General features: G+C 64.2%; 56 protein-coding genes and 1 tRNA gene (1 of these 57 cut by a window edge). 34 read left to right on the top strand and 23 right to left on the bottom strand.

The features are described from left to right. Window positions 1-86: 86 nt before the first annotated feature. Entirely contained in the window at window positions 87-602 is a 516-nt protein-coding gene (locus OB905_07480; protein MCU4925823.1) for a metallophosphoesterase, read from the bottom strand. 185 nt (window positions 603-787) lie between these two features. Here OB905_07480 and OB905_07485 point away from each other — a divergent pair, with 185 nt between their 5' ends. Continuing rightward, window positions 788-2938: an ATP-dependent DNA helicase gene (locus tag OB905_07485; GenBank protein ID MCU4925824.1), complete on the top strand. Its 2151-nt coding sequence runs from the start codon at window positions 788-790 to the stop codon at window positions 2936-2938. Between the two features lie 43 nt (window positions 2939-2981). Here OB905_07485 and OB905_07490 read toward each other — a convergent pair whose 3' ends face one another. Both OB905_07490 and OB905_07495 read right to left on the bottom strand, forming a co-directional pair. Beyond that, the gene (locus OB905_07490; GenBank protein MCU4925825.1) at window positions 2982-3482 is read right to left on the bottom strand and encodes a 2'-5' RNA ligase family protein; all 501 of its coding nucleotides are present in this window, start codon (window positions 3480-3482) and stop codon (window positions 2982-2984) included. 87 nt (window positions 3483-3569) lie between these two features. Then, complete coding sequence (locus OB905_07495) at window positions 3570-3749, bottom strand: hypothetical protein (protein ID MCU4925826.1); 180 nt, start codon at window positions 3747-3749, stop codon at window positions 3570-3572. Between the two features lie 121 nt (window positions 3750-3870). On the opposite strand from OB905_07495, the gene OB905_07500 reads away from it, so the two are divergent. From OB905_07500 to OB905_07560, 13 genes are all read left to right on the top strand, one after another. After that, window positions 3871-5001, top strand: a complete 1131-nt coding sequence (locus OB905_07500; GenBank protein ID MCU4925827.1) for a DUF4897 domain-containing protein — start codon at window positions 3871-3873, stop codon at window positions 4999-5001. A 323-nt stretch (window positions 5002-5324) separates the two neighbouring features. Continuing rightward, the gene (locus OB905_07505; GenBank protein ID MCU4925828.1) at window positions 5325-6518 is read left to right on the top strand and encodes an argininosuccinate synthase; all 1194 of its coding nucleotides are present in this window, start codon (window positions 5325-5327) and stop codon (window positions 6516-6518) included. A gap of 1 nt (window position 6519) precedes the next feature. Next, window positions 6520-8055, top strand: a complete 1536-nt coding sequence (gene argH / locus OB905_07510; protein MCU4925829.1) for an argininosuccinate lyase — start codon at window positions 6520-6522, stop codon at window positions 8053-8055. A 216-nt stretch (window positions 8056-8271) separates the two neighbouring features. After that, entirely contained in the window at window positions 8272-8436 is a 165-nt protein-coding gene (gene lysW, locus OB905_07515; GenBank protein ID MCU4925830.1) for a lysine biosynthesis protein LysW, read from the top strand. 61 nt (window positions 8437-8497) lie between these two features. Further along, the gene (gene lysX / locus OB905_07520) at window positions 8498-9376 is read left to right on the top strand and encodes a lysine biosynthesis protein LysX (GenBank protein ID MCU4925831.1); all 879 of its coding nucleotides are present in this window, start codon (window positions 8498-8500) and stop codon (window positions 9374-9376) included. Continuing rightward, a complete protein-coding gene (argC, locus tag OB905_07525) occupies window positions 9376-10452 on the top strand; it encodes an N-acetyl-gamma-glutamyl-phosphate reductase (protein ID MCU4925832.1) in 1077 nt (358 codons plus the stop codon). Before lysX ends, argC begins: the two co-directional genes overlap by 1 nt. Before the next feature lies 1 nt (window position 10453). After that, entirely contained in the window at window positions 10454-11320 is an 867-nt protein-coding gene (locus OB905_07530; GenBank protein ID MCU4925833.1) for an acetylglutamate/acetylaminoadipate kinase, read from the top strand. Then, the gene (locus OB905_07535) at window positions 11317-12468 is read left to right on the top strand and encodes an aminotransferase class III-fold pyridoxal phosphate-dependent enzyme (GenBank protein ID MCU4925834.1); all 1152 of its coding nucleotides are present in this window, start codon (window positions 11317-11319) and stop codon (window positions 12466-12468) included. The genes OB905_07530 and OB905_07535 overlap by 4 nt, the downstream gene beginning before the upstream one ends. Before the next feature lie 4 nt (window positions 12469-12472). Then, window positions 12473-13579: a [LysW]-lysine hydrolase gene (locus tag OB905_07540; GenBank protein ID MCU4925835.1), complete on the top strand. Its 1107-nt coding sequence runs from the start codon at window positions 12473-12475 to the stop codon at window positions 13577-13579. Beyond that, on the top strand, window positions 13579-14499 hold the full coding sequence (gene argF, locus OB905_07545; protein MCU4925836.1) for an ornithine carbamoyltransferase: 921 nt from the start codon (window positions 13579-13581) through the stop codon (window positions 14497-14499). Before OB905_07540 ends, argF begins: the two co-directional genes overlap by 1 nt. A gap of 63 nt (window positions 14500-14562) precedes the next feature. Continuing rightward, window positions 14563-15822, top strand: coding sequence for a threonine synthase (gene thrC, locus OB905_07550; GenBank protein MCU4925837.1), 1260 nt, complete (start codon window positions 14563-14565; stop codon window positions 15820-15822). A 173-nt stretch (window positions 15823-15995) separates the two neighbouring features. Next, window positions 15996-16268 (top strand): hypothetical protein, encoded by a 273-nt coding sequence (locus OB905_07555; protein MCU4925838.1) that lies wholly within the window; start codon window positions 15996-15998, stop codon window positions 16266-16268. A gap of 166 nt (window positions 16269-16434) precedes the next feature. Continuing rightward, a complete protein-coding gene (locus OB905_07560) occupies window positions 16435-17256 on the top strand; it encodes a transcription initiation factor IIB family protein (protein MCU4925839.1) in 822 nt (273 codons plus the stop codon). 29 nt (window positions 17257-17285) lie between these two features. Here the strand turns inward: OB905_07560 and OB905_07565 are convergent, their stop codons facing one another. Both OB905_07565 and OB905_07570 read right to left on the bottom strand, forming a co-directional pair. Then, on the bottom strand, window positions 17286-20804 hold the full coding sequence (locus tag OB905_07565; protein MCU4925840.1) for an ATP-binding protein: 3519 nt from the start codon (window positions 20802-20804) through the stop codon (window positions 17286-17288). Between the two features lie 120 nt (window positions 20805-20924). Further along, on the bottom strand, window positions 20925-23000 hold the full coding sequence (locus tag OB905_07570; GenBank protein ID MCU4925841.1) for a multicopper oxidase: 2076 nt from the start codon (window positions 22998-23000) through the stop codon (window positions 20925-20927). Between the two features lie 209 nt (window positions 23001-23209). On the opposite strand from OB905_07570, the gene OB905_07575 reads away from it, so the two are divergent. The 3 genes from OB905_07575 (at window position 23210) to OB905_07585 (ending at window position 24477) form a co-directional block, all read left to right on the top strand. Then, complete coding sequence (locus OB905_07575) at window positions 23210-23458, top strand: hypothetical protein (GenBank protein ID MCU4925842.1); 249 nt, start codon at window positions 23210-23212, stop codon at window positions 23456-23458. A gap of 113 nt (window positions 23459-23571) precedes the next feature. Beyond that, window positions 23572-23991, top strand: coding sequence for an SUF system NifU family Fe-S cluster assembly protein (locus tag OB905_07580; GenBank protein ID MCU4925843.1), 420 nt, complete (start codon window positions 23572-23574; stop codon window positions 23989-23991). A gap of 78 nt (window positions 23992-24069) precedes the next feature. After that, window positions 24070-24477, top strand: a complete 408-nt coding sequence (locus tag OB905_07585; GenBank protein ID MCU4925844.1) for a hypothetical protein — start codon at window positions 24070-24072, stop codon at window positions 24475-24477. Between the two features lie 56 nt (window positions 24478-24533). On the opposite strand, the gene OB905_07590 is transcribed toward OB905_07585, so the two are convergent. From OB905_07590 to htpX, 5 genes are all read right to left on the bottom strand, one after another. After that, window positions 24534-24929 carry a hypothetical protein gene (locus OB905_07590; protein ID MCU4925845.1) on the bottom strand — a complete coding sequence of 132 codons (396 nt, stop codon included), beginning with the start codon at window positions 24927-24929 and terminating at the stop codon, window positions 24534-24536. 110 nt (window positions 24930-25039) lie between these two features. Then, entirely contained in the window at window positions 25040-26071 is a 1032-nt protein-coding gene (gene radA, locus OB905_07595; GenBank protein MCU4925846.1) for a DNA repair and recombination protein RadA, read from the bottom strand. 121 nt (window positions 26072-26192) lie between these two features. After that, window positions 26193-27467: a PQQ-binding-like beta-propeller repeat protein gene (locus OB905_07600; protein MCU4925847.1), complete on the bottom strand. Its 1275-nt coding sequence runs from the start codon at window positions 27465-27467 to the stop codon at window positions 26193-26195. A gap of 72 nt (window positions 27468-27539) precedes the next feature. Beyond that, window positions 27540-28175 (bottom strand): hypothetical protein, encoded by a 636-nt coding sequence (locus OB905_07605; GenBank protein MCU4925848.1) that lies wholly within the window; start codon window positions 28173-28175, stop codon window positions 27540-27542. Between the two features lie 24 nt (window positions 28176-28199). Continuing rightward, window positions 28200-29084, bottom strand: a complete 885-nt coding sequence (gene htpX / locus OB905_07610; protein MCU4925849.1) for a zinc metalloprotease HtpX — start codon at window positions 29082-29084, stop codon at window positions 28200-28202. A 440-nt stretch (window positions 29085-29524) separates the two neighbouring features. Between htpX and OB905_07615 the strand changes: the two genes are divergently transcribed. Genes OB905_07615 through OB905_07625 form a run of 3 tightly spaced genes read left to right on the top strand, consistent with a single transcriptional unit; the run spans window position 29525 to window position 32036 of the window. Further along, window positions 29525-30727, top strand: coding sequence for an NMD3-related protein (locus tag OB905_07615; protein MCU4925850.1), 1203 nt, complete (start codon window positions 29525-29527; stop codon window positions 30725-30727). Further along, window positions 30720-31898, top strand: coding sequence for a class I SAM-dependent methyltransferase family protein (locus OB905_07620; GenBank protein ID MCU4925851.1), 1179 nt, complete (start codon window positions 30720-30722; stop codon window positions 31896-31898). The genes OB905_07615 and OB905_07620 overlap by 8 nt, the downstream gene beginning before the upstream one ends. Window positions 31899-31913: 15 nt before the next feature. Then, window positions 31914-32036, top strand: a complete 123-nt coding sequence (locus OB905_07625) for a hypothetical protein (GenBank protein ID MCU4925852.1) — start codon at window positions 31914-31916, stop codon at window positions 32034-32036. Window positions 32037-32069: 33 nt separating this feature from the next. Here OB905_07625 and OB905_07630 read toward each other — a convergent pair whose 3' ends face one another. Then, entirely contained in the window at window positions 32070-33914 is a 1845-nt protein-coding gene (locus OB905_07630) for an ATP-dependent DNA helicase (GenBank protein ID MCU4925853.1), read from the bottom strand. 170 nt (window positions 33915-34084) lie between these two features. On the opposite strand from OB905_07630, the gene OB905_07635 reads away from it, so the two are divergent. Beyond that, window positions 34085-34172: transfer RNA gene (locus OB905_07635), tRNA-OTHER, on the top strand. A 12-nt stretch (window positions 34173-34184) separates the two neighbouring features. Here OB905_07635 and OB905_07640 read toward each other — a convergent pair. Further along, a complete protein-coding gene (locus OB905_07640; protein ID MCU4925854.1) occupies window positions 34185-34430 on the bottom strand; it encodes a hypothetical protein in 246 nt (81 codons plus the stop codon). Window positions 34431-34550: 120 nt separating this feature from the next. Further along, on the bottom strand, window positions 34551-34724 hold the full coding sequence (locus OB905_07645; protein MCU4925855.1) for a DUF5786 family protein: 174 nt from the start codon (window positions 34722-34724) through the stop codon (window positions 34551-34553). Window positions 34725-34832: 108 nt separating this feature from the next. Between OB905_07645 and OB905_07650 the strand changes: the two genes are divergently transcribed. Then, window positions 34833-35840, top strand: a complete 1008-nt coding sequence (locus tag OB905_07650; GenBank protein ID MCU4925856.1) for a DUF5784 family protein — start codon at window positions 34833-34835, stop codon at window positions 35838-35840. A gap of 14 nt (window positions 35841-35854) precedes the next feature. Here OB905_07650 and OB905_07655 read toward each other — a convergent pair whose 3' ends face one another. Together OB905_07655 and OB905_07660 are read right to left on the bottom strand one after the other, a co-directional pair. After that, complete coding sequence (locus OB905_07655; protein MCU4925857.1) at window positions 35855-36127, bottom strand: hypothetical protein; 273 nt, start codon at window positions 36125-36127, stop codon at window positions 35855-35857. A gap of 111 nt (window positions 36128-36238) precedes the next feature. Further along, a complete protein-coding gene (locus OB905_07660; GenBank protein MCU4925858.1) occupies window positions 36239-36526 on the bottom strand; it encodes a DUF2795 domain-containing protein in 288 nt (95 codons plus the stop codon). 135 nt (window positions 36527-36661) lie between these two features. Between OB905_07660 and OB905_07665 the strand changes: the two genes are divergently transcribed. Both OB905_07665 and OB905_07670 read left to right on the top strand, forming a co-directional pair. Beyond that, complete coding sequence (locus tag OB905_07665; protein MCU4925859.1) at window positions 36662-37480, top strand: PHP domain-containing protein; 819 nt, start codon at window positions 36662-36664, stop codon at window positions 37478-37480. A 15-nt stretch (window positions 37481-37495) separates the two neighbouring features. Then, entirely contained in the window at window positions 37496-37660 is a 165-nt protein-coding gene (locus OB905_07670) for a hypothetical protein (protein MCU4925860.1), read from the top strand. Window positions 37661-37682: 22 nt separating this feature from the next. Here the strand turns inward: OB905_07670 and OB905_07675 are convergent, their stop codons facing one another. Continuing rightward, the gene (locus tag OB905_07675; GenBank protein ID MCU4925861.1) at window positions 37683-38006 is read right to left on the bottom strand and encodes a ferredoxin family protein; all 324 of its coding nucleotides are present in this window, start codon (window positions 38004-38006) and stop codon (window positions 37683-37685) included. An 89-nt stretch (window positions 38007-38095) separates the two neighbouring features. On the opposite strand from OB905_07675, the gene OB905_07680 reads away from it, so the two are divergent. The 4 genes from OB905_07680 to OB905_07695 all read left to right on the top strand — a co-directional run bounded on the left by OB905_07680 (window position 38096) and on the right by OB905_07695 (window position 43228). Next, window positions 38096-38458, top strand: a complete 363-nt coding sequence (locus OB905_07680; protein ID MCU4925862.1) for a hypothetical protein — start codon at window positions 38096-38098, stop codon at window positions 38456-38458. An 83-nt stretch (window positions 38459-38541) separates the two neighbouring features. Beyond that, window positions 38542-39573, top strand: coding sequence for a porphobilinogen synthase (gene hemB / locus OB905_07685; GenBank protein MCU4925863.1), 1032 nt, complete (start codon window positions 38542-38544; stop codon window positions 39571-39573). Between the two features lie 414 nt (window positions 39574-39987). Next, the gene (locus tag OB905_07690) at window positions 39988-41823 is read left to right on the top strand and encodes an ammonium transporter (GenBank protein ID MCU4925864.1); all 1836 of its coding nucleotides are present in this window, start codon (window positions 39988-39990) and stop codon (window positions 41821-41823) included. A 130-nt stretch (window positions 41824-41953) separates the two neighbouring features. After that, window positions 41954-43228 carry a glutamate-1-semialdehyde 2,1-aminomutase gene (locus tag OB905_07695; GenBank protein ID MCU4925865.1) on the top strand — a complete coding sequence of 425 codons (1275 nt, stop codon included), beginning with the start codon at window positions 41954-41956 and terminating at the stop codon, window positions 43226-43228. Window positions 43229-43426: 198 nt separating this feature from the next. On the opposite strand, the gene OB905_07700 is transcribed toward OB905_07695, so the two are convergent. Next, the gene (locus OB905_07700; protein ID MCU4925866.1) at window positions 43427-44191 is read right to left on the bottom strand and encodes an IclR family transcriptional regulator; all 765 of its coding nucleotides are present in this window, start codon (window positions 44189-44191) and stop codon (window positions 43427-43429) included. A 64-nt stretch (window positions 44192-44255) separates the two neighbouring features. Continuing rightward, the gene (locus OB905_07705) at window positions 44256-45686 is read right to left on the bottom strand and encodes an amidohydrolase family protein (protein ID MCU4925867.1); all 1431 of its coding nucleotides are present in this window, start codon (window positions 45684-45686) and stop codon (window positions 44256-44258) included. A 133-nt stretch (window positions 45687-45819) separates the two neighbouring features. Here OB905_07705 and OB905_07710 point away from each other — a divergent pair, with 133 nt between their 5' ends. After that, window positions 45820-46329: a (2Fe-2S)-binding protein gene (locus OB905_07710; protein ID MCU4925868.1), complete on the top strand. Its 510-nt coding sequence runs from the start codon at window positions 45820-45822 to the stop codon at window positions 46327-46329. 3 nt (window positions 46330-46332) lie between these two features. Continuing rightward, entirely contained in the window at window positions 46333-48876 is a 2544-nt protein-coding gene (locus OB905_07715) for a xanthine dehydrogenase family protein molybdopterin-binding subunit (GenBank protein ID MCU4925869.1), read from the top strand. Between the two features lie 51 nt (window positions 48877-48927). On the opposite strand, the gene OB905_07720 is transcribed toward OB905_07715, so the two are convergent. After that, entirely contained in the window at window positions 48928-49470 is a 543-nt protein-coding gene (locus OB905_07720) for a carbon monoxide dehydrogenase subunit G (GenBank protein MCU4925870.1), read from the bottom strand. A 26-nt stretch (window positions 49471-49496) separates the two neighbouring features. Continuing rightward, on the bottom strand, window positions 49497-50387 hold the full coding sequence (locus tag OB905_07725; GenBank protein MCU4925871.1) for an FAD binding domain-containing protein: 891 nt from the start codon (window positions 50385-50387) through the stop codon (window positions 49497-49499). Between the two features lie 256 nt (window positions 50388-50643). Between OB905_07725 and OB905_07730 the strand changes: the two genes are divergently transcribed. Together OB905_07730 and OB905_07735 are read left to right on the top strand one after the other, a co-directional pair. Beyond that, a complete protein-coding gene (locus OB905_07730; GenBank protein MCU4925872.1) occupies window positions 50644-51405 on the top strand; it encodes a cyclase family protein in 762 nt (253 codons plus the stop codon). Window positions 51406-51462: 57 nt separating this feature from the next. After that, window positions 51463-52713, top strand: coding sequence for an amidohydrolase family protein (locus OB905_07735; GenBank protein MCU4925873.1), 1251 nt, complete (start codon window positions 51463-51465; stop codon window positions 52711-52713). On the opposite strand, the gene OB905_07740 is transcribed toward OB905_07735, so the two are convergent. Further along, window positions 52710-53987, bottom strand: a complete 1278-nt coding sequence (locus OB905_07740) for a cytosine deaminase (GenBank protein ID MCU4925874.1) — start codon at window positions 53985-53987, stop codon at window positions 52710-52712. The genes OB905_07735 and OB905_07740 overlap by 4 nt on opposite strands. Window positions 53988-54137: 150 nt before the next feature. Here OB905_07740 and codB point away from each other — a divergent pair, with 150 nt between their 5' ends. Next, window positions 54138-55526: a cytosine permease gene (gene codB / locus OB905_07745; GenBank protein MCU4925875.1), complete on the top strand. Its 1389-nt coding sequence runs from the start codon at window positions 54138-54140 to the stop codon at window positions 55524-55526. Window positions 55527-55562: 36 nt separating this feature from the next. On the opposite strand, the gene OB905_07750 is transcribed toward codB, so the two are convergent. Further along, on the bottom strand, window positions 55563-55988 hold the full coding sequence (locus OB905_07750) for a universal stress protein (GenBank protein MCU4925876.1): 426 nt from the start codon (window positions 55986-55988) through the stop codon (window positions 55563-55565). 180 nt (window positions 55989-56168) lie between these two features. Between OB905_07750 and OB905_07755 the strand changes: the two genes are divergently transcribed. Then, window positions 56169-57206, top strand: a complete 1038-nt coding sequence (locus tag OB905_07755; GenBank protein ID MCU4925877.1) for an alcohol dehydrogenase catalytic domain-containing protein — start codon at window positions 56169-56171, stop codon at window positions 57204-57206. A gap of 29 nt (window positions 57207-57235) precedes the next feature. Here the strand turns inward: OB905_07755 and OB905_07760 are convergent, their stop codons facing one another. Continuing rightward, window positions 57236-57671, bottom strand: partial view of a purine permease gene (locus tag OB905_07760; GenBank protein ID MCU4925878.1) — the 3' portion only. The gene runs 959 nt beyond the window's last position; 436 of the gene's 1395 nt are visible here — the last part of the coding sequence; the start codon falls outside the window, past its right edge — the gene reads right to left on this strand; the stop codon is at window positions 57236-57238.

A 57671-nucleotide genomic window follows, 5' to 3' on the forward strand; every position in this document is an offset into this window, starting at 1 on the left:
CCCTCCGCCGACGACGCACTTCGAGTGTCCGATTCCGTGCAGTTCGTTCGTCCGAGTGACAATCAGCTGCCCGAGTGACGACGTTCTCAGTGTTCACCGTCGATAGGGACGGACTCGACGACGGCACCCTCGAGATCCAGCAACCGGACTTCGACGCGGTCGTCCACTCGTTCGAGTGCCGCAAACCCCGGCCGATTCCCCCGCGGCTGGGCGTGGCTCCCGGGGTTCAACAGGAGCGTGTCGTCGGTCTCGACGAGTGCGGGACGGTGGGTGTGTCCCGAGACGACGACGTCGGCGTCGTTTGCCCGGCCGAACAGCGAGAGGGCAGTCTGGCCACCGTCACGGCGGTGGGTGACAGCGAGGCGAACGCCGTCGTGGTCGAGGACGCGTTCGGTCGGCAGTCGATCGCGGACTGCCAGTCCGTCTGCGTTTCCGTGGACGGCGTACAGCCGCGAGGGGAGCGCCTGAAACGCCTCGAGAGCGGCCACACTCGTAAAATCCCCCGCATGGACGACCGCGTCAGCCTCGCGAGCGATGTGCGAAGCGGCGTCCGTCAGTTCGTGACCTCGGTCACTGTGCGTATCCGAAAAGATCGCGAGCATGGCTACCGGTATGGAGCGAACAGAGTCATGCGTTTCGCACGCCGGAAGCACAGTGGGGGAGACGGGACGGCTGCTGTCGCCAATGCAGCTCGCAGCTCCAAGGATGGAGAGCGCCTGCGGACGGCCCCTGAAGGCTTTTATCGTCGGAGGAACCACTCCACAGCGTGGCCGAGACTACCGGGTACATGCGGTACTTCCCGTACGAGGCGCCCTACGAGAACCAGCGCGAGGCGATGGACCGGATCCACAACGCGCTCTCGCGGGGCCAGGACGTCCTCTTCGAAGGTGCTTGCGGGACCGGAAAGACCCTCTCCTCGCTCGTCCCGGCCCTGGAGGTCGCCCGCGAGGAGGACAAGACGGTCGTGATCACGACCAACGTCCACCAGCAGATGCGCCAGTTCGTCGCCGAAGCGCGGGCGATCGCCCGCGAGGAGCCGATTCGGGCGATCGTCTTCAAGGGCAAATCCTCGATGTGTCACATCGACGTGGGCTACGAGGAGTGCCAGGCGCTGCGGGACAACACCCGGGCACTCGTCGACGCCGAGCGCGATCGCGACCAGTTAGAACGGCGCCAGCGCGAGCTCTTATCTGAGAGTCAGGCGGGAGACGGCTCGGCGGCGGACGCCCGAAGCGCCGTCATGGACGAGCTCGAATCGATCGAAGACCGACTCGAGGATCTCGAGGATGGCAACGTCTGTGACTACTACCGGAACAACCTCACCGAAGACACGGACGACTTCTTCGCGTGGCTGTACGACGACGTGCGCACCCCCGAGGAGATCTACGAGTACGCCGAGCGGGAGGGGTTCTGTGGCTACGAACTCCTGAAGGAGGGAATCGAGGGCGTCGATCTGGTCGTCTGTAACTACCACCACCTGCTGGATTCGACCATCCGCGAGCAGTTCTTCCGCTGGCTCGGGCGCGACCCCGAGGACGTCATCGCCGTCTTCGACGAGGCCCACAACGTCGAGGACGCGGCTCGCGACCACGCCAGTCGCGCCTGTTCGGAACGGACGTTCGACTCCGCGCTGGACGAACTCGCCGAGGCGGACGATCCGCGGTCCGAGACGGCCGCGAACGTCCTCTCGGCGTTTCATCGCGCGCTCGTCGACACGTACGAGGAGTCGTTCGGCTTCGGCGACCGCGAACGAATCGACGAGAGCTGGGAGGACGTCTCAATCGCCAACGAGGACCGGCGCGACGACCTTACACTCGCGTTTCTCCAGCGCTACTCGGGCCAGGGAATCGACGCCGACCTGGAGGCTGCGATGAAACTCGGCCAGGAACTAGACGAGGAGTACGAGGAGGCCTACCGCGAGGGCGAGTCGGCGACCCGAACCGAGTGCCAGACCCTCCACGCCGCGGCGTTCGTCAGCGCCTGGATGAACGAAGGGACCAAAGAGGGACTGTACCCCGTCGTCTCGGTGACCCGCGACGCCGGCACGGACGAGATCTACGGTCGGGCCGAACTGTACACCTGTCTGCCGCGGCAGGTGACCGGCCAGCTGTTTGAGGAGGTCTCGGCGACCGTGCTCATGAGCGCGACGCTCCAGCCGTTCGACGTCACGGGAGACGTTCTGGGACTCGACGACCCCGTCACGATGGCCTACGGGCTCCAGTTTCCCCCCGAGCGCCGGCGAACCTACGCGGTGGAGACGCCCGCGCTGTTCGCCTCGGATCGGGACGATCCGGCCGTCCAGAACGCGGTCACGGAGGCGCTTGCCGACGCCGTCCGGATGACGCCCGGCAACACGCTGGCCTTTTTCCCCAACTACGGCGAGGCCGCCCGCTACGGCGAGCAGCTAGAGGGACGCTGTGAGAAGCCAGTCTATCTCGACGAGCCGGGCGTGGGCGCCGAGGAGCTCCGCCAGGAGTTCGTCGCTACCGAGGGTGCCGTGCTCTGTACCTCGCTGTGGGGAACGCTCGCCGAAGGAGTGAGTTTCGACGGCGACGACGCCACCACAGTAGCGGTCGTCGGCGTCCCCTATCCACACCTCGATGATCGCGCGGAAGCGGTCCAGGAGGCCTACGACGCCGCCTTCGAGGGAACCGACACCGGCTGGCGGTACGCGGTCGAAATTCCGACCGTCAGAAAGACCCGCCAGGCGCTCGGTCGAGTGATTCGCTCGCCCGAAGACGTCGGCGTTCGGGCGCTGCTCGACCGGCGGTATTCGGACCGAGAACGGAGCGATCTGGGGAAGTACAGCGTCAACAGCACGTTCCCACACGAGGAACGCCAGGAGCTACTGGATCTCGACCCGGAGAAGCTCAAGTTCGCCATGCGAAACTTCTACGCCGATCTCGACGCCTACGAAGGGGAGCCGCCGGCGCCGTGAGCCGGCTGTTTGCGGCGTATCGGACGAGGCGACAACTCGCCGCTCACGCCGGCAGCGAGATCCGGTTGACCGGCAGCCGGTAAGTCCCGTCCCAGAACTCGAGTTCCGTCACCGTCCAGGTGATCGGCTCGATCTCGCGTTCGGCGAGCCGACGCGCCGCCTCGCGGTCGCCGCCTCGGGCGAGGGTAACGTGGGGGACGTAGTCGTCTCCCTCGAGCCCTTCGACCGCCCCAAAGCTCTCGATCAGGTCGGCGTGGATCGATTCGAGCCCCGGGCTCTCGACGGCGAAGTAGACGACCGGTGCGGCCCCGAGGGGTGGGTCTTCGAAGTACTCGATACTCGTGATTCGGGCCTCGACGGCGGGGGCGCCCTCGAGCGCCCGTCGCGTTCGGTGCTGGAGATGAGAGACCTGCTCGGCGTCGCCGAGACGTTTGAGCAGGCAGGAGTGTTCGTCGCGGACGGTATCGAAGCCGACGAGCGACGGGTACAGCTCGGCGGCGAGCTGGCGAACGCGGCCAGGAACGGGGACGTTGACGCTGTACACGGTACTTGACGTTAGAAGGAGCCGCTGATGAGTCTGGCGTTCCGGTGCGTCCCAGCGTGTCCGGTACTAGTCTGGAACTGTAGCGATTCAGAGCCGGTCGAACAGCCAGAGGACGACGATCAGCGCGAGAACCAACAACACCAGCGGCGTGAGAAGCCGGGCGATCCAACCGACGACGATGCCGACGATCTGGAGGACGAGTAGCACCGCGACGAGCGCGAGGACGATCTTCAGCAAGGTTTCGACCTCGATAGTTGCTCTGTCCATACAGTCTCGTTGGGAGGACAATCGTATAAACGCTCCGTCGTACCGAATCGGCCGTTAGCGGCAGTTTCGAGGATAGATGGTGTCGGAACACATATTTAGCCGGCCACGTCATCATTGTACGATGGACGTGTGGGGGCTTCGGGCCCTGCTGTGTGTGGTTGTGGTGACTGGGTGTGTGGTCGCGGTGGGTCCGGTGGCTGTCGCGGCCGAGCCAGCCTCAGGTGTGACCGAATCGGCAGTCACTACGGAGACTCTACAGGAAGACGAGCCGTCGAGCGCTACGGTACAAGAAGACGTCTCCGCTGAAACGACGCTCGAAAACGCCGACGAGATTTCCGTCCGTATCGACATCACGGAGAACGGATCGGCCACGCTCAGAGTCGATTATCGGTACGAACTAGAAGGAAACGCGAGCGTCGACTGGGAAGCGATCGAGGACGACGTCGACGCGAACCCAGACGAGTACATCTCGGCGGAATCGGAGGGGTGGCAGGCAACCATCGAGCAGGCCGAGAACGAGACGGATCGGGAGATGGACCTCTCGAATGGGAACGTCACAACCGATCGAAGCCACTCGCCGGTCGAGCTTGGACACCTCCGATTCCAGTTCGACTGGTCTTCGTTCGCCTCGGTCGAACTGAACCGGATCGAGGCCGGCGACGCGCTTACAGGGTTCACGCTCGTCGATCGCGCACAGCTAACCCTGTCGTGGCCTGACGGGTACGAGGCCACAGCAATCGAACCTGGACCGACGACACAGGAGGAAACCTCAGTGACGTGGAACGGCGAGCAGTCGCCAGTCGGCGAAGACGGACATCCACAGGTGGAGTTAATTGAGAGCGGCTCGTCATCAGCTGATCCTGAAAACGAACCGATCGGCGGTGAACTGATCTGGTGGAGCGTCGTGGTCGTCCTCGGCGGGGTGGGGATTGCCGTCTTCCTCGTGGCCAGACGATCGGACTGGCAACCCGGCGAATCGAACTCGAAGCCGACAGAGGCAGGGCCGGCGACGGGACCAGAGCCCAAGACCACACAGACGCCACCACCGGAGCTGTTGAGCAACGAAGAGCGCGTCCTCCAGTTGCTCGAACAACACGGTGGGCGCCTCAAACAACAGCAGGTAGTTACCGAACTCGAGTGGACCGAGGCCAAGACCAGCCAGGTCGTCAGTGGCCTTCGAACGGCAGACGAGATCGACGTGTTCAGAATCGGTCGCGAGAACGTGCTCGTCTTGCCCGAGGACGAGGACTGATCACGAAAGAGACAGCCCAGCCATCTCGGCCGACGACGGAAAACCGCGAAGAAGGGCGTTCGAGGCCATCGAGAAGGATTTAAGTGTCTCGGGTTCGGTCTATCGGCCAATGAGTCGATTCGTCGGTATCGGTCTCGCCACCGCCGAGACCGACCGGACGGTCCGACGGCGGGCTCGTTGAGCCCGATCTATCCTTCCCCCACTTCGACGTCGTCTTTCATCCCCAACCGCCCGGTGTTCCCGTCAGCGGACGTGCTGTGGATATTTTTCACAATTAAAACCAATGGACTTAAGCCCGCGCTACCGATTTTATCGAGTACGATATGTCACGCGTTGCACTCGCGTTCTCCGGCGGGCTCGACACGACGGTCTGTGTCCCGCTGTTAGAGGACGAGTACGGATACGACGACGTCATCGGCGTCACCGTCGACGTCGGACAGCCGGCCTCCGAGTTCGACGAGGCCGAAGCAACCGCCGAGGCGCTCGGCTTAGAACACTACGTCGTCGACGCGCGGGAGGAATTCGCGCAGCTCTGTCTCGAGAGCGTCCGCGCGAACGCGACCTACCAGGGCTACCCGCTCGGAACCGCTCTCGCTCGCCCGGTGATCGCCGAGGCGATTCTCGAGGTCGCCGAAGAGAACGGCTGCACCGGCATCGCCCACGGCTGTACGGGCAAAGGGAACGACCAGCTGCGATTCGAGGCCGTCTGGCGCGACTCCGACCTCGAGGTCATCGCCCCAGTCCGCGAACTCGGTCTGACCCGCGAGTGGGAACAGGAGTACGCCGCCGAGAAGGAACTGCCCGTCGAGGGCGGCAGCGGCGGCGACTGGTCGATCGACACGAACCTCTGGAGTCGCTCGGTCGAGGGCGACGACTTAGAGGACCCGAGCTACGTTCCTCCCGAGGATATCTACGACTGGACGCAGGCTCCCTCGGGCGAAACCGAAGAGATCGAGATTTCCTTCGAGGAGGGCTACCCCGTCGCCATCGACGGCGAAGAGTACGAGCCGATCGCGCTCATCGAACACCTGAACGAGCTCGCCGGCCAGTACGGTGTCGGCCGCACTGACTCCATGGAAGACCGCATGCTCGGGCTCAAGGTTCGTGAGAACTACGAGCACCCGGCCGCGACGACCCTCCTGAACGCCCACGAGGCATTAGAGGGGCTCGTCCTCACCCAGGAGGAACGCGAGTTCAAGCAACTCGTCGACCAGCGCTGGTCGAAGAAGGGCTACGAGGGACTCATCGACGCGCCGCTCGTCGGCGCGCTCGAGGGCTTCATCGCCGAGACCCAAAAGCGCGTCACCGGCACCGTCACGATTCGCTTCGAGGGCGGGCAGGCTCGCGCAGTCGGCCGCGACAGCCCCTACGCCGCGTACTCCGCCGAACACGCCTCCTTCGACACCGAGTCCGTCGGCAAGATCGCCCAGGAGGACGCCACCGGCGTCGCGAAGTACCACGGTTTCCAGCGTCGCCTCGCAAACGAGTCGATCGCGGCGCTCGAGGACGAGGAGTAAAATGACCGGAGAGGAAGCCGCCGACGGACCGGACGAGGGTACGAGCAGTGTCGACGAGACCGACGACGCGGTCTCGAGCGACGCCTCGCAGCCGAATCCCGGCCAGGGTGTCGTCCGCCGCGATCGCTTCGCCGGCGGCCCGGCCCGCGGCTTTCTCTCCTCGCTCGCAGCCGACGAGCGGATCTTCGCAGCCGATCTGGCGGTCGACCGCGCCCACGTCGTGATGCTCGCAGAGTGCGGGATCATCGACGACGAGACGGCCGGTGAGATCCTCCAGGCGCTCGAGGCAGTCGCTGACGAGGGCCATACCGCCCTCCCCGAGGGCGAGGACGTCCACGAAGCGATCGAGACGGCGGTCATCGATCAGATCGGCGCGGACGGCGGGAAGATGCACACCGCCCGCTCGCGAAACGACGAGGTCGCGGCCTGCATCCGCTACCGGCTGCGCGAGGATGTCCTCCGGACGATCGAGACGACGCTCGCGCTCCGCGAGACGTTACTCGAGACAGCCGCCGAGCACGACGAGACGATCATGCCCGGCTACACGCACCTCCAGCCCGCCCAGCCGACCACGGTGGCCCACTGGGCGCTGGCCTACGAGGGCGCGATCGCCCGCGATACGGCGCGCCTGCTCGACGCCTACGGCCGGATCAACGAGTCGCCGTTGGGCGGGGCCGCGTTCGCCGGCACGCCGTTCGACATCGACCGCGAGCGCACGGCCGAACTGCTCGGCTTCGACGGTATCGTCGAGAATTCGATGGACGCATCCTCGAGTCGGGACTTCTTACTCGAGGCGACACAGGCGCTGTCGACACACGCGACGACGCTGTCGGGGCTCGCCGAGGACGTGATCGTCTTCGCGAACCGCGGCTTCGTCGACCTCTCGGACGACTATTCCTCGACCTCGTCGATCATGCCCCAGAAGAAGAATCCCGACACGCTCGAACTCGTCCGCGCGGTCGCGGGCGACGCCGCCGGCAGCGTCCAGGGACTGACGACGACGCTCAAGGGCCTACCCCGCGCGTATAACCGCGACCTCCAGCGCGCGACGCCCCACGCCTGGGAGACCGTCGATGCGGTGACGCAGGCGAGCGAAGTCGCCGCCGGCGCGGTCGCGACGGCCGACTGGAACGACGAGGCGCTGGCCGACGAGGCCGGCGCGGGCTTCTCGACGGCGACCGGCGTCGCCGACCTGCTCGCAATGGCCGGAGTTCCGTTCCGAACGGCCCACGAGATCGTCGCCATCGCAGCCGAGAACGGGGGCGACTACGACGCGATCGAGGCCGCCGTCGAGGACGTACTCGGCGACCCCCTCGAGTCGCTGGTCGAGCCCGAAGCGGTCGAAGACGCACTCGACCCCGAGACCAGCGTGTCGAGTCGCGACTCGACCGGCGGCCCGGCCCCCGAGGCCGTGGCCGCCCAGCGCGAGTCGGCTCGCGAGCAGCTCGCCGACGACCGCACGGAACTCGAGGCCCGTGAGGCGTCGCTTTCAAACGCACACCGCACACTCCGCACGGAGGTGGACGAATATGTCTGAGCTGGTTTCAGGGTTCATTCTCGACGCGGGCGGTCACATTCGACGGCCCCGGCGACGGCGATCCCCGCGAGGGGATAACCTACCTACTACGTGATAATTCAAATAAAACCCGGCAAAGAACCGCATCGACGCACCGTTAGAGTGGACTGCGGATAGTATAATTTCGCTGTTAAGTTCGAAGGGTTTAAGGGTGATCGGCTCACAGTTTCGGGTACCATGACCGAATGCGTCGAGTGTGGGGCGGAGGTGTCCCTGCACGACGATCTGGAAGTTGGAGAGATCGTTGACTGTACGACCTGTGGCGCCGAACTCGAAGTCGTCGACACCGAGCCGCCAGTCCTCGAGCGAGCCCCCGAGCTCGAAGAGGACTGGGGTGAGTGACCTTGCACACGGTCGCAACGAAACTGCGCCGTGTGTCTCTCCCCGCTGAGGGGTGGTTCGCGTGAAGGTAGGCATACTCTACTCCCGAATTCGCAAAGACGAGAAGCTCCTCTTGAACGAGCTTCGCGAGCGTGATCACGACGTCGAGAAGATCGACGTTCGCAAGCAGACGTTCGATATCAGCGAGGCACCCGACGAGATCGCCGACCTCGACATCGTCGTCGACCGCTGTCTCGCCACGAGCCGGAGTCTGTACGCGACGCAGTTCTTCGAGGCGTACGGCATTCCCGTGGTAAACAGCCACGAGACCGCGGATATCTGTGCTGACAAAGTCAAAAACAGCCTCGCACTCGAGCAAGCGGGCGTTCCAACGCCCGCCACGAAGGTCGCCTTTACCAAAGAGACCGCGATGGAGGCCATCGAGGAGTTTGGCTACCCTTGCGTCTTGAAGCCCGTCGTGGGCTCGTGGGGTCGCCTGATGGCGAAGATCGATTCGCCGGACGCAGCAGAGGCCATTCTGGAACACAAGGCCACGCTCGGCCACTACGAGCACAAGGTGTTCTACGTTCAGGAGTTCGTCGACAAGCCGGGACGAGACATCCGCGTGCTCGCGACCGACGGCGAGCCGATCGCGGGGATGGTTCGCTCCTCGGATCACTGGATCACCAACGCCGCGAAGGGTGCCGAGACAGACGTCTTCGAGCCCGACGAGGAAGCAAGAGAGCTCGTCAAGAAGGCCAGCGACGCCGTCGGTGGCGGCCTGCTGGGTATCGATCTGATGGAGACCGAAGACGGCTATACGGTCCACGAGGTCAACCACACCGTCGAGTTCAAGGCCTTAGACGGCGCCGTCGAGACCGATGTCGCCGGCACCGTCGTCGACTGGCTCGAGGAGAAGGCCGCGGAAGCGGCCGATTCGGAGCTCGAGGTGACCGCCTGATGGCGGTCGATACTGACACCAGCGCCAGCGGGGCCGGCGAGACCGTGACGGCGACCGTCGTCGGCGGCTCGGGCTTCACTGGCGGCGAACTGTTGCGACTGCTTGCGGGCCACCCGAACGTCGAGATTGCCGAGGTGACGAGCCGCTCGAAAGCCGGCAAGAGTGTCGGCTCCGTTCACCCACCGCTTCGTGGTGCGGACCTGCGCTTTACCGAACCCAACGATCTCGAGAGCGTCGACATCCTGTTCGCCGCGACGCCCCACGGCGTCTCGATGGGACAGGTCGACGAGTTTTTCGACATTGCAGACACCGTCGTCGACCTCTCAGCAGACTTCCGTCTCGATACGGAAGCACAGTACGACGAGTGGTACGACGGACACGTCGCGCCGGAGTACTTAGAGAAGGCCGAGTACGCACTGCCCGAAATCAACCGGGAGAACCTCCCCGGTGCGGAGCTCATCGCGGGCGGCGGCTGTAACGCCACCGCGACCATCCTAGGGCTGTACCCGCTGTTCGAACACGACATCTTGGAGGGCGGCGAGCAGGTCGTCGTCGACGTCAAAGTCGGCTCCTCTGAAGGCGGTGCCGGCGGCGGGGAAGCGTCCTCGCATCCCGAGCGCTCGGGCGTCGTCCGCCCCTACGCGCCGACGGGCCACCGTCACGAGGCCGAAATCGAGCAGTTCCTCGGTACTTCGGTGGCATTTACTTGCCATGCAGTCGACATGATCCGTGGCGCCAGCGCGACGAGCCACGTCTTCCCAAGCGGGCCCGTCTCGAAGGGCGATCTCTGGAAAGCGTATCGGGGCTGCTACGAGGACGAGCCCTTCGTCCGCATGGCCGCGGGCGGTTCCGGCGTCTACCGCTATCCCGAGCCGAAGGCGGTTTCGGGAACGAATTTCGCCGAGGTCGGCTTCGAACTCGATCCGTCGAACAAGCGCATCGTCGTCTTCTCGGCGATCGACAACATGATGAAGGGATCGGCTGGCCAGGCGGTCCACGCCGCGAACATCGCCCTCGGCTTCGAGGAGACGGCTGGCCTCGAGTTCGCAGGGCTACACCCCGTGGGGGCGCCGTAGGATGACGGTAGTCGTCAAGATCGGCGGCGCTCGCGCCGTCGAACCCGAAGGAGCGCTCGCGGACGTTGCGAGCCTCGTCGAAGACGGCGAGGACGTCGTCCTCACCCACGGCGGCTCGACCGCCGTCGACGAGACCTTAGAGGCCCTCGGCCAGGAACCGACCTACGTCGAGACGCCCGGGGGCGTCGTCGGCCGCTTTACCGACGAGGAGACGATGGACGTTTTCAAGATGGTCATGCCCGGCAAGCTCAACACCGATCTGGTCGAGAGCTTGCAGAACGAGGGCGTGAACGCGGTCGGGCTCTCGGGTACCGACGGCAAACTATTGGAAGGAAAACGCAAGTCCGCCGTCCGCGCGAAGGTGGACGGCAAGAAGAAGATTTTACGCGGCGACCACTCGGGCAAGATCGAGTCGGTCAACGCGGACCTACTCGAGACGCTACTCGCAGGCGGCTACACGCCCGTCGTCTCGGTTCCTGCACTCGGCGCCGAGAAGGACGGCGGCTACACTGCCGTCAACGCCGACGCCGACCGCGCCGCGGCAGCGATCGCGGGCGCGCTCGAAGCGGACTTGGTCGTCCTGACGGACGTTTCGGGAATCTACGAAGATCCCGACGACGAGTCGACGAAGATCGATTCGGCGTCGACACCCGAGGAGTTCGAAGCCGTCACGGACGCCGCCGAGGGGTTCATGACAAAGAAGGTCATGGCCGCAGAGGAAGCGTTAACCGGCGGCGCGTCGTCGGTCATCGTCGCGACGGCCAACGCCGACGAACCGATCACGAGTGCGCTCGCAGGCGAGGGCACGACCCTCGAGTCGACCGTACTCGAGGACGCGGACGCCGAAACGGAGGAAGCAACACAATGAGCGACCACGACTTCGTCTCCGGCAGCAAGCCCATCCGTATCGAACGTGGCGAGGGAGCGTCCCTCTACACGCCGGACGGCACGGAGTATCTGGATGCCGGCGCGAGCTACGCCTGCACGCCGCTCGGCCACAGCCACCCGGCTGTCGTCGACGCAGTACAGGAGCAGGTCGGCAACCTCACGTTCGTCGACTCCTCGTTTCCCGTCCAATCTCGCGAGGACGCCTACGCGGCGCTCGTGGCAGCCACACCTGACGGACTGGATCAGGCATGGTTCTGTAACTCCGGAACCGAATCCAACGAGGCGGCGCTGAAGTTCGCCCGGTCTGCGACCGGCAACTCGACGATCGTCGCGGCAACCCGCTCGTTCCACGGGCGAACGATGGGGTCGCTCGCGGCGACCTGGAAGGACAAGTACAAGAAACCCTACGAGCCCTTAGCCGGCGACATCGAGTTCGTCCCCTACGGCGACGACGAGGAACTCGCCGCGGCCGTCGACAACGAGACCGCTGCCGTCATCTTAGAGCCGATCCAGGGCGAAGGCGGCATCAACGTCCCGCCCGCGGGCTACCTCGAGACGGCACGCGAACTCACCGAGGAGACCGGCGCGGCGCTGATCTTCGACGAGGTCCAGACCGGCATGGGCCGGACGGGCGAGATGTGGGCCTGCGAAAACGCGGGTGTGACGCCCGACATTATCACGACGGCGAAGGGGCTTGGCAACGGTCTCCCGGTCGGCGCAGTCGTCGTCACAGACTGGATCGCCGACGGCGCGGCCTCGCACAACGCCACGTTCAGCGGCGGCCCCGTCGTCACTGCGGCGGTCCACGCGACCATCTCGACGCTGGTCGAAGAGGAGTGGCCCGCCCACGCCGCCGAGATGGGCGACTATCTCACGACGGAACTCGAGAACGCCCTCGGCGACGAGGTGCGCGAGGTTCGTGGCGAGGGCTTGCTGATCGGCATCGAGCTGAAACGCGGCGCGAACCGCGTCGCCCGGGACCTGGCGCTCGAACACCAGATTCTGGCGCTTCCGGCGGGCCGGACCGTTCTGCGCCTGCTGCCGCCGCTCACGATCGGCGAGGCCGAAGCCGATCAGTTCGTCGACGCGCTGACCGAGATCCTCGCACCCGACGCGGAAGCCGAGTAAGACCATGAACGCGAGCATGACCGAACCGACCGACGTATCGCTCGACGACGCCCGCGAACTGCTGATCGACCTCGTTTCGATTCCCTCCCCTTCCGGCGAGGAGACGGACGCGGCCGACCGGCTCGTCGAGTTCTTCGAGACGTACGGCCGCGACGTGTGGATCGACGAGGTCGGCAACGTGCGGGCGCCGGCGGACGACGCCGCCCTGTTGACCTCTCACGTCGACACTGTTCCAGGAGACATTCCCGTCGACGTGAAACCGGCCAGCGACGCAGATATTGCGGCCGACGTCGCTGACGAGGGCGACGACGTGCTCTGGGGACGCGGCAGCGTCGACGCGACGGGACCGCTCGCTGCGATGGCCGCGGCCGCCGTGCGGACGGGCGTCTCGTTCGTCGGCGTCGTTGGCGAGGAAGTCGACTCGACGGGTGCACGCTATCTGGTCGACGATCGCGACGAGATGCCCGAGGCCGTTATCAACGGCGAGCCGTCTGGAACCGACGGGATCACGCTTGGGTACCGTGGCTTAGTCGCTGGAACCTACGTCGCGACGAGTGAGTCCGGACACACGTCCCGGCCGGATCCGAACGCGATCCAGCACGCCGTTCGGTGGTGGTCGACCGTCGAAGAGCGCTTCGAAGGCGACGAGTACGAACCCGTCTTCGAGCAGGTGACCACCAAACCGGTCGACATCGACGGCGGGGTCAGCGAGGACGGGCTCTCCGTCGAGGCGACGATGGATGTCCAGCTTCGCGTCCCGCCAGCTCTCGACGTCGAGACTGTCCGCGAGACCGCAGAGGCCGAACTCGAGGTCGGGACCGTCACCTGGAAGGACGCGGTTCCGCCCGTGATGACGAGCCCGCGAACGGAGGTCGCACGAGCCTTCCGCGTCGCCATCCGCGAGGAGGGCGAAGAGCCTCGCCTCGTCCGGAAAACCGGCACCAGCGACATGAACATCTACGCCGGTGCGTGGGACTGCCCGATGGCAACCTACGGTCCAGGGAACTCCGACCTCGACCACGCGCCCGACGAGCGACTCTCGCTGTCAGCGTTCGATCGCTCGGTCGAGGTTCTGACTCGCGTCGCCGACGACCTCGGGGGTGAGGCGTGATGGCGGGGAACGACGACGTGAGACACCTGCTCGACGTCGACGACCTCTCAGCTGCAGAACTCGAGACAGTCCTCGACCAGGCCGCCGAGTACAAACGCGCCCAAGACGCCGGCGAGGACCACAAGGACCTCCCCGGCCAGACGCTCGGGATGATCTTCCAGAAGCCGAGCACTCGGACCCGCGTCTCCTTCGAAACGGGCATGACACAGCTGGGCGGCCACGCGATCTTTCTCGGCGCCGACGACATCCAGCTCGGCCGGGGCGAACCCCTAAAAGACACCGCGCGAACGCTCTCTCGGTACGTCGACGTCGTGATGGGACGTGTCTTCAAACACGAAAACATCGAGGTGCTCGCAGAGTACGCCGACGTCCCCATCGTCAACGGGCTCACCGACGACGCCCACCCCTGCCAGACGCTCGCTGATCTGCTGACGATCCGCGAGCACTACGGTGATCTCTCCGACGTCTCGGCGGCCTGGGTCGGCGACGGTAACAACGTCGCCCAGTCGTTCGCGCTCGGCTGTGCCCTCGCCGGCATCGACCTCACCGTCGCAACACCCGAGGGCTACGAGATGGACGAGGATATCGAATCGCGGGCGGCCGAACTCGGACCCGCACCCACGGTGACGACCGATCCCGTCGAGGCCGTCGCCGACGCCGACGTCGTCTACACCGACGTCTGGATCAGTATGGGCCAAGAGGACGAACGCGACGTCCGCATGGACGCCTTCGAGGGGTTCCAGGTGAACGACGAGCTGTTAGCCCACGCCCCCGAGGCCTCCGTGCTGCACTGTCTGCCGGCCCACCGCGGCGAGGAGATCTCCGACGACGTGATCGAAGGCGAGCGCTCGATCGTCTTCGACCAGGCGGAAAATCGGCTCCACGCCCAGAAGGCGCTGTTGAGTTGGTTGGTAGCATAGGCAACTGCCCCGGCCGCCGCGAACCCACGCCACTTTTCTCCCTGCCAGCCCTTCCCGCGGACAATGAGTCTCAGTCTTGCCGCGGCACAACCCGACATCCCGGCCGACGCCGAGGACGGCGCCTGGCTCGAGTGCATCGAGTGTGGCGAAACGTACGCCCCATTCGAGGACGTCCGCTACACCTGCGACGAGTGCGACGGGCTGCTCGAAGTCCGATACGCCGACCTGCCCACGCTCGAAGACTTCGCGGGCCAGGGCCGGGGCGTCTGGCGCTACCGCGACGCGCTCCCCCTCGAATCGGGCGTGACGACCCAGGAGGGAGATACGCCGCTATACCGCGTCCCCCGACTCGAAGAGGAGATCGGCGTCGAGGCGTTGCGGATCAAACACGAGGGGATGAACCCCACCGGCTCGTTCAAAGATCGAGGCATGACCGTCGGCGTCGCCGTCGCGAAGGAACTCGGCGTCGGCCGGCTGGCCTGTGCGTCGACCGGCAACACGAGCGCGGCACTCGCAGCCTACGGCTCCCGGGGCGGGATGGAGACGCTCGTTCTCCTCCCCGCGGGGAAAGTCGCCGCCGGGAAGATTGCCCAGGCGAGCCTCCACGGCGCCCGCATTCTCGAAGTTGACGGCAATTTCGACGCCTGTCTCGACATCGTCCAGGAGCTTGCGGCTCGCGGCGAGGCCTACCTACTCAACTCGCTGAACCCCTTCCGGCTCGAAGGGCAGAAGACGATCGGCCTCGAGATCCTGGAGGCCTTCCGCGACGACTACGGCGCCTTCCCCGACCGGATCATCCTCCCCGTCGGCAACGCCGGCAACACCTCGGCGCTGTACAAGGCTTTCCGGGAGCTAGTCCAGTCTGGCTCGCTCTCGATCGACGAGGTGCCGAAGCTCACCGGTGTCCAGGCCGAGGGCGCCGCGCCGATGGTCGAGGCGATCGAGAACGACGCCGACGAGGTCCGACGCTGGGACGACGTCGAGACGCGTGCAACCGCAATCCGGATCGGCAACCCGGTCAACGCGCCGAAGGCGCTTCCGGGTATCCGCGAGACCGGTGGAACGGCCATTGCCGTCTCCGACGAAGAGATCACCGACGCCCAGCGCCAGCTCGCCGAAGAAGGAATTGGCGTCGAACCGGCCTCCGCGGCCTCCGTCGCGGGACTGCGAAAGCTCCGCGCCGAGGGAATCGTCGACGGCGACGAGCGCGTCGCCTGCCTGACGACCGGCCATCTGCTCAAAGACCCCGACGCCGCCGCGGCCGCGGGGAGCGATCCCGAGCCGGTGCCGAACGACACTGAGGGCGTCCTCGAAGTGCTGTAATCGACGCACGGAACACACGTGCGTCTTGTAGCACTGTCGATTCCGAGCAAGCGACATCTCTCGCGCACAGAGGTAGCCAGCGACGACGTCTGTCGTCTGACAGACAGTGGGCAGACATGTCTGACTAGTGGCTGACTGACAGTTTTGTAGGTAGCCGTTGCAGGGTTCGATCCATGTCCACCCACCATCACACTGCGTCCCACCGCGAGTTGGTCTCGAGGACGACGGAGAGCCCGGAACTGGTGGATCGATCAGCCGGAGGTTCCCGAACCGATCCCTTCCTGCCACTCGCAACGAATATCGAGCGAACGAGACACCAGTTGCGAATCGCGTTCCTCGAGCGCGAGCTTGCAGCCAGTCGGATGAACAGACAGGCCATCATCAATCAGTACGAACTCGTTCTCGAGGAGCGAGCGTGCGACTGTAATCGTCCCCACAGCACGTAGCCAAGCCACCGGCCAACAAGCAACCGCCCCACCCACATTCACAATATATTCTAACCCATAATTTAAGTTGTGATGTGCACGATATTATTGTGTGTGACAATACGTGCCGACCGACCAACCAGGACCGGATACGATCTGCCCGGAATGTGACGGACGTTTGCGCTCGATGAACACCGAAACCATCTGTGAGGAGTGCGGACTGGTTTCCACAGAGGATGCCATCGATCGTGGCCCAGAGTGGCGATCGTTCGACGACGGGGTGGACCGACGACGAACGGGCGCCCCGCTCACTCGATCGAGACACGATCGTGGACTCTCGACGGAGATTGGCTACGGAACTGGGTCCCGGCTCACGGGACGCAAACGCCGCCAGCTTGCGCGGATGCGCCGGGAGCACAATCGAGCGCGGATCGCTTCGAAGGCGGATCGAAACCAGGTGTACGGGTTCACCGAGATCAGGCGAATCGTCTCTGAGCTTTCCCTCCCCGAATCCGCACGCGAGCAGGCGTGTTCGCTGTTCGACTCCGCTCAGTCTGCCGACCTCTTTGCCGGGCGATCGATCGAGGGGTTCGCAGCCGCAGCAGTGTACGCGATCTGTCGGACACTGTCGATCGCCCGAACACTCGCAGAGGTCGTCGCAGTCTCTCGTGCAGACCGCGAGGAGTTGAAAGTCGCATACGACGCCCTGAACCGCGAGCTGGGGTTGCCCACCGGGCCGATCGATCCTACGCAGTACCTGCCGCGGTACGCGTCGAAGCTGGATCTCGATTCAGCGGTCGAGCGCATAGCTCGGGAGTATGTAACCCAGCTAACCGAGGCACGCGTAATCGGGGGTCGAAACCCCAGCGGAGTGGCAGCAGCATGTCTCTACGCAGCGGCGATCGAGTGTCCGCAGACAGAGCGAATTACCCAGGCCGCCGCCGCAGACATTGCAGACGTACAGCCAGTGACCGTCCGGTCGACGGTCACCGAACTCGAAAAACTCTGAGCGACGGAGAATCCACGGGTCGCGTCGAATCAGGTAGTCCGAAGCGAGTCCGTACTCGGCTCGTAGACCTCGCCTTTCTGTTTTAATTTCTCGATCTCGCGTTCGGCTTTGGACTGATCGAGCCCGATCTCTGTTGCCCGGTCGAGAACTATGTCAATCGGAGCGCCGTCGTCGTACTCCTCTTCGACCTCGCCGATCAGCTGCTTGATATTCTTGATCCGGTCGCGCTGGGACTTCGAGGTGCCGGCCTCGACGATGTCGGCGTCGAACTCGCCGGTTTCGGGATCGACGCCGATGTCCTGCAGACAGGAGCGGACGATCTCGATCACCCGCTCGGCGTCCTCTATTTCAACCGTATCCGAGAGACGAATGCGAGCGCTGGCCTCGGAGAGCCGGACGAGTGCTTCGAGTTTTCGGGCGGTGACCGGGATGGGGGCGTCCTCGTCGGTTCCCTTCGACCGGAGGTCGACGTAGAAGTCCCGGATCGCTTCGCGGGCCTCCTCGGTCATCCGCGGGTGACAGTTCTGTTTCGCGTAGGCGACGTACTTGCGCAGGAGGTCAGCGTCGATCGCGGGATCGACCGTCTCGGTCATCTCGTCGATCTCGCCCTGGCTGACGTCTAAGTTAGTCATCTGCTCGCGCTGTGTCGTCAGCTCTCCGGCGTAGTTGGTGGTGATGATGTGCTCTGCAAGGTTGCGGTCTTTTTCCTCGTCGGGCTGGTCCGTGACCGTGAAGATGAGGTCGAACCGCGAGATGAGCGCCGGTTCGAGATCGATCTGCTCGCTGATCGGCTCGTAGTGGTCGAACCGGCCGTACTTGGGGTTAGCGGCGCCCAGCAGCGAGCAGCGGGATTTCAGGGTGGCGTTGATTCCCGCCTTCGAGACCGAGATTTTCTGCTGCTCTAACGCCTCGTGCATGGCCGACCGGTCGTCGGCGGCCATCTTGTCTAGCTCGTCGACCGCGGCGATTCCCTGGTCGGCGAGCACGAGCGCGCCGGCCTCTAAGGTCCACTGTTGGCCGTCGCCGAAGTCATCTCTCACAGCTGCGGCAGTAAGCCCCGCGCTACTGCTGCCTTTTCCGGACGTATAGACGGACCGAGGGGCGATGTTCTGGATGTAGCCCAGCATCTGGGAGTTGTGCGAGATGACCCCGTTCGAAACGTAGTTGTGCGTCCCTTCGATCTCGAGGTCGTACACCCAGTCATAGTCGGGGTCGACCGTTTCGATTGATTCGATGCGTTCCCAGTAGACGTCGCCTTCGACGAATTGCTCGAGAGCGGCGATGCTCGCTTTTACGGATCCGCCGTCTGCTAATGCACCTTCTTCGGTCTGGCTCTCCTCCCTTGGTAGTGCGGCTTTGAAGGCTCCGATGACCTCTCGAAGGCTCTCGCGGCTCGGATTTCTCGATCCTCGTTCGTAGTGTTGATACGTCGATCGAGGAAGTCCACAGTCAGCTTGTGTAAGCGATAGCGACTCACGAATCTGTCGAAGCTCCGACCCGATATCAGGAATGATATCGAGGTTAGTGTTCCCTTCCGTATCGACGTACTGTTCGGCAGAGTCCTGTTTTCGCTGCGTTACGAATCCGATCTTCGCGACGTACGTCTCGAATTCGCTGCCGCTTATTCTGAGACGATAACTGCCATTACGTCGTTCGTGAAGTTGTGACCGGATCCCGACAGAGAGCAGGAGCGTTCTGATGCCTTCGAGCAGTTCACGGCTCATTGAAGCGACGGTTATCTCTCGCTGCGACGCCGAAACGTGGCCCTCCCCTTCGATGAACGCTTTGAGGAACTCCGACCTCGTCGAGTCACTAGCTTCGAAAAGGTCATCCGGGACACATTGTTCGTCGGATGACTGAAGGATACACGGTTCGAGCGCTTCGAGGAAACTTACGAACTCACCTGCTGAACAGAGTAGTTCACGGGCTTCTTTACTCTCATGGGGATCCCGTTCTGTCGTATTGAGACCCAGTTCCTCGAGAGCGTTCGTTGCATCGTTCAGGACTTCTCTATCGTTGTTTGTAATCGAAACGAATCCGGTGTTGTCATTTCGCTTCTCTACATAACCCTCTGCAATTATGTATCCGATTAACCGGGATAACGAAGGTGTCCACTCCGTCGGCAGATCGAGTTGAACGGCATTCCGAGACTTGGATCGTCGGAAGTCGACATCGAGAACGTCCTTACCGTCTGTTGGATAGTTTCGAGGTGCAGCAACGAACTGTCCCTCAGTGAGATCATCTGCTACAACCGGTGTGAACTGTCCGTCTTGTTGGACGAACAGCGGATGCGACGGCGTCACCTCGAGTTCCCGTCCACTCACGGTCCGAATTCGATACATTTGCTCAGGTGCTTCGCGTTTCCACACTTTTGTCGCCCGCTGGGGAGCAATGGATCCGTCGTCCTGAAGCGATGGGACCTCGAGATCAATCTCGTCCCACCAGCCGTCATCGATTGGTTTCGGGTCCTCGAAATGTGATTCGACGAGTTCGCGAATCGGGACCGTTCGTCCGTCCGCGAGCGTGATATTCGTATCTCCTTTCACACACTTTCCAGTACCCGGATCACCGATGAGGAGCATGTGCAGGTCCCCGCGAATCCGGGAGCCGTCGGGCAGCTGTTTCGTCACGCCCGAGAACAGCTGCAACATCATGGCGAGCTTCTCTTCGTCGTAGCCGTAGATCGAAGGGGCGATGGAGTCGACCATCCGCTCGTAGATGTCCTCCTGGCTCGAGAGGCGGACGATCTCTTCTTTGTCCTCGCCGGTGATATCCATGTCCTCGAACTGCTCTTCGTCGACGTCGACTGCCATCCCTTCCATGTAGAAGTCGAAGATGGGCGACTTCTCCTGCTGGTTGCCCTGCTGTTCGAGTCGGAGGACGCCGACTGCCGAGACGTGGTCGCCCGGCGTCACCTCGCCGGTGATGTCGTCTTCGACGTGGACGTCGAGCGCCTGGGGCGTCTCGCCGCCGCGCAGGCCTTCGGGGCTCTCCTGGATGCGTAGCTTCTGGGCGTCGACGAACTCGGACTGGTCGAAGTTCACCCGGAAGGGGCCCTGGCGTTCACAGCCCTGGCACTCGTGGGGTTCCTGGAAGTCGCCACTGGACTGGGGAACACGGGTGAGGGTACCACAGAGCTGACACTCGAAGGCCGCCTCCTCGATCTTGGGGCGGACGTCTGTCGCCTTGCGGACGATGCCCCGAACCTGAACCAGCGAGTTCATGTCGCGGGCGCGGATGTCACGGATCTCCGGCGACTCCGTCTCGGCTAAGTTGCGAACTCGGACGTGGGCCTGTCCGAGGCTGACGTCGATCGGAAGATCGTACAGTCGTAAGGCCTCCTCGGCGTAGCGCTGGAGCTGTTCGGGCTGGGCGAGGACGTCGTCTGCGAGGTCGGGATCGTACCGGTAGAGATCCTGCCAGTCGATCCAGAGCGACCGCTGCTCGTTTGGGTATCGCTGCGCAAGCTGTTTGATCTCGTTGTCGTAATAGTTGCGGAAGAACTGCTCGAACGCGTCGACGAGTTCGGAATTTCCCGCTTGCGCCATTGCACTGGGATAGGGGCGCCACCGCGTATAAATTGTGGCATAGTCCGGCGAAAGTGGAGGGGCGGTGAGCCGGCGGGCCCCACACTGTGTGACTCGTCGGCGACGTTCCGAAGGCGTCAGTCAGTATCGGTTGTCGTCGTTCGAACCGAACCGACTACGGATTCGCTTGACCGCGTACGCGCCGCCGACGGCGCCAACGGCGCCCGGAAGGAGGGCAGAGCCGGAGACGTCGTCGGCGTGGTCACGGAGGCCGAGATCCCGCAACCGGTCTTCGACGCCGGCGTCCGGAACCCAGTCGGGGAGGATGCTGGCCTCCGAGACGGTGTACGGTCGCATCATATCGTGGTCCTCGTGCTCGATCATGTGACAGTGCCACATGTACTCGCCCGTCTGATCGGTGAACAACCCCTCGTACTCGCCGAAGTGGACGATGACGTGGACCACCTCGCCGGGGTGGACGGTTACCACGTCGTTCCAGCCCAGTTCGTACGATTCAGGCGGCTCGAGCGCGTCCGGATCGACATCGTCCTCAGCCGGGTCGTACTCCGAGGTCGGCTGTCGTCCGAGCACCTGAAACTGGACCAGGTGGAGATGAACCGGGTGGGACATCCCGGTGAAATTGTCGAAGCTCCAGATCTCGGTATCGCCGAGCGTGGGAGTTTCAGTCACCGGGTCGGTCATCCGCAGGCCAGACGGCTCGTCCTCCGTCCCGAGGAGGTGCATCGTCCGGCCATAATCGTCAGACTGGGCGGTGAGCGTGAGGTAGCGCTCGTTGTCGACCGAGTCGACCGGAATCTCAGGGACCTCGGTCAGTTCGCTTGGCACCTGGCTGTCGTCTTCCCCATCGGCGTCGGCGGCGACCTCGATCAGCATGATCTCGGGGAGCGGTTCGGAGTCGTCCACCCCGTTTCCGGTCTCACCGCGGTACACCGCCGGCGCGTCGTTGTGGAGGATGAGCGTCTCGCCGGCGTAGTCGGTGAAGTCGACGACGACGTCTGCGCGCTGGCTCGAACCAAGTTCGAGGCGGTCGTCGGTCTCGACCGGCTCGGAGAGCAGCCCACCGTCGCTGCCGATCTCGACGAACGGGGGGCCGCCGGCGCCTACCTCGCCCGAAGACTCGTCGTATTCGAGTAGTTTGAGGTTGTAAAAGCGACTGTTGGAACCATTTAGCATCCGGAATCGGTATTTTCGTGGTTCGACCGAAAGACGCGGCCAGGCCTTCCCGTTGACGACCGGCGTGTCTCCGAAGAAGTGTGGGACGATGCTCGGTTCGGGATGCGAATCGTCGGGACTGCCGTGTGTCTCGGAGACGGCAGTTGGGTAAAAGAGAGAGCCGTCGTCGTTGAAACGCCGATCCTGAATAAGAAGGGGGATCTCGTACTCGCCGTCGGGGAGGTCGAGGCTACGCTCGTGATCGTCCCGAAGCAGATAGAATCCTGCGAGGCCGGCGTAGACGTTCAGTCGCGTGATGGCCTTCGCGTGGTCGTGATACCACAGCGTCGCCGGCGGCTGGTCGTTGACGTAGTAGTAGTCTTTCTTCTCGAAATCGGGACCCGTCTCCGCAAAGTCGCGGGTGAACCAGGCTTGGGCCTTCCCATCGCTTACGTCTTCGATACTCCCGCCGTGGAGATGGGTGACGGTCCGCACACCGTCTATATCGTAGGGAATCATCTCGTCGTGGATCGTGGTGTCGACGGGGAGGAGATGATCATCCGGTAGATCGTTCTTCCACCGGACGTAGATCGGCTCGCCGCGCTCGGCCTCGATAGTGGGGCCGGGATACTGCCCGTCGAACCCCCAGACTGTCGTTTCGGGGAGATCGCGGTGGATCTCCTGTTCGACCTCGCGCATCTCGATTTCGTAGTAGGGGTGGTCGTCTTTCGTCCCGGTCGGCTCGACGGTGCCGGGGCGTGGCAGTTCGTCGACCCACTTCTCGAGATCCGGAGACGAGTGTTCGGTCTGGGTCAGTTGGGGAATTTCGGACGCGCGCTGAACCGAAGTGGTCTCTCCCGAAATAGCGCCGGTCGACGACGCCGACGTCGCGGCCGCACCGCTCGATCCGAGCAGTCCAGCAGCCCCAATTCCCCCGATCCCCTTCAGGATGGATCGCCGCCTTGCAGGGAGTTCGGTACCGACACTAGTCCCACCGTCCCGCTGCGCCCGGTGGACGGGTGACGAGCGCTGATCGTCTGTCATAACTACGCCATCGAACATCAGTTCGAAACAAGTACTTTCGCTCGAAATTCAGTGCATAAGTTTCGCGAGAGTTAGTCACAGAAAATAGTCACCGCGCGTGATCGGTCCCGAGCGCGGTTGACGATCGCAAGAGGTGGAGAGGGCGTTCGACAGCGGCGATGGGCTTTTTCGGGACGCGGGCGTATCTACTGGCGCCGAGGTGAGAACGAATGTACGAACGATCGAGCAGTCGTTCCGAGCGCGATCCGTTCGACGCCCTGATCGACACTCTCACCGCGGCGAGCCGGTACGATCTCCTGCTCGCGATCGTTCCGGCAGCGTTCGCGGTTTCGCTGGTCGCAACTGCCGTCTTGGGTGTGTCGGTACAGCAGGCACTGGTGGTCGCATCCACCGTCGGCGTGTTCGCGATCGTCGACGCCTGCTACCGCAACCCGCCAGTCGAGCAGGGCTCGAACTGAGCAGCGTCGGCCAGCAACCGCCGCCCGTTTTTGTTCGAGATCGAGCACCGCCCGTGTCGCTCGTTTCCTGCCCGGAACCCTTTTACAGCGCAGCGATGTAGTCTGGCATAGCAATGGGACTGGGCTCGGACATGTACCGACAGCAGATCCTCGACCACTACAAGAACCCCCGGAACTACGGGGAACTCGAGGATCCAACCTTCACCCACGTCGGCGAGAATCCGATGTGCGGGGACGAGATTCGCATGGACGTCGTACTCGGGGACGACGACGAGACCATAGAACATGTGGCGTTTTCCGGAGACGGCTGTGCGATCAGCCAGGCCAGCGCGAGCATGCTCTCCGGGGAGCTCCAGGGGAAAAGCATCGACGAGCTACTCGAGATGGACCGAGACGACGTCGTCGACATGCTCGGCGTGGACATCTCGCCGATGCGGATCAAGTGTGCGGTGCTCGCAGAGAAGGTCGCCCAGGACGGCGCGGAGATCTACCGGGGCGAACTCGAAAAGGAGAAAACCTCGACCGAAGAGTAACAAGAGATCTCGTTTTGCGGTGGTTTGTCCCCATCTCGCCGGCCACACCCTTACCCGCCGGTACGACGGAGGTGACGTATGGTCGACACCGCCCTCGGGTTCGTCCTCGGCGCGATCATCGGTGCGATCGCCACCGCGGCAGGCTCGTACCTGCTTTACTGGAAACGGGAGCGAGACGCGACCCGCCGGCTTCGGCAGGCCTTCCGGAAGGAACTGCGCGCGTACGAGCACGTCGACGAGGTGATCGACGAGGGCGACTACGAAGGGGTCACGACGCGCATTGAGGCGCCCGTGATCTACGAGTCTGCGGCCGGTGATCTGGGGTTGCTCACCGAGGACGAAATCGGCCGACTGGTCGCGTTCTACAGCGCGCTGTCCTGGCTCGACGGGCTGGAAGATCCCGAGGACAAGAAGGCGCGCATCAAGACCGTCCCTGAAAAGCGACGAGCCGCACTCGAGGCGCTGGCCGAGACAAGTAGTGCGTAGCGACCTCGGATCGCCGTCGCTCGCGATCGAATCGAGACACCGAGATGGAATCGACGTCAGTTGGATAGACCGCTCGTCTGCGGTTGTGCGGGGGTCGGAACGCAGTGACGGCTGTGCTCTAGTGGTTCGGCGTGCTCGACGAACGGCCTGATCTCGTCGAAGCGCTCGGCCGTGGTGGCGACGCCGTTCCCGTCGTTGTACTCGATCACGCCGTAATCGACGAGTTGCGGGAGGTGGTTGTGTGCGAACGAGATCGACACCTGCTGGCACTCCCTCTCGGATACTGCCTCGATCGGAACGCCCCGTTCGCGGGCGGCGAGTTCGCAGGAAAGATTGTCGACGTCCACCTGATCGGTGTAAAGAAGTCTGTAGAGGAGAGACCGACGCCGCGAATCCGACAGCAGTTCGTGAACGCGATCCACCATCTCCGGTTCCATCGCTTCGGACGTCATTGACGAACGGGAAAACGAGGGAGAGTAATAGAACCGTACTGCCAAATTATTTTAATTCGCTATCCGGTGAGCACTGACCCCGGCCCCAAGGGGAACTGCCGGATCAGTCCTTACTCCGGCTTCAGTCCACCATCCTGGACGCGCATAATGGCCTCGCCGTCGGCTAAGTTCGGAGCGTCGACGAGTTTGACGATCCGCTTGTCACCCTTGGATTTGCGGAGGTACATTCGAAACGTGGACTTGTGTCCCAAAATGTTTCCGCCGATCGGCTGGGTCGGATCGCCGAAGAACGAGTCGGGGTTCGAGGCGACCTGGTTGGTGACGATGACCGCGGCGTTGTAGAGGTTGCCGACCTTGTCGATGTCGTGGAGATGCTTGTTGAGTTTCTGCTGGCGGTCGGCGAGGTTTCCACGGCCGACGTACTCCGCACGGAAGTGTGCGGTCAGGGAGTCGACACAGACCAGTCGCACGGGGTAGTCGGAATCTTCGTGCTCGCTCGCGAGTTCCTTTGCCTTCTCGGCGAGGAGCATCTGGTGGTTCGAGTTGAACGCCTTCGCGACGTGAATCTTCTCGAGAACGTCTTCGACGAGTTCGTCGACTGCCTCCTCGTCGCCGGCCGATCCCTCGATCTCGCGGTCGTCGAGGGCAGCGTCGATCGCCTCGTCTGGGAGTCCGCGAACCATGTCGTCGATTCGCTCGGGACGGAACGTGTCCTCGGAGTCGACGAAGATACAGGAGCCGTGAAGACCGCCGACCTCCCGTGGAAGTTGGACGTTGACCGCCATCTGGTGAGTGACCTGCGATTTGCCGGCCCCGAACTCGCCGTACACTTCGGTGATCGACTGGGTCTCGATGCCGCCACCCAGCAGGTCGTCGACCTCGTCGATGTGCCAGGAGAGTTTGCCGATCTCGTTGCGTCGTTCGAGCACCGTCGATCCAGTCTCGAAGCCCCCGATGTCGGCGGCGTCCCGGGCGGCCCGGACGATGTCTCCCGCGGTCGACTCGCCGACGTCAGCCGTGTTCGACAGCTCTGAGGGAGAGGCAACGGCCAGACTCTGGAACGAGTCGTAGCCTGCATCGAGGAGTTTGTCCGCGGTCGCCGGTCCGACGCCAGGAAGGGTTTCGAGGTCTACGTCTGCCATGGATGGTCGTTGCGCCGACGCCACTATAAACCCTCGTTAACAGGAGAGTGAAAGTGGAAGTGGGAGACGGCGGTGCGACCGGTGAGAAACGATCCGCAAGACTATGAGAGAAGGTCTTCGGTCAGTTCCACCCAGGCTCGTCCTCGGCCCAGCCGAGACGGACGAGGCGTCCGTCGTCGGTACCGACGTACAGTCCGTCCTCGCCGATTGCGGGACCAGCCGAGGCGCCCGCTTCCAGCGGACGGTGCCACGCGAAGTCGAGATCGTCGACCTCGATTCCGTAGACGGAGCCGGTGTCGTCGCCGAGACAGAGCCGTCCACCGGCGTAGGCGGGTTCGGCGGTGGTGACACCGTCGAGACCGATCCCTTTCTTCGAGAAGAGCCAGCCACGAACCTTCCGGGTGCCAAACTGCGTGTCCGTGACGTGGCAGTAACCGTCCGCCGCCGCGACGAAGACCGCGTCGTCGATCACCGTCGGGGCAGTCGTAAACGCGTCGCGAATCTGGTAGGTGAACCACGTCTGGCCCGTCGCAGCGTCGAGTGCGAGCATGAGCCCGTCGTCGTCGGCGACGTAGACGCGATCTGGCGCCTCGTCGGGAGCGACGACCACCGGTCCGCCGACGACCGTCCCATCGATCGGCGCTGTCCAGATCGACTCGTCGTCCGTGTCGGCGTCGTCGGCGTCCGTGGCGGGGGTGTCGGCGTCCGTGGCGGGGGTGTCGGCGTCAGCGGCGGGGGTGTCAGCGGCGAGGGTGTCAGCGTCCGCAGCGGTATCGTCGTTTGGAGCGGGGGCAGGGTCTGCAGCGAAATCGTCTGATTCCGCCCGAGAATCGGACGAACTGCTGTCGTTGGCAGCCGTCCGGAAGGCGCGAACGTCCTCGTCGCGCGTCCCGACGAAGACGCGGCCGTCGTGGACCGCAGGGGTTCCGACAACGGGGGCGTTGATTCGTCGCGTCCAGCGTTCCTCGCCCGTTTCGACGGCGAGTGCAGAGACACCCGCGGCATGGCCGACAACGAGGAGATCGCCGTCTGCCGTCGGAGGAGCCTCGACGGGTCCGGGAACCGAGACGCCCCAGCGCGGCTCGCCGGAGCGCGCGTCGAGCGCGCGGACGGTTCCGTCGCGAGTCACGAACGCAACGACGTCGCCCGTTCGAATCGGCGCGTGTACCGCGGCATCGGTATCGAAGCGCCACCGGCGGTCGCCGGTGTGTCTGTCGACCGCCACGATGCCGATTTCGGTACCGGCGTAGACGGCATTCCGATCGAGGATTGGCGATCCGATCGGCGTGGCGTCGAGATCAGCGGTCCAGGAGACGTCCGGTCGGGGCGGTGACGAGACCTCGTCTCGGCGCCCCGAGTTACGTTCGTCGCCGCGAAACTGTGTCCACTCGCTCACTGGCCGGGCGTTTCGACTCGGACAGTATAAGCGATCCGACACAGTACGAACGGAGGGCGGTCAAACGGCGACTCACTCCCAGGGGTGCGTTCCGCCCTGGCTCGGCCAGAGCGGATACCAGTACTCCTTCTCGCGCTCGATCTCGAGTTCGCCGTCTAAGGCGGACTCGAGTGTGAACTCGACGCTGGAGTCGCGCTCGCGGCCGGCTCGGGGCGCGAAGGGGTAGAATCGACCGCGACGAAACGAGTAGATCCAGTAGACGCGTCCGTCCACGTCGTCGCCGCCACGCAGGCGATCGGCTGGCTCGCGATAGGCGAAGACGGCCGCCAGCAGCCGCGAGCCGTAGCCGTGCTCGATGAACGTATCCGCGGCGAAGTGCATGCTCGTGACGAGGTCCTCCGGATCGTTCTCCTCCAGGACGACCCAGCGGTAGCCGTGGTCGTCCGCGGTGAGGTCGAACTCGGTGCCGGTGGTTTCGCGGCCGGCTTCCAGAATCGCCTCGACCTCCTCGACGGCCTCGCGAAAGGTTCGGGAGTCGACGCCGGCGAAACAGAGCGCACCCGCGTTGGCGGACTCGAAGCCAAGGTCGGCCGACATCGTGATGTAGGCGGTGCTCATCCCGAAGAGGTCGTCCGGATCGGCGTCGCGGGAGGCGTCGGCTTCGGCGCGTAGGCCGAGTACCGACCGGAGGCCGTCGAGCAGTCCCATGGTTCGTGTGGGGTCGCCGACCCCTTAGAAACCACTCATCTCTCGCTCGAGCTGGCGGAGCTGTTCGACCCGGCGCTCGGTCGAGGGGTGAGTGCTAAACAGCTTTCCGACGATGCCGGACTTCAGCGGGATGATGAAGAAGGCGTTCATCTCGGCTTCCTCCCGCATGTCCGTGTCAGGGACCTTGTCGACCTCACCGGAGATCGTCATGAGCGCGGAGGCGAGCGCCGCCGGATTACCCGTAATGGCGGCCGCGCCGCGGTCGGCAGCGAACTCGCGGTACCGCGAGAGCGCCCGAATGAGGATGTAGCTGATGATCCAGACGAGCAGCGAGACGAGGATTGCGACCACGATACCACCACCGCCGCGGCCGCCGCCGCGGCTTCGGCCGCCGCCGAAGAACGCCCCCCACCGGACGATCATGAACGCGATCGTCGAGAGGAACGAGGCGATCGTCATCACCATCATGTCGCGATTCTTGACGTGAGCGAGCTCGTGGGCGATGACGCCGTCGAGTTCCTCCTGGTTGAGCGATCGCAGTAGCCCGGTCGTCACCGCGACGGCGGCGTTTTTTTGGTTTCGACCGGTGGCGAAGGCGTTGGGAACGTTCGAGTCGACAACGGCGACGTTCGGCTTCGGTAGATCTGCCTGCTGGGAGAGGCGTTCGACGGATGCGTGTAGCTGTGGGTACTCCTCGGCCGAGACCGTCTTCGCGCCCATGCTCCTCAGCGTGAGCGTGTCGCTGAAGTAGTACTGGACGAGTGAGAAGCCGCCGAAGATCACGACGAAAATCACGAAACTCCCCATGTACGCAGCGATTGCTCCGGCGAAGACGATGTACAGCACGAACAGCAGGAACATCGTGAGGAACATCCGAAACCGAAGCCCCCAGTCCGCCTTCCAGTCCATGTCACAAGGTACGGTCCGAGGGGATAAGTATCACACGAGTGACGCCACGGAGTACCGAGCCGATTTCGCCGGTGGCCACGCCACAACCCCTTGACTTCGTATGGAAACCGTGGGATGAGAGCTCGTCTGACATGGGTTTCGAGCTCTGGGTGTGACAGACGGCAGACGAGTGGCAGACGGTGGCCTACGAAGGGGTCGTCGTACGGAATCGGATCGGGAGTCGAAAACGAAGCCACCGGCTCTCGAGCGCTCTAACCGGTGCGTGTCGGTCCGTTCGACGAACGTGTCGATGGGAGTCCCCAACAAGACCCCCGTTTCGCGTGGAAGCGAGCGCCGGTTCTCGAACCCCCTCATTTCGTGTGGAGTTCTCACGTGGTGAAACGAACCGAAAGCCGATCACGAGCGCGCCGTTTAACAGGCATAGTCCCCAACTGGCGCCAATGAGTGATTCGCGTGCGTTCTGTCCCCGGTGTGGGACACCGCTTTCCGACACCCACCGTGAGCCGACGGTAGCAGCGAGCGATGGCTCCGACACCGACGCGAGCGCCGCGGGCGGGCACGTATCGGCTGGCGACACATCACCAGCCGACACAGATTCCGACACCGGTGTCGCCGAATCGGTGCGCCACTGCGACGAGTGTTACTTCGAGGCGTTCGAGTTTGTCGACGCGCCCGACCGGATCGACGTGCAGGTCTGTGCACGCTGCGGGGCGGTTCACCGAGGAAATCGGTGGCTCGACGTCGGCGCCGACGATTACACCGACGTCGCAATCGAGGCGGTGAGCGAGGCGATCGCAGTCCACGTCGACGTCGCCGACGTCGCCTGGCAGGTCGAACCCGAGCAGATCGATCCGAACACGATCCGGATGCACTGTTACTTCACGGGTGTCGTGCGAGACCAGGCAGTCGAAGAGCAAGTAACGGTCCCGGTTCGGATCGCCCGCCAGACCTGCCAGCGCTGTGGCCGAATCGCGGGCGACTACTACGCCAGCATCGTCCAGATCCGGGCCGAGGATCGGAGCCCGGCAGCAGACGAAATCGATCGCGCGAAAGAGATCGCCCACGACGTCGTCGACGAGATGGAGGCGACGGGCGACCGCAACGCCTTCGTCACGGAGACGAGCGAAACTGACGACGGGCTGAATATCAAGGTCTCGACCAACAAGATCGGGAAGAAAGTCTCGAACAAGATGGTCGAGGAGTTCGGCGGCACGGTAAACGACGCCGAAACCCTCGTCACGGAGGACGAAGACGGCAACGAGGTCTACCGCGTTACCTTCGCCGTCCGGCTACCGCCGTACCGCTCCGGCGACGTGATCGACCTGGCGGACGACGACGACGGGCCCGTTCTCGTCCGCAGCGCTCGCGGTAACCTGAAGGGCGTCCGACTGACGACCGGCGAGCGCTACGAGGCGAGCTACGAAGAGGGCAACTCGCCGGACGCGCGAAAGCTGGGCGACCGCGACGATGCCGTCGAGACGACGGTCGTCACCGTCGAAGACGAGCGCGCAATCCAAGTGCTAGATCCCGAGACCTACCAGGCAACGACGATCTCCCGGCCGGAGTACGTCGATCCCGACGCAGAGACAGTTCCGGTTCTCAAGAGCCGCGCGGGGCTCCACATCTTGCCCGACGATGAGTGAGCCAGACGGCTCATCACCGTCTGGCGGTAACGACGGCGAGCAATCGACGGCGGTGGCGCTCGCCGCCGTCGTCGAAAAGCCACGATCCGAGACAGCCATCGCCGCCCTTCGTGCGGAAGGCGTCTACGACGACGCACGCCACGTCCAGGAGTACGGGCCGGAGACGGTCGCACTCCCAGTTACGGAGCCGCCAGCGGAGACGCGAGTTCGAGCGGTGATCCGGCAGATCGATCCGGAGTACCGAAGCAAGAGTCTCGAGGCGCTGCTGACAGAACGCGGCTGGAGCGAGGCGGAGCTGGCGTCGGCGCCGGGTTCGTGGGCCGTAATCGGCTCGAACGTCCTCGTGACGCTTCCCGCCGACTGTCCGGACGAGAGTGCGGTGGGCGAGGCGCTGTTGACACTCCACGGCGAAGCGGAGACCGTCCTCGCGGACGAGGGGATCGAAAACGACGGCGTCGAGGGAACTCACCGAGAGCCGAAGACACGCCTGCTGGCTGGCGATCCCGAGACGGAGACGATCCACGTCGAACACGGGACGAAGTACGCCCTCGACCCGACCCGGGTAATGTTCTCCCCGGGAAATCAGGCCGAGCGCGTTCGGATGGGCGAGGTGGTTGTAGGGAGGGATGAGTCGATTTCAGGGAGGGATGAGTCGAACAGAGAGCGCGTCTTCGACATGTTCGCCGGCATCGGCTACTTCACGCTGCCGATGGCCCGGGCCGGCGCGCAGGTGACCGCAGCCGAGATCAACCCGACGGCGTTTCGCTATCTGCTCGAGAACGCAGTCTTGAACGACGTCACAGAGCGCGTCGACGCCTACCGGGCCGACTGCCAGGAGGTCGCAGCAGATGTGACGGCCGACCGGGTCGTGATGGGGTACTACGGGGCCGGCGGCGAGGCGAGAGAGAGTGGTGGCGAGCAGAGAGAGACAGCGCCGCGGTCCCGGGAAGCCCACGAGTACCTTCCCGCCGCACTCGAGGCGCTGGTTCCTGGCGGCGTCGTCCACTACCACGAGGCGACGCCGGAGTCACAGCTGTGGGAACGCCCGATCGAACGGCTCGAGGCAGCCGTCGAGGCGACAGACCGAACGGTGGGACAACTCGAAACGCGACGGGTCAAGAGCCACAGCGCGGGCGTCGCCCACGTCGTCGTCGACGCCGTGATCGAGTGACGGGGGTGGCAGGTCGTGACATTCATACTTCCCCGAATCGAAGGGCCGGCAATGAGCAAAGGACAGGCTATCGCCCTCGGGTTCGCCGTGCTGATGGCGACGTCGATGATCGCGATGCCGGCGATGTACCTCTTTTAGGCAGCCGGCTGGTCGAGCGAAAGGCGACCAGCGTCAGCGATCAGTGTCCCAGACGTCGGCTAACGGACTGGATCGCGAGCGACGCCCGGAGCTACTGTCGGTAGACCGGTCTGCGGTTCGCGCCCGGGTCGTCTCCCTGCTGGCGTCGGTGCCGGAATGTGAGCCGGCGTTGTCCGAACTGCCGGTCGACGACTCGAGGGCGGCCCGGGGCTCGAACGGCGGGAGGTCGGGATGGCTCATCCGCTCGATCTGGGCGGCGAACCAGTCTGGTGTGTCGGTTCGGGCGCGCTCGAAGAGATCGAGTAAGCTCGAGTCGGCGACGTAGGTCGCACCGTAGTCGTCGGGCGCACGGACGACCCGGCCGCAGGCCTGGATGACGGTTCGCAGGGCGGACCGGTAGTACCAGGCCCACTGGCCCTCCTCGAGTCGGTGAGCCACCCGGGAGTCGCCCGTGTTGAGGAAGGGGGCCTTACAGAGCACCTGAAAGCGACAGAGGTCGCCTTTCAGGTCGAGGGCCTCCTCCATCTTCACCGAGAGGAAGACGTCGGGGTCGTCGCTTCGCTTCCAGTCTTCTAAATCCGCGTCGCGGTTCTCGCGCGAGTGCGTGCGAACACGGTCGCCGACGCCGAAGTCAGAGAGCAGTTCGGCGAGGCGCTCCTGGATCGCGTAAGAGTGGGCGTGAACGAGCCCCTTCTCGTCGGGGTGGTGTTGCATAATTCGGACGATAACCCGAGCGAGTTTCGGCAGCGTCTCGGCGCGCTCGTCGTAGGTCATCTTCCCCTGCGTGACGTCGTACAGCGGCCGGTTCTCGACGGGGAAAGTGTGGCCGACGTCGACGAGGGCGACGTTGTCGGGAGTCAGGCCGACCTGGCGACAGAAGGCGTCCTTATTGAGGATGGTCGCCGAGAGCAGCGCGAACTTGTTGCCCCGGTCCCAGACGGTGTGTGCGAGGTACTTCTCGGGGTTCATCGGCTTGATCGTCAGCGGGCCGCCCGCGGGGTCGTCGGCGTCGTCGTCCGCCGAATCGGCACTGTCGTCAGCCGACGGCTCGGCCTGATCGACCAGCCACGTCGTCGGACTCTGGGGGTCGCGGTAGTCCGAGACGAACCACTCTAAGTCGCCGATCAGCTCCTGGAGGCGGTCACGCTCACGGACGTCCGCCGGCGTCAGCGTCTCCTGGGCGAGTAGGTCGTCTTTGCGCCGGCCGCAGGTCTGGGCGAGGTTCTCGGCGTACCGGGCAGCGCGCTCGACCGAGTCGACGGCCGGCACCCGCAGCTCGTCCCAGAAGGGGACCGAGCGGGGGCCGAGCTGAATCGTTGCGTACATTTCGGCCCACTCCGCCAAGCCGTGGGCCTCGTCGATCACGACGGTGTCGCGCTTGCGAAACACGTCGCTGCCGGCGGTCTGCATGAAGTACGCGAGCGTCATCGCCGCGATCGATCGATTGGAAGCGATCGCCCGATCCGAGAAGTACGGACAGCGGTGGCGCACGGAGCAGTCGTAGCCGCGCTCGCGGACGCAGGGCGCCTGATTGACCGGCGTCGTCTCCTCGCCGGGCAGGATACAGGTGTAGTTCGACTTCCCGCGGATCACGTTCAGGTCGGCGAGCAGGTCGTCGCTGGCGACGTCGTCGAGTTGGGAGACCTGTGGCGTCGTGTAGTAGGCGCCGGTGGCCTCGCTGGGCTCGGCATCGTCAGCCGACCGAGCACAGCCCGCAATGGCGCGTGCGAGAAGCGACTTGCCGCTGCCAGTCGGGGCGCGCACGAGGACCACGTCGTTACCGGCTGCGAACGCGTCTTGGATGTCCTGTAGGGCCTGCTCCTGATTCCCGCGGTAGCTCGGGGCGGGAAACTCCTCGAAGATCCGCTCGGGGTTCACCGTTCGGGGTACCGACCGGCCGACTCCTAAAAGCACCGAACCGTCTCCGGGCGCGACGCGAGTCGTAAATACTGCGAGCCGAAACGCCGTCCTATCGCAACCGTATCCGCCGCCAACCTCGACGTAGGCGGACGATTACAAATACGAACCCCGCCGTTGGTCGAGAGCGAGGAAGGGTCGCTCAGCGGAAGAGCACCGCGGGCCACCTGGTCCGCGGCGGCCTCACGGCCGCGTGGCGTTCGAATCCCACCCCTTCCGTTCTCGCCGAACTCACTCCTCGCGAAGCGTCGAGGACTCCTCGTCGACCGATTCGAGAGCCTCGACGGTCGACGCGGTCGGCTCGTCGGGCAGCGCATCGAGACACGGATAACACAGCAGGTGTGTCGAACCGTCGGCGAGTTCGAGAGTCATCGCCGTCCCGTCGCTGCCGTCGCGCTCGCCGAACGTCCAGACGTTGGCGATACCGCCCGCGACCGAGACAGTGCGCCCACAGCCGTCGCAGCTGTTCGTTGCCATACTCGCGTCTCGGGGCCGGCCGTGGAAAGTCGTTGCCCCGGTTGGCACGTTTGAGAGCCACTGGCGGTGGCGATTCCGTCGCTATCGAAGGGGTCACAGTCGACAACGCGGCAGAATGGCTCAGTTCGACTTCATCTCCTGGAACTTGTTCAACAGCGCTTCCGCAGAGTCCCCCGAGTCGTACTCGACTTTGCCGTGGTAGATCGTCCGCTCGTCGTCGAAGTCCGCGTCGACAGTCGAGGCCTGCTTTTCGCGGCGCTCGTGTTCGTCTTCGTCGTATGCACCCATTGACATGGTAACTACACACATGTTGGTGGTTGCCGGTAATCAATGTAACGGTCATTCACACCGGATTGGGTGGAGAAAGGAAGACGTATGCACGGCCGGGCCGTACGTGTGCGCGTGGCACGGCCGCTTCGCTTTCGATACTCGCCCCGGCGCTGGAGCGAGCAGCGCGTTCGACAGGACATTTTACAGCCGCTTCGCAGCAACATCGGCGCTCGATCGGTCGCCCCGCAGTTCGACGTTGGCGGTGGCTGGGACACCCACCGCTTCGAGATGGCAAACGGCGACGTGGCGCTGTTTGCTCGCGACGAGGAGAAAGCCTACTGGATGGGCAACACGGAGACGCCGTCGTCGCTGTGGCGCACCGACAAGGTCGGCTGGGGCGAGGTCCCGTATCGGGTCGCCCGCTGGACCCAGCGCGAACTGCTCGCAACACTTCACGAGACGGATCCCTGGCTCGCGGACTACCCCCATATCTCGTGGTTTTTCCTGCCCGTCTTCATGTCGAAAGACGGCCGGGAGTCGACGCGGGCGTTCTTCCGCGAGCACGCCGCCGGGTTTCCAGATGCGGGCCGCCGAGAGGCGACCCGGTACTTCGAGGAGTTTCTAGAGACCGGGGCGTTAGACGAGTACCGACACGTCATGTCCGGCAAGCTGGGGACCAGCGACCACGTCGACCGTGTGCGCATGAGCGCCGCGATGGGTGAGTTCGTCGCGGCGAAGATTCTCGTCGACGCTGGATACGACGTCGTCCCTGAAATCGAGGTGACGACGGGACACTCACTCGACTACCGAGCGGTCGACGAGGAAACGAACGTCTTGGTCGAAGTGACCCGCCCACAGCCACCTGGCAACAGAGCGGCTGCGGGCCCGGTCGCCGCGGTCCGGGACACCGCCGAGACGAAGACCAACGGTCAACTGGCCGAACACGGCGGCGGCGCGGTGCTGTTCGTCGACTGTTCGTCGTTTCGCGACGACAGCTGGGCCGCCGTCCGCGGCGAACAGCCGGACGTGAGACACCGTCCTGCAGTCGTCTATCGCGCGCGTCCGAGTGGACGCGTCGAAGCATACCGGAAGGGATCGGTGCCCCTCGATCTCGGAGCGGAGATCGAGTTCGTCGGGTGAGGGCGAGAGCCGGGTTAGGAAATCCGCTCTTCGGTTGGAGACGAACCGTCTCCGAGTTCGATGTGGCCAGTGCTATCGACGAGGATCTCGTGTTCGAGATGGGTGAACGCGACTTGAATTCTGGCGTCGCCGTGGCTGACGAGGCGATCGAGCTGTTCGGGATCGATACTCTCGTACAGCGGTGGCTCGAGGTCGATCGGCGACGTATTCAGGTGATCGGCCAGAACGCGTACGACGAGGTCACTCGCGGCGGTACTGTTCGGATCGAATTGTGTGATTGCCGTCATCCCACGCTTCCCCACGGGTAACTCGTGACCCAATGCACAAATATCTCCATTATAAATTATAAATACACATCTCGGGCAGACACACTCATCGAAAGTAGACAGTCACGCATACTATATCGACATAATGTCGTGTGTGTCCGGACTTCCGGGTGGCTCCGGGTCGCGGTCACTGTAGCCGACGCGACCGATCGCCTTCCGACTAACGGCGGCGTAGAGCGCGAACTGTGCATCCTCGGCCGTCTGGAACGTCTCCGGTTCGGAGCGCGAAAGCACCTCGGCCAGCGTTTCGGTTCCGTTCTGCAGGTCGAGCGTTCGATCGCCGTAGGCGTCGATGAGATCGTCGGTCGTCGCTGGATACTCGTGCTCGGCCAGCAGCGAGCCGGTTCGATTGAGGAACATTACAGCCAAATCATCACCAACAACCATTATAATTGTTCTGCATAAGGAGTGCCCAAGATCCCCATAGACATTATACATCACAGTCGGGGGAGAACCGGAGAAACGTCTTTACCGCCCGCCGAACGCGTAGTAGACGTGCCGTACGCGGACCTACACGTTCACACGACGCGATCTGACGGGAGCCTCGAACTGAACGCCGTGCCGAGTGTCGCCCGTCGAGCCGGGGTCGACGTCGTGGCACTCACCGACCACGACCGGTGTCAGCCGTTCGACGAACCCGTAATCGAGCGCGAGGGGGTAACGCTCGTCCACGGGATCGAGCTCCGAGTCGAACTCGATGACGGTCAGCGCGTCGACTTGCTTGGCTACGGAATCGAGCCGACGGACGAGCTAGCGGGTGCACTCGCGGAGCTGCAGCGAAACCGCCGCGAGCGCGGCCGAGCGATCGTCGAGCGCGTCGAGGATCGACTGGGAGTCGATCTCGACGTGGCCGTCGAGTCGGGATTCGGTCGTCCCCACGTCGCTCGTGCCGTCGCGGATCATCCGAAGACAGCCTACGACTACCAGGACGCGTTCGACCACCTCATCGGGGACGGCGGGCCTTGCTACGTCCCTCGCGAGGTGCCGTCGTTCGCCCGAGGTCGACGGCTGCTCGCAGCCGCCGGCGAACTCGTCTCGCTTGCACACCCACTCCGGTACCCCGATCCAGAAAGGGCGCTCGCGGCGGCAGCCGATATAGACGCCGTCGAATGCGAGTACCCATACGACAGCGCGGTCGAGCGGGACCGAGTCGAACGTGTCGTCGAGGAAAACGGGCTGCTCCGAACCGGCGGAAGCGACGCCCACGACGAGCGACTCGGTCGAGCCGGACTCTCGCGAACAGAATATCAGCAACTGGGACTGTCAACGCCGAGAGAGCCGGCAGACGGGAGCGGAGGGTTCAATGCGTCTTAGTGCGTAGGCACTCGCATGCACTGCCACTACTGTGACCGTGAAGCGGCCTTCGCTGCCGAATCCGACGGTCTGAAGGTCGGGCTCTGCGAGGAGCACTTCCGGGAGCGGTTACAGGAACTCGCCGAAGCGGATGGGTTAGAGACCTTAAAGGAGAAAGTGGACGTCGACCGCGCCGAGTAGGCACCGGTCGCACCGAGCACGTTCAGGCGGTCCGTCCCGCATCGACGTCGATCGCGTCGACCGGGCAAACGTCGACACAGAGCATACAGTCGATGCACTGGGCCTCGTGGGTCGGCTCTGCTTTCTTTTCGCTTTCGGGGTGACCGGGGGTGTCGACCCACTCGAAGACGTCGACCGGACAGTCCTCGAGGCAGGCGCCGTCGGCGATGCAGAGGTCGTAATCGACCGCGACGTGGGTGCCCCGAATGCCGAGCTGTTCGGGCTCGTCGACCGGTCCCCAGACCGCGACACCGTTTTCCTCGCCGACCTGTTCTCGCGATTCGTGAAACTGCGGGTCAATGGCCATTGCTAGCAGGCGAAACGGGCGACTGGCACATAAAAGTATGTTCCGCCCGGTCCCTGTTCGCCCGCCGGAGTGTCTTGTAAGCTGTACCGATGAAGACGAGCACTGAGGCGCAGGGCGCGTTGACCCACGAGCAAATGGTGCAGCCGCCCTCCCCGACGATGCCGACGATCGCAGCCGACGCTCAAACCACGGACGACTCGGGTCGCGTCCTCACGACGCCCCAGCTACTCGCCGGCGTCGAAGACGCCTTCGATCACCGACTCGACGAGACGCTGGTCGACGAGGTTCTCGTAGAACTGGACCGGCGTGGCTACGTCGAGTGGATCGGCGTTAGCCGGTCCGGAGATTACGTCTGGGACTTCTCGGAGTCGCCCGAACGGATCGCAGAGACGATCGCACAGGCATTGGTCGACCGCCTCCAGGAGTGGCTCGAAGGCGATTGCGAGGCCTGAGACGCACAACAGCACCATATCGTTGACAGCCCCGCAGAGGGATCGAACGCATCGCTTTTGCGGACGCCGACGAATAGCCAGATATGGATCTCACCCACCGCCCGCGCCGACTCCGCCAGGATCGGCTGCGCTCGCTGGTCCGCGAGACGCGCCTCGATGCGACCGATCTCGTCGCGCCCGTATTCGTCGACGCGACGGCAGACGAACGGATTCCGATCGAGTCGATGCCCGGCCACGAGCGAGTCCCGATCGAGGCGGCCGTCGACCGCGTCGAGGAGGTACTCGAGACAGGCGTCGAAGCGGTCATCCTCTTTGGAATCCCACAGTCGAAAGACGCCGAGGGAAGCCGGTCCTGGGCCGACGACGGCGTGATCCAGGAGGCGACGAGGCGGATTACGGCCGCGACGGACGCCTACGTCATTACCGACGTCTGTCTCTGTGAGTACACCGATCACGGTCACTGTGGACCGCTGGAGTCCGGCGTCGGGGCGGCGTCCGACCGTGACGGCCGGTCGGAGACGAGCACAGAGGGTGACACCGGCCCAACGCTGACGGTCGACAACGACGCGACCCTCGAGTCGCTGGAGCAGATCGCCGTCTCCCACGCGAAGGCGGGCGCAGACATGGTCGCACCGAGTGGGATGATCGACGGGATGGTCGGCGCAATTCGGGAAGCGCTCGACCGCGAGGGGTTCGAACACGTGCCGGTCATGAGCTACGCGGCAAAGTACGAGAGCGCCTTTTATGGCCCGTTTCGGGATGCAGCCGACGGCGCCCCCTCGTTCGGCAATCGCCGCCACTACCAGATGGACCCGGCAAACGCCCGCGAGGCGCTGCGAGAGGTCCGACTCGACGTCGAGCAAGGCGCAGACGTCCTCATGGTCAAGCCAGCGCTTCCGTACCTGGACATCGTCGGGGACCTCCGCCGAGAGTTCGACCGACCGATCGCTGCCTACAACGTCTCCGGCGAATACGCGATGCTCCACGCCGCAGCCGAAAAGGGGTGGCTCGATCTCGAGGCGGCAGCGCTCGAGTCGCTGCTCTCGATCAAGCGAGCCGGCGCAGACCTGATCATCACGTACTTCGCCGAAGACGTCGCGTCGGAACTCGGGTAACGCTCGCCTCGTCTGCCGAGCCCCACATTCTGACGATCGTACATCTGATCTTCAGTTGACTCGTCGAACGGTAATATTTGCTGCGCGCGAGCGTCACCACTCTCTGAGACGGACTAAGGCGCTACTGACACCAGTTCTTGTCAGATTCACCGGTGGACAAACGGCCAGTATATAGCCACACCATGGAAAGAGCGTAATATTCAACATCCTTATACAGATTTGATTTCCTCTAGATTTTGACGATGTTTCCTAGTACAGCTCTATTTTGGACACTTATCAACGCTAACCCTTATATTAAGCAAGTCCATGCCAGCTAAACGTGATTCAGAACACTACCACGCGGATATCGGAATCGTTCGTGGACAATCGTCTATCAGAAATCAGTGCTAGGACGTGCGCCGAGGAGGTGGGTAGATGATCGATCCCATCGCACTCGAAGTCGCGGCGAGCGATCTCGAACAGCTCGCGACGGGGATGAACCTGATGTGGGCGCTGACCGTAACCTTCCTCATCTTCTTCATGCACGCCGGCTTCGCGATGCTCGAGGCGGGGCAGGTCCGATCGAAGAACGTCGCGAACCAGCTGACCAAGAACATGCTGACCTGGGCGGTCGGCATCGGGGTCTTCTTCGTGATCGGTATGGGGCTCTCGAACAACGTGGGCGCAGCGCTCACCGGCGGCGAGGGTGGCCCGCTGACGATGTTTGGCGAGGAATCGTTCGATTGGGCGATGTGGCTCTTTAGCGCGGTGTTCGCGATGACCGCCGCCACGATCGTCTCCGGTGCCGTCGCAGGTCGCGCAAAGCTTCGCGCGTACGTGGCGTACACCTTCCTGCTCGCAGCGTTCATCTACCCGGTCGTGGCGGCGATGGTCTGGTACACTGGCCCAGGCGGGACGACGCCGATCCTCGCTGACCTCGGCTTCGCTGACTTCGCGGGCGGTATGGTCGTCCACGGCGTGGGCGGCGTCGCCGGCCTCACCGCGGCGTGGATCATCGGCGCCCGCATGGACAAGTACAACAGCGACGGGAGCGTCAACATTATCCCAGGTCACTCGATGACCTTCGCCGTCCTGGGTACCTTGATCCTCTGTTTCGGCTGGTTCGGCTTCAACGTCGGCACGGCCGCAACGGTCGTCGACGTCGACACCGCAGCCGAAGCCGGTAGCGTCGTCGCCCTGGCAGACTTCGACTACGTCGGCAGCGTCGCGATGGTCACCGCCCTCGGCATGGGGCTGGGCGCCATCGGCGCCTCGACGATCTCGCTCGCGATGAACGGCAAGGTCGACACGCTCTACGTCGCGAACGGCATGCTCGCCGGTCTCGTCGGCGTCACCGGCCCGACCGACCTCATCACCCCGATGGGTGCGATCGCGATCGGCTTCATCGCCGGCGCACAGCTCCCGATCGTCTTCAAGATCGTCGACGAGAAACTCAAGATCGACGACGTCTGTGCGGTCTTCCCGGTCCACGGGACCGCGGGGATGCTCGGCCTGATCCTCTTCCCGCTCTGGTCGATCGATGGAACCCCGGTCGGCGAGGGCCTGATCGCAGGCGGCATCGTCTCGGTCGAAGCCAGCGCGTTCGCACCACAGATTATCGGCGTCGCCGTGATCACGATCTGGACGGTCGCCGCCACGGCGGCTGTCTGGGGCGCGTTCAAAGCGATCGGCCAGGCACGCGTCACGCCCGAGCACGAGCGTGACGGCCTCGACCTCGCCGAGCACGGCGTCGACACCTACCCCGAGTTCGGCGGCCCGGACGTCGCCACCGACGGCGGCAGCGAGCGTCCGATCCGAACCGACGGCGGAAACGCTTTCGACGAGGGTCAGCGAGAGATTAGAACGGACGGCGGAGAGCCAATTGAGGAGGCAGCCCACGAGATTCGAACCGACGGTGGCGTCGACGGAGAGATCAAGATGGTTACCGCGGTCGTACGCCCGGACCGTCTGGGCGCGATCAAGCAGGCACTCGCCGAAGTCGGCGCCCCATCGCTGACAGTCACGAACGTCTCCGGGCGCGGCAGCCAGCCCGCCAAGAAGGGGCAGTGGCGTGGCGAGGAGTACACGGTCGACCTCCACCAGAAGGTCAAGATCGAGTGCGTCGTCGCCGACATCCCCGCCGAGGACGTCGTAAGCGCGATCCGCGAAGCCGCCAACACTGGCGAGCCGGGTGACGGCAAGATCTTCGTCTTGCCTGTCGAGAGTGCGACGCAGGTCCGCACCGGCAAGACCGGAACCGACGCGGTCTAACCACGCACCAACGCGGCCGATACAGACGGTCCACTGCGGGACCCACGCTTTTCAGCGGGACCTACGCTTTTGACCGGGCTCGCGAGCCGACCTCGGTACTACTTTGCCGTCCGATCGCCAAGCCCCGCGCATGAACCACGACCACTCGCGTGAACTGTACGATCGGGCGCTGTCGGTGCTTCCCGGCGGTGTCAACTCGGCGGTCAGAGCGGCGATAGAACCGTATCCGTTTTTCGTCCAGAAGGGCGACGGCGGGCACGTCATCGACGCCGACGGCAACCGATACATCGACTGGGTGATGGGACTGGGCCCCCTCCTGCTGGGACACGACCTCCCCGAGGAGGTACAGGCGGCGATCCAGCAGAAGGCGAGCGAGGGGCCGATGTACGGCACACCCACCGAGGTCGAAGTCGACCTCGCAGAGTTCGTCGTCCGCCACGTGCCGAGCGTCGAGAAGATCCGGTTCGTCAACTCGGGGACCGAGGCCACCGTCTCCGCGGTTCGGCTCGCCCGCGGCTACACCGGCCGGAACAAAATCGTCGTCATGCAGGGAGGCTATCACGGCGCCCAGGAGTCGACGCTGGTCGAAGGTGACGCCGAGAACCCGCGACCGTCCTCGGCAGGGATTCCCCAGTCGTTCGCCGAGCACACGCTTCCCGTCCCGTTCAACGACGAGGAAGCGATGCAGGCGGTCTTCGAGGAACACGGCGACGACATCGCAGCCGTCCTCACCGAACCAATCCTCGGAAACTACGGCATCGTCCACCCCGAAGCGGGGTACCACGAGTATCTCCGGGAGATTACCGACGAACACGGCGCATTGCTGATCTTCGACGAGGTAATTACTGGATTTCGCGTCGGTGGCCTCGGCTGTGCCCAGAGCGAGTTCGACATTACGCCGGATCTGACGACGTTCGGCAAGATTGTCGGTGGCGGCTTCCCAGTCGGCGCGATCGGCGGTCGCGCCGAGATCATCGAACAGTTCGCCCCCTCCGGACCGGTCTTCCAGGCAGGGACGTTCTCGGGCCATCCAGTCACGATGGCCGCCGGCCTCGAGACCTTGCAGTTCGCCGCGGAGAACGACGTCTACGAGCACGTCAACGCACTCGGAAACCAGCTGCGTGAGGGACTTTCGGAGATCGTCGCTGATCAGGCGCCGCGGTACACCGTCGCCGGGACCGACAGCATGTTCAAGGTGATCTTCACTCGTGACGGAACGGCGCCGAAAAACGCTGGCGAGGTGAAAGCGGCCGAGACGGAGCGCTGGCGCCGGATATTCTGGGGGCAGATGAACGACCAGGGAGTGTTCCTCTCGCAGAATCAGTTCGAGTGTCAGTTCGTCAGCTACAACCACACCGAGGCGGACGTCGAAGAGACGCTCGAGGCCTACAAACAGGCACTATAAACAGAAGAGAGTTTATTAAATAAGAAATGTGGAGCAGATAATAGAGAGCACAGGTGAGGAATTCTAATTCACCATCTTACAGAGAGTGTGTTGGTTCAAATATACTTATATAAACATGTGAAGGTTTATTTTTCCGAATTCGTCAGTAGGCATTACAAACATATGGGTGAAACGGGCAGTCGAAGTGAGTAGAAGTAATCAGGAGTACTGAATGTTTAGCTCAATGACGTTCGCTGCGCCCAGGACCGTCTCGGTGAACTCGGATCGGAACCGCTCGTCTTTCATCCGGTGAGTCGGACCCGCAATACTGATCGCACCGAGAACGGTGTCCGACTGATCGAGAATCGGCGCGGCGACACAACGAAGGCCGTCGAGTCGTTCAGCATCGTCGAACGCAATCTGTCGCTCCCGGACCGTCTCGAGTTCGGCGAACAGTTCGTCGCGGTCGGTGATCGTGTTCTCGGTGATCTCGGCTAGCCCGTGCTGGTCGACGATCTCCTCGCGACGGTCGGCGGGGAGGAACGCGAGAATCGCCTTTCCCAGCGCGGTACAGTGAAGCGGCACCCGGTCGCCGATCGCTGTGTCGATGTGGGCCGCTTCCGCTCCTCGCCCGCGGTAGATAAAAACGCCCTCGCCGTGCTCTTCAGTCATGAGACCCGAGATTTCACCGGTCTGTTCGGCGAGTTTGTCGACCTGAGCTCTGGCAACATCATAGAGATCGTGGTGGCGTCGGGCGCGCTCGCCGAGTTGTAAAAACTTCAGCCCGACACGATACTCGTCGCCGTGGTGGACGACGTATCCGGCCCGTTCGAGCGTCCGGAGATGGTTGTGGACGGTGCTCTTGGGCAGGTCGACAGCGCGTGCCAGCTCGGAGACTCCGGCGCCCTCAGCGGTACGGAGGGCTTCGACGATACCGAACGTTCGATCGATCGCCTGAATCCCGTCCGATTTGGACCGTGCCATACGATACCAGTACGAGTGGACCCGCCATAAGTGTTCAGTATCGTTGAACACCTGCCGGTAACACTCACTCGATCGAGACGCCTTCGGGACCTCGGGGGAGGTAGTTTCGGCCGCCAGGATCGGCAAGCAGTTCGCCGTCCTCGACGACGACCTCACCGCCAACGATGGTGTGGGTCGGGAGGCCAGTGAGTTCCTCACCGTGGAACGTCGAGTAGCCCGGCTCCATCGTGTGATAGAAGTCGTCGTCGACGACGGCGCTCTTTTCCAAGTCGACGAGGACCATATCGGCGTCAGAGCCTTCGACGAGGGCACCCTTGCGCGGGTACAGCCCCCAGCGCTTGGCGTTGTTCTCAGCACAGACCTCGACCAGCCGCTCCATGCTGATCCGGTTCTTGTTGACGCCCTCACTTACCATCACCGGCAGGAGGTACTCGATCCCGTTGTTGTCGCCGGGGATCGCGTCCCAGATGTCGCCGTGTTTCCCCTCGCCTTTCTCCTTGAACTCGATTTTGTGCGGACAGTGGTCGGTGCCGACGTAGTCGACGACGCCGGTTCGGATCCCCTCCCAGAGCCGTGTTTTGCTCTCCTCACCGCGCAGCGGTGGCGAGATCTTCCCCCAGACGCCTAACTCCTCCTGGTCGTTGGTGTGGCTGAGGAAGGCCGGTAGGGTTTCGGCGTGGAGATTGACTCCCTGCTCCTGGAAGCGCTCGCAGATGTCGACACCCTCACCCGTACTCATGTGGACGATATACGCTCGCGAGTCCGTATACTCCGTCAGCCGGCCGATCTGTTCGATCTGCATCGCCTCGCAGATGTTCGGCGCGGACTCGCTCCAGGCTTTGAGGTCGTTTCGCCCCTCCTCCTGGAGCTCCTTGCGGCGCTCGATGGCCAGATCCTCGTTCTCGGCGTGGAACATCACGACGCCGCCTGGCATCTCCGACACTTTGTCGAGCACCTTGTAGACGCGGCCAGCGTCGGAGTGGTCGATCCCCAGCTCCGGCGAGGCGTGTTTGTACCAGTTGAAGAAGACCTTGAACGAGCGGATCCCCTCCTCGGCTAACTTCTCCATCTCCGCGACGTGGTGGTCCTGGTGGACGATCGCGTGGTAGGCGAAGTCGATGTAGGAGTTCTCCGCACCTGCCCGTTTGAAGAAGTCCATATCGGGGAGATACGGCTCCTTCTGGAGGAGGAAGTTCACGACGGTCGTGACGCCGCCGTGGACCGCCCCGCGGGTCTCGGTCTCGAAGTCGTGTTCTAACCCCTCGTGATAGTCGTACTCGTACCGGGAGAGTCCCCAGTGGACGTGGGGGTCGATGAATCCCGGAAGGAGGTAGTTGCCGTCGGCGTCGATCTCGCGATCCGCGTCGGGAAGGGTTCGTTCGTCGCCGACGGCCACGATCGTGCCGTCGGTCGCCGCAACGCCACCGTGGATCGTCCCCTCGGGGGTGACGACACGGGCATTCGACACTCGTAGGTCTGCAGTCGATTCGACCATGGTTCTACGTGTTTCCGATCCTACTTGAGTGTACGCCCCGGCTGACTTCGAGGAAAATCGTCCGATCACCGGTGGAGAAAAGACATGCAGCGGCACAACGCTTATAGTTCGTTCCCCGGATAATTAGATATCTATGAGCACCGATAGCACGAACCGGACAGAGGGACCCGTCACCGAGGAGATCACGGTGACCGTCAACGGCGAGGAGGTTACCAGAACGGTCGAACCGCGGCTCAAACTCTCCGATTTCCTGCGGTACGAGTGTGACCTTCGCGGCGTCCGCGTGGGCTGTGAGCACGGCGTCTGTGGCGCCTGTACCGTCCAGCAGGACGGAGACGCGGTCAAGAGCTGTCTCTCCTACGCGGTCCAGGCCGACGGCGCCGAGATCGAGACCGTCGAAGGGCTCGCCGAGGAAGACGGCACGCTCCACCCGATCCAGGAGGCCTACCACGAGAGCCACGCGCTCCAGTGTGGGTTCTGTACCAGCGGCTTCGTGATGGCGACGAAAGAGCTGTTAGAGGAGAATCCCGACCCCTCCCGCGAGGAGATCCAGACCGGACTTGCGGACAACATCTGTCGCTGTACCGGCTACCAGAACATCTACGAGGCAGTCGAACGCGCCGCCGACCGAATGGAGGAGTGAAAGATGTCCGAATCTCAGCCACAGACACCCGAGGCGGACGGAGAGGTGGATCCCGGCGCCCAGAGCGAACCCGGCTCTGAGGGCCAGCAGTTCACCGGCCAAGGGCTGCGCCGGGTCGAAGACCACCGGATCCTCACCGGCGAGGCCGAGTACATCCACGACAAGACGCCGGCGAATTGCGTCCACATGGCGCTCGTTCGGAGCATGCACGCCCACGCGGAGATCGTCTCAATCGATACCGAGGCTGCCGAGGACCACCCCGACTGCGAGCTCGTCCTCACCGCCGAAGACCTCAAAGCGGCGTACAACCCGATGCCGACGGGCATCCCAGAAGTCGAGACCGACGACGGCGTCCGGCCGCTAGAGGAGTGGTCGCTGGCCGACGGAAAGGTCCGGTTCGTCGGGGAGCCCGTCGCCGCCGTGGTCGCCTCGAACCGGTACGCCGCCGAGGACGTCGCCGACCTGGTCGACGTCGAGTACGAGACGCTCGACGCCGTCGCCGACGGGATGGACGCACGCGAGGACGAGGTCGTCGTCCACGAGACGGTCGGAACGAACGTCGTCGACGGCGAGCGGATCAGCTTCGGCGACCCCGAAGCGGCGTTCGAAGAGGCAGATCACGTCGTCTCCGGATCGTACTCGTGGGGACGGATTTCCGGGGTCCCCCTCGAGACCGCAGGCGTCGTCGCGACCTACGACGACGACACCGACAGCTTCGACATCGACTGTAACATCCAGTTGCACACGCTCGTCGACGACACGATATACGAGACGCTGGGCTACGACGCCGACGACGTCCGGGTCTCGGTGCCGCCAGACGTCGGCGGCAGCTACGGGACGAAGATTGCCATCCACCGCTACTGCTGTCTGGCCGCGATGGCGAGCAAGGCCCTCGACCGGCCCGTGAAGTTCGAGGAGGACCGCATCGAGAACCTCCAGGGCGGAGACATGCACTGCTCGGAACGGGACTACGAGATGCGCCTGGCGGTCGACGACGACGGTCGGATGCGCGGGCTCGACGTCTGGTTCGTCGACGACTTCGGCGCCTTCCCCCGGTACCCGGTCAACCAGGTCCTCAAACCGCTATCGGTGCTGACGAACTCCTACGACATCGACGACGCCGTCTACGAGTACGAACTCGCGCTGACGAACAAGACCTCACAGACCGCCTACCGCGGCTTCGGCGTCGACCCACACATCTACGCCCTGGAGATGATCGTCGACGACGCGGCCCGCGAGCTCGGGATGGACCCCACGGAGCTGCGCCGCCGGAATCTGATCACGCCCGATCAGATGCCCTACGAGTTGCCCTCGAAGAACATCTACGACTCGGGTGACTACCCGGCGACGTTAGACCGCATCGAGGAGATCATCGAGGACGAGCGCGACGGCGGACTGTTAGATCCCGAAATCGTCGAACAGAAGCGCTCGGAGGGGAAGTACCGCGGCGTCCAGCCAAGCGTCATCATCGAGCCGGGCGTCAGCGGCTCCGACTGGACGAACCGCCAGCGCTCGGATCGAGACTCCCTCCCGGAGCGCTCACGCGAGGACGTCGACGAACTACCTGAGCACCTTCGAGCGCGCCTGCGCGAGGACGGCACCGTCCTCGCCTCGCTGGCGACCGACTCGTCCGGACAGGGCCACCAGACGCTCGTCTCCCAGCTGCTGGCCGACGAGCTCGGCGTCCTGCCCAGTGAGATCGAGGTCGACTACCTGCACAGCGCGGAGGCGCCGACGGAGTACGGCAGTGCGGCCTCCCGGATGGCAGTGATGCTCTCGGGGGCGACCGTCGGCGTCGCAGAGCAGTTGATCGCGGGCGTCGAGGCGGTCGCAGCAGACCACTGGGACGTCTCGACTGACGCGGTCACCTACCGAGACGGCCGGGTGCAGCGCCGGGGTGGTGGCGAGTCGGCAGACGAGAGCGAGACGCTCACTCTGGCCGAGATTGCCGGGCTCGAGTCTGACCGCGACGCCGCCGACCGCCACACGACCGTCAGCTACGACTACGACCACCCCGCGACCGAACATGCGGAGTTCGACGAGGCGTTCGCCCAGAAGTTCCCCGTCTACCCGACGGCGGCCTTCGGCGCGAACGCGCCCATCGTCGAAGTCGACGTCCAGACCGGCGAGGTCGAGATCCTGAAATTCCACACGATCCGGGACTGCGGAACGATGCTCAACCCGATGATCGTCGAGGGACAGGCCCACGGCGGCATCGCCCAGGGGGTCGGCGCCGCGCTGATGGAAGAGTTCGGCTACGAGGACAACGGCCAGCCCCAGTCGATCACCCTCTTCGACTACCTGCTTCCCTCCATCGAATCGATTCCCGAGATCGAGATGGAACACACCGAGACGCCCTCGCCGTACACCGAGACGGGGGCGAAAGGCGTCGGTGAGGGTGGGATGATCGACGCGCCCGCCGCGATCGCCACCTCGATCAACGCCGCGCTCGAGCCACTCGACGTCGACGCCCCCGCAGACCGGATTCCGGTCGCGCCAGACCATCTCCGGCGACAGCTCCGAGCCGCCAGAGACGACGCCGAGTAGCGGCGTCGCTTCGTGGGTTGCGAAAGGGCAGAAAACGGTACCGAGTTCGATTCAGTCCGAGGCTTCTGCGTCCGCGTCGGCGCTCTCGGCCTCGACGTCGAGATCCGCGTCCTCTTCCGGGGCGGCCTCGAGTTCGGACTCGGCCTCGACGCCCTCCTCGACTTTGCCCTCCATACAGGAGAAGAACTTCTTGACGAGTCGGTTGGTCACGCTCTTGAGTGCGCGCCCGCCCAGACTCGCGATCGTTCCCGAGACGTCGGCGGTCGCCGACCAGACGACCTTCGTTCCACCGTCATCGGTTTCCTCTAAGTGCATCTCGGCGGTCGTCTCGAACTCGTTTCGCGGCGCGTGGCCGACCGCCGTCATCTCCAGATGGTGGGGTCGGTCGGTCCGGGTGACGACGACGTCGACGTCGAACTCGGGTTTGACGCTGCCGACGCCGACCGCCATCACGGCGTCGATCTCGTGGGGTGACTCGAGGCTCATCTCCTTACAGCCCGGCGCACAGTCGGCGAGGACGTCGGTGTCCGTAAAGTAGTTCCAGAGTTCGTCTGCAGGCTGTGCCATCTCGTTTTCGCCAGTGAATTCTAACATTGGTAAGATTCTCGTTTAATATCGCTTCAGCGGTCGATCGCGCGTTCGTAGGCCGTCTCGAGCGAGCGTTTCGCGTACTCGCCGGCAACCTCTTCTTTGTACTCTCTGTCTGCGTGCATCTCGCCTTCCGGATCGACGGTCGCCGAGACAGTTTCGGCGGCCGCGTCGAGGGCCCCATCGGAGAGGGGCTCGCCTTCCAGTTCCGACTCGGCATCGGGGACTCGCAGCGGGATGTCGGCGGCGTTGGCCAGCGCGAGGCGAGCGTCCTCGACGACCGGGTCGTCGGCCGTCGGGTCGTCGACTCGGATCGCGCCGGCAGCGCTCACGGTCGGCCACGTCTGGGCTGCCCGTTTCAGTTCGAGAAACGCCATCCCGGTACGATCGGTCGGGAACGGTTCGCGGGGGATGGAAACGCTCTCGATGAGCTCGTTCTCCCGAAGGTCCGTGAACATGTAGGCGACGAAGTACTCGTCGACGGGAACCGATCGCTCCCCCTCGGCCGACCGGAGGTGTAGCGTCCCCTCGAGCGCGGCGAGTGCGGCCGGATAGTTCCCCGCCGGATCGGCCTCGCCGATGCTCCCGCCGACGGTTCCCCGGTTGCGCACCGCAGGACCGGCGATCTGCTCGGCGGCTTCGGGGAACATCGGAACGACCTCAGCGAGTGTCTCAGAGCGCTCTATCGTTCGGTGGCGCGTCATCGCGCCGATTCGAATGCGGTCGTCGTCGACGTCCACGTACGCGAGCTCGTCGACACCGTTCAAATCGACGAGGTGCTCCGGCGTCGCCAGCCGGTTGGCCATCACGATGCCGAGGGACTGGTTCCCGGCGAGCAGTTCCACGTCCTCTAGCTCCTCGAGTAGCTCCAGTACCTCGTCGACGGTCTCGGGCCGGTGGTGAGTAAACGGGGCAGGCTTCATAGCCCCTCGTCGTGCGACCGAGCCCGAGGCGTCCGCCGCGCCAGCTCCCTCGATACAAATCCGTCCCGGTAAGCGTATTGTCTACACATGTCGCGATCACGTGGATACGTCATACCTTACCGAACACGAGTAATAAGTGTTGGCACGCGACAGGAGATTGGCAGGCGTGCGTCGCCAACCGAGCGTGAGCGGGAATAGAGGCGGCGAGGCCCGCACTATCACGTACGTTTAAGTTTCGACGGCGAGAGTAGTGAGTATGCTCGATGGCTACGAGATGCACGATCTGACACAGCCGTGGTCACAGGATACGCCGGCGTGGCCCACCTACGATAACCCGAAGGTGTGGTACGAGAAGAGCCTGGACACGGAGAAGGTGAATGGACAGAAGATCGAGTTCATGAACCACACGGGAACCCACTTAGACGGCGAGAAACACTTCATCGCCCACGGGCGGGACATCGAAGAAGTGGGTCTCGACGAACTCGTCGGCGACGCCGTCGTCGCGGACATCTCGGACAAAGTCGGCGACTACGACGTCTACACGAGCGAGATGATCGAGGACGTCTGTGACGTCCAGAAGGGTGACATCCTGTTTATCCACACAGGGTACCAGGACTACGCCTGGCACACTGAAGAAGCAGATCCCCACCGCTACTTCTGCAAGCATCCCGGTCCGAACGCCGAGTTCGCCGACTGGTGCAAGGAGATGGAGATCAACTACATCATCTTAGACTGTGGCAGCGCAGACCACCCGATGAACACGGTGATCCGCGATATCCGACCCGAGCTCGCCGAGGAGGCAGCAGATCACCTCGGCGTCGACGACCTGGATGAGGTCTTCCCACCGGAGGGCTACCAGCTCATGCACACCGAGCTGTTCCCCGAGGGCATTATCCACGTCGAGAACGCCCAGGTGCCCGACGAGCTGCTGAACGAGCGCGTCCAGATCGGCACCTTCCCGTGGCGCTTCCGCGGCGGCGAGTCGAGCGTCTGCCGGTGCGTGGCGTTCCAGGACTGAAAGCGAGAGAACGGAGCGGCCCCAAGCGTTTTGCCGTCTGCCTTCGAGCCGAGAGCCATGAGTGTCGACCTTCTGGTTCGGAATGCAAGGGTCCCCGGCGCCGACGCACCGACGTCGATGGCGGTCGTAGACGGACGAATCGTCGACCCGGCGGACGTCGATCCCGACGAGGCAGACCGCGTCCTCGACGCCGCGGGCGGGCTCGTCGCCCCGGGGTTCGTCGATCCCCACGTCCACCTAGACAAGGCGTACGTCGAACCGGACCTCCGGCCGGCCGAGACCGGGACGCTGGGCGAGTCGATCGATCGGACCCACGAGCGAAAGGCAGAGTATACGGTCGACGACGTTCGCGACCGCGCCATTCGAGCGATCGAAGCCCACGTCGAACACGGCTGTACGCGCATTCGCACACACGTCGACGTCGACACGATTGGCGGGCTGACGCCGCTTCGCGGCGTGCTCGCGGCCCGCGAAGCCTGCGAGTCGATCGCCGACGTCGAAATCGTCGCCTTTCCACAGGAGGGGGTCCTGCAAGATCCCGGCACCGAGGCGTTGCTCACCGAGGCCGTCGAATCGGGGGCGGATCTCGTCGGCGGAATGCCCGACAACGAGCGCACGGAGGCCGACCGCCGGGCGCACGTCGACGCCTGTCTCGACCTGGCCGAGCGGTTCGATGTCGGCGTCGACATGCACGTCGACGAGACTGACGATCCGTCGGCGCGCTCGCTCGAGTACCTCGCTGCGACCGTCATAGAGTGCGGGTTCGAGGCGCCGGTGACCGCGGGTCACACCTGCGCGCTGGCGGCCTACGACGATCCCCACGCCGCCAGGGTGATCGACCTCGTCGCGGAGGCCGGCCTTTCGGTGATCGCCAATCCGCCGACGAATCTCGTCCTGCAGGGCCGCCACGACGGCTATCCGAAGCGCCGGGGGATCACCCGGATCGACGCCCTCCGTGAGGCCGGCGTCACCGTGGCCATCGGGCAAGATTGTATTCTGGACGGCTTTTACCCCTACGGGCGGGCAAGCATGCTCGAGGCGGCGCTGCTCGCAGCTCACGCGGCACAGCTCGTGACGCCCGCAGAGCGCCGGCTGGCGTGGAATCTCGTCAGCCAGAACGCCGCCGCGGTCGTGGGCTCGGAACACGGCCTGGAAAACGGGCAGCCGGCGACGTTTAACGTCTTCCCGCCCGGCGTCGACGGGCGCCACGAGGCGATCCGCCGCGGCGGGGCGCCACGCGCCGTCGTCCACGAGGGAACGATCGTCGCCGAAACGAAGCGAGAATCGACGGTCTACCGGGCCGACTAGCGCTCGAAGTCGATCTTGCGGCGCTCGTCGCCGCGGCGGACGTGCGTCGTTGCGGGCTCGGTCCGGGCGATCTCGCGGCCGTCTTTCAATACGAGCGTCCGCGGCGCCTGGGTCCGCAGCGCGTTGAACGGGTCCGGCGCGTCGTAGACGACCAGCGAGGCAGGGTTTCCGACATCGAGGCCGTACGCATCGGTGCCGAAGATCGAGGCGTTGGCGTCGGTGAGCATCTCCCAGAGCGGACCGACGTCGCTCCGACCGCTCATGTGTGCGTAGTGGAGGAGGACGAACGCGGCGTCGAGAGGATCGCCCCGGCCGTAGTGGTACCAGGGGTCCATCACGGAGTCGTGGCCGATGCCGACGGTGACGCCGGCCTCGCGCAGCTGGTCGATCCGGGTGTGGCCCCGGCGCCGCGGGTAGTCGTCGTACCGCCCCTGCAAGACGGCGTTGTCCGGCGGGTTCGTGACGACGCCGACCCCGCTCTCTGCGAGCAGCGAGATCACCTTGTCGGCGTAGCTGTTCGGGTAGGAATGCATCGCCGTCGTGTGGCTCGCGGTCACTCGATCGCCGATTCCGCGCTTCGTGGCCTCGCTCGCGAGCACCTCGGTAAAGCGCGAGCCGGGATCGTCTGTCTCGTCGATATGGAGGTCCGCCGGGCGATCGTAGGACTCGGCAAGGTCCATCGCGAGTTTGACCGAGGCAACGCCGTCCTCGCGGGTGTGCTCGTTGTGCGGGATCGCGCCGACGAGGTCTGCACCGATCTCGAGGGATTCGCGGAGCAGATCTTCGTGGTGTTCGTCGGTGAAGATGCCGTCCTGTGGGAAGGCGACGACCTGCAGGTCGACCAGATCCGAGACTGACTCGCGGAGGTCACAGAGCGCGCGGACGGCGGTCAGGGACTCCTCGGTCGCGTCGGCGTGGGTCCTGACGCGAGTGACCCCGTTGGCCGCGAGCCACTCGATCGTCTGCTCGGCGCGAGCCTGCACGTCGTCGGCCTCGAGTGACTCCTTTCGCTCGCCCCAGATCTCGATGCCCTCGGCGAGCGTGCCGGACTCGTTCCAGCGCGGGTCGCCGGCAGTGAGCGTCGCGTCGAGGTGGAGGTGCGGTTCGATCAACGGCGGGGTGACGAGCCGGCCGTCAGCGTCGTAGACGCGGTCGGCGTCCCCGGGATCGCCGGAGACGGCGTCCTCGAGACGGGCGATGGTCCCGTCTTCGACCGTGATGTCGACTGGGTCTCCCGCGAGCGTGCGTGCGTCGGTGATGAGCCACGAGGGCATACACGCCACATTCGCGGGGGCAACTAATAGTGCTGTGACTCTCCGATTGTACAGTTTCTTCAACAAATTCGTGTCACTAGCGTCCAAATAGCTGTGCGAAATTAGCAACTGTCGAAACCCTCATTACCCCTGCGCTGACTGTCGTGAGTAATGACGAAACGTGATGGCGGATTCGACTGGCGACGGATCGTCTTCGGACGAACCGATCTTCCCGATCCCGATTACCCACTCGACCACGTGCCCAAAGACGAGCGCAGGGGGCTCGTGAGCCTCTCGGCGGTGTTGCTCGGACTGGTGTTTTTCGCCGGGACGATGTGGGCGGGCGCGGAGGTCAGCGCGGCGATGGGCTTCGAGGAGATGCTGACCGCGATGGTCGTCGGGCACATCATCCTCGGCGGCTACGTCGCGCTACTGTGTGCGATCTCGGCGAAGGCGGGGCTAACGACCGTCCTGTTGGCACGATACTCGTTCGGCCGCTTCGGCGCGAAGTGGGCCGACCTGCTGCTGGGTGGGACCCAGGTCGGCTGGTTCGGTGTCACCATCCCGATGGTGGCCATCCCGACGGCGACCTATTTCGGACTCGAGAGCGCAGCGATGCTCAGCGCCCTGATCATCGTCTGGGGGCTGTTACACATGCTTACGGCGTACTTCGGCTACGACGGAATGGAGAAGCTCTCGTACGTCGCTGTTCCCTTCCTGATCCTGGTGGGGCTACTCTCGATCTACATCGCGGTCGGGGAGGTCGGCGGGGTCGACGGGCTGTTAGCCCAGACCGGCGGCGGCGAGATGGGCTTCGGACTCGCAGTGACAATCGTCGTCGGGACGTTCATCAGCGCGGGGACGCAGGCGCCCAACTGGGCGCGCTTCGCGATCAGTTCCCGGATCGCGTTCTGGGCGGGGTTGATCGCCTTCCTCGTCGGGAACAGCTTCCTCTTCCTGAGTGGCGCCGTCGGTGGCGCCGTCTACGACGTCACCCCGCAGGGTGACCTCTACGAGGTGCTTGTTGCACAGGGACTGGCGACCGTCGGCCTGATCGCGCTTATTTTGAACATCTGGACGACCAACGACAACGCCGCCTACGCGTTCAGCGTCGCCGGCGCCGAGGCCTTCGAGTACGACCGCAAGCGGCCGTTCGTCATCGTCGGCTGTCTGGCCGGGATCGCGCTCGCACTCGCCGGCGCGGACGCGTTGCTCCTGCCGTGGCTCGAAGTGCTCGGACAGTACATCCCGCCGCTTGGCGCGATCATTATCGCCGACTTCCTGCTGTGCTGGCGCCTCTCGGTCCCGCGGATGGATGACGTCGAGTTCACGAGCGTCCGGTGGACCGGCGTCCTCGCGTACGTCGTCGGCTGCCTGGTCGCGATCCTGACGGCCGGTTCGATCGTCCCTGGCGTCACCGCGCCCGCGGTGCTCCCGGGGATGGCGGCGCTCAATGGCATGCTCGCAGCAGCAATCGTCCACGTGGTCGGCTACTACCTCCTCGAGGCCAACGGTGTGTTGCCGGGACACGTGGTTCCCGAGGACGCCGAGCGACTCTGAGACGGCAGCTCGGGCGCCCGCCGGGACCGTAGAGACTCAGCGGGCCACTAACACCGGAATCGGCGACCGGCGAACCACTTTCTCCGCGACGCTCCCGAGCAGGACACGTGCAACTCCCTCTCGGCCGTGGCTCCCGATTACGACCAGATCGTAGTTCTCCTCGTCGGCGCGTTTGACGATCGCACGATCCGGTCGTCCGCGAGCGACCTCGGTCTCGATCTCGACGCCGCGTTCGGCGCCGCGCCTGCGAGCCGTGTCAAGCAGCTCCTGGGCACGTTCACGCTCCGGGGCGTCGTCGGGGAGATCCCCGGTCATTCCCGAGAAGGCGCCGATGTCACCACGCCCCACTTCCACGGCGTGGAGTACGGTAATCGATGCGTTCGGGAACGTCTCGATGGCGTAATCGAGCGCGTCGGTCGATCCCTCCGAGCCGTCGACGGGTACCAGTATTCGGTCCGACATGGCAATGTGTACGTATAATAGTTAAATATAGCTTTGGGCCGGTAGAGCACGCCAACGGGAGACACAGCAATACGGATCCGGTTCACGTGATCGAAACAGCTTGCTACCGCCGAGAAACGCCACCAAGACCACGCACGAGTGGACAGTAACGCTATACGACAAGAGCACGTGGACGGACGCATGAAGGCCTGCGTGCTCGACGAGTGGGGCGGATCGCTGTCGGTCGAAACGGTACCGGAGCCCGAGCCGGGACCGGGCGAGGTGCGGGTCGACGTACGCGCCTGCGGCGTCACCCGAACAATCGAGAACGCGGTCCAGGGTGGGCTCGACGACGATCCGTCGCTGACGCCCCGAATCCCGGGCCACGAGTTCGCCGGTGTCGTCGACGCCGTGGGAGACGGCGTCTCTCGGCTCGAGCCGGGTGACCGCATCCTCTCGTACTTTTATCTGACCTGTGGCGACTGCGATCACTGTCGTCGCGGGCACGGAAACCGGTGTACCGAGTTCGGCGGCTGGTACGGCGTCAACTCCGAGGGCGCCTACGCCGAGAAGGCAATTCTCCCGGTCGAAAACGCACTCCCGTTGCCCGAGGGCGCGAGCTTCGCTGCGGGCGCGATCGCGGCCGACGGGTTGGCGACGCCGATCCACGTTTGCGACCGGACGGACGTCGGCGATACCGATACCGTCCTCGTGATCGGTGCCGCGGGCCGGATCGGGATCCACCTCTCACAGCTCGCGGCGAGCCGGGGTGCACACGTCCTGGCTGCGGACGTCGACCCGGAGCGCTTGGATCACGTCGACGCCGTGACGGGCGCGGCAGTGGAACCGATCGACGCGCGTGGTGAGGACGCCGCTGATCGGCTCCGCGAGGCGACGCCACACGGGGACGGCCCGACGGTGATCGTCGACGCCGTCGGCGACGTCGAGACGCTGGGAGCGGCCTGGGACGCAATGGCGATGGGCGGACAGGTGGTTTCGCTCACCACCCACCACGAGCGCAGTTTCGCGCCGCTTCTGAAGGAGTTCGTGGTCAAAGAGGGTGCGCTGCTCGGCTCGCGGTACGCGACCAGAGACGAGGTCGTCCGCGCGGCGCGCCTGCTCGCGGACGGACGGATCGAGCCCGTAGTGACCGATCGCGTCGGACTGGCGGACGTGCCGGCGGTCCACGAGGAGCTACGGGCGGGCGAGCGCTACGGCATGGTCGTACTCGAGCCGTAGAGCGAGACAAAACGAGAGCAGTAAGGGGCTTACTCGAGCGGATCCGGATCCTCGGTACGACCGGTATCTTCCAGTTGGCTCTGGCCCTGTCGAGTCCCGCCGTCTCCAGGGAGGAGGACGTTGAGGATCAGCGCAGTGACACCACCGACCAGGAGCCCAGAGCCGAGGATCACGGCAATCTCGTCGGGGAACTCGACGAGCAGGTCATCGGTAATCTCGACGCCGACGCCGAGGACGATCGAGACGGCGATGATCGTCAGGTTTCGCCGAGTCAGCTCGACTCGGTTAGCGACGATTCGCAGCCCGATGGAGAAGATCATCCCAAAGAGGACGACCGCTGCACCCCCGAGAACTGGGTCGGGCATTGCGGCGGCGATGGCTCCCACCTTCGGGATGAGTCCGAGCACAACGAGGAAGATACCACAGATCCCGACGACGAACCGGCTCGCGACGCCGGTAAAGCCG

The sequence above is a fragment of the Halobacteria archaeon AArc-dxtr1 genome, from assembly GCA_025517425.1.
Classification (GTDB): domain Archaea; phylum Halobacteriota; class Halobacteria; order Halobacteriales; family Natrialbaceae; genus Halostagnicola.

Coding starts and splice junctions, on each gene's coding strand:
- OB905_07495 (MCU4925826.1), bottom strand. CDS start 3,749: ATGGACAGAGCAACTATCGAGGTCGAAACCTTGCTGAAGATCGTCCTC.
- OB905_07690 (MCU4925864.1), top strand. CDS start 39,988: ATGATCGATCCCATCGCACTCGAAGTCGCGGCGAGCGATCTCGAACAG.
- argH (MCU4925829.1), top strand. CDS start 6,520: ATGACCGGAGAGGAAGCCGCCGACGGACCGGACGAGGGTACGAGCAGT.
- OB905_07755 (MCU4925877.1), top strand. CDS start 56,169: ATGAAGGCCTGCGTGCTCGACGAGTGGGGCGGATCGCTGTCGGTCGAA.
- argC (MCU4925832.1), top strand. CDS start 9,376: ATGGCGGTCGATACTGACACCAGCGCCAGCGGGGCCGGCGAGACCGTG.
- OB905_07640 (MCU4925854.1), bottom strand. CDS start 34,430: ATGGCAACGAACAGCTGCGACGGCTGTGGGCGCACTGTCTCGGTCGCG.
- OB905_07645 (MCU4925855.1), bottom strand. CDS start 34,724: ATGTCAATGGGTGCATACGACGAAGACGAACACGAGCGCCGCGAAAAG.
- OB905_07530 (MCU4925833.1), top strand. CDS start 10,454: ATGACGGTAGTCGTCAAGATCGGCGGCGCTCGCGCCGTCGAACCCGAA.
- OB905_07560 (MCU4925839.1), top strand. CDS start 16,435: ATGAACACCGAAACCATCTGTGAGGAGTGCGGACTGGTTTCCACAGAG.
- hemB (MCU4925863.1), top strand. CDS start 38,542: ATGGATCTCACCCACCGCCCGCGCCGACTCCGCCAGGATCGGCTGCGC.
- thrC (MCU4925837.1), top strand. CDS start 14,563: ATGAGTCTCAGTCTTGCCGCGGCACAACCCGACATCCCGGCCGACGCC.
- OB905_07565 (MCU4925840.1), bottom strand. CDS start 20,804: ATGGCGCAAGCGGGAAATTCCGAACTCGTCGACGCGTTCGAGCAGTTC.
- OB905_07505 (MCU4925828.1), top strand. CDS start 5,325: ATGTCACGCGTTGCACTCGCGTTCTCCGGCGGGCTCGACACGACGGTC.
- OB905_07655 (MCU4925857.1), bottom strand. CDS start 36,127: ATGACGGCAATCACACAATTCGATCCGAACAGTACCGCCGCGAGTGAC.
- OB905_07715 (MCU4925869.1), top strand. CDS start 46,333: ATGTCCGAATCTCAGCCACAGACACCCGAGGCGGACGGAGAGGTGGAT.
- codB (MCU4925875.1), top strand. CDS start 54,138: ATGACGAAACGTGATGGCGGATTCGACTGGCGACGGATCGTCTTCGGA.
- OB905_07480 (MCU4925823.1), bottom strand. CDS start 602: ATGCTCGCGATCTTTTCGGATACGCACAGTGACCGAGGTCACGAACTG.
- OB905_07620 (MCU4925851.1), top strand. CDS start 30,720: ATGAGTGAGCCAGACGGCTCATCACCGTCTGGCGGTAACGACGGCGAG.
- OB905_07485 (MCU4925824.1), top strand. CDS start 788: ATGCGGTACTTCCCGTACGAGGCGCCCTACGAGAACCAGCGCGAGGCG.
- OB905_07695 (MCU4925865.1), top strand. CDS start 41,954: ATGAACCACGACCACTCGCGTGAACTGTACGATCGGGCGCTGTCGGTG.
- htpX (MCU4925849.1), bottom strand. CDS start 29,084: ATGGACTGGAAGGCGGACTGGGGGCTTCGGTTTCGGATGTTCCTCACG.
- OB905_07710 (MCU4925868.1), top strand. CDS start 45,820: ATGAGCACCGATAGCACGAACCGGACAGAGGGACCCGTCACCGAGGAG.
- OB905_07555 (MCU4925838.1), top strand. CDS start 15,996: ATGTCCACCCACCATCACACTGCGTCCCACCGCGAGTTGGTCTCGAGG.
- OB905_07535 (MCU4925834.1), top strand. CDS start 11,317: ATGAGCGACCACGACTTCGTCTCCGGCAGCAAGCCCATCCGTATCGAA.
- OB905_07570 (MCU4925841.1), bottom strand. CDS start 23,000: ATGACAGACGATCAGCGCTCGTCACCCGTCCACCGGGCGCAGCGGGAC.
- OB905_07740 (MCU4925874.1), bottom strand. CDS start 53,987: ATGCCCTCGTGGCTCATCACCGACGCACGCACGCTCGCGGGAGACCCA.
- OB905_07580 (MCU4925843.1), top strand. CDS start 23,572: ATGGGACTGGGCTCGGACATGTACCGACAGCAGATCCTCGACCACTAC.
- lysW (MCU4925830.1), top strand. CDS start 8,272: ATGACCGAATGCGTCGAGTGTGGGGCGGAGGTGTCCCTGCACGACGAT.
- OB905_07615 (MCU4925850.1), top strand. CDS start 29,525: ATGAGTGATTCGCGTGCGTTCTGTCCCCGGTGTGGGACACCGCTTTCC.
- OB905_07575 (MCU4925842.1), top strand. CDS start 23,210: ATGTACGAACGATCGAGCAGTCGTTCCGAGCGCGATCCGTTCGACGCC.
- OB905_07670 (MCU4925860.1), top strand. CDS start 37,496: ATGCACTGCCACTACTGTGACCGTGAAGCGGCCTTCGCTGCCGAATCC.
- argF (MCU4925836.1), top strand. CDS start 13,579: ATGGCGGGGAACGACGACGTGAGACACCTGCTCGACGTCGACGACCTC.
- OB905_07675 (MCU4925861.1), bottom strand. CDS start 38,006: ATGGCCATTGACCCGCAGTTTCACGAATCGCGAGAACAGGTCGGCGAG.
- OB905_07590 (MCU4925845.1), bottom strand. CDS start 24,929: ATGACGTCCGAAGCGATGGAACCGGAGATGGTGGATCGCGTTCACGAA.
- OB905_07705 (MCU4925867.1), bottom strand. CDS start 45,686: ATGGTCGAATCGACTGCAGACCTACGAGTGTCGAATGCCCGTGTCGTC.
- OB905_07735 (MCU4925873.1), top strand. CDS start 51,463: ATGAGTGTCGACCTTCTGGTTCGGAATGCAAGGGTCCCCGGCGCCGAC.
- OB905_07700 (MCU4925866.1), bottom strand. CDS start 44,191: ATGGCACGGTCCAAATCGGACGGGATTCAGGCGATCGATCGAACGTTC.
- OB905_07500 (MCU4925827.1), top strand. CDS start 3,871: ATGGACGTGTGGGGGCTTCGGGCCCTGCTGTGTGTGGTTGTGGTGACT.
- OB905_07605 (MCU4925848.1), bottom strand. CDS start 28,175: ATGGGACTGCTCGACGGCCTCCGGTCGGTACTCGGCCTACGCGCCGAA.
- OB905_07680 (MCU4925862.1), top strand. CDS start 38,096: ATGAAGACGAGCACTGAGGCGCAGGGCGCGTTGACCCACGAGCAAATG.
- OB905_07660 (MCU4925858.1), bottom strand. CDS start 36,526: ATGTTCCTCAATCGAACCGGCTCGCTGCTGGCCGAGCACGAGTATCCA.
- OB905_07730 (MCU4925872.1), top strand. CDS start 50,644: ATGCTCGATGGCTACGAGATGCACGATCTGACACAGCCGTGGTCACAG.
- OB905_07720 (MCU4925870.1), bottom strand. CDS start 49,470: ATGTTAGAATTCACTGGCGAAAACGAGATGGCACAGCCTGCAGACGAA.
- OB905_07585 (MCU4925844.1), top strand. CDS start 24,070: ATGGTCGACACCGCCCTCGGGTTCGTCCTCGGCGCGATCATCGGTGCG.
- OB905_07750 (MCU4925876.1), bottom strand. CDS start 55,988: ATGTCGGACCGAATACTGGTACCCGTCGACGGCTCGGAGGGATCGACC.
- radA (MCU4925846.1), bottom strand. CDS start 26,071: ATGGCAGACGTAGACCTCGAAACCCTTCCTGGCGTCGGACCGGCGACC.
- OB905_07540 (MCU4925835.1), top strand. CDS start 12,473: ATGAACGCGAGCATGACCGAACCGACCGACGTATCGCTCGACGACGCC.
- OB905_07725 (MCU4925871.1), bottom strand. CDS start 50,387: ATGAAGCCTGCCCCGTTTACTCACCACCGGCCCGAGACCGTCGACGAG.